This window comes from Streptomyces sp. NPDC058240 (assembly GCF_042882135.1).
In the GTDB taxonomy this organism is placed as follows: Bacteria; Actinomycetota; Actinomycetes; order Streptomycetales; family Streptomycetaceae; genus Streptomyces.
In genome coordinates this window covers 380340-436502 of sequence record NZ_JBHVWT010000001.1, presented here as the reverse complement: position 1 = coordinate 436502, position 56163 = coordinate 380340, and the positions used below count along the sequence as shown (strand labels likewise).

The 56163-nt window shown below is 71.5% G+C and carries 54 protein-coding genes (1 of these 54 cut by a window edge); 26 read left to right on the top strand and 28 right to left on the bottom strand.

Translation table 11 applies throughout. From position 1 onward, the window contains the following. The 3 genes from ACFVX4_RS01965 to ACFVX4_RS01955 all read left to right on the top strand — a co-directional run. Window positions 1-147: the end of an urease accessory protein UreF gene (locus ACFVX4_RS01965; RefSeq protein ID WP_389970966.1), read on the top strand. Its footprint begins 552 nt before the window's first position; the window shows 147 of its 699 coding nt (coding positions 553-699); its start codon lies off the left edge, out of view; the stop codon is at window positions 145-147. Between the two features lie 100 nt (window positions 148-247). Beyond that, the gene (gene ureG, locus ACFVX4_RS01960) at window positions 248-889 is read left to right on the top strand and encodes an urease accessory protein UreG (RefSeq protein ID WP_389972058.1); all 642 of its coding nucleotides are present in this window, start codon (window positions 248-250) and stop codon (window positions 887-889) included. Next, window positions 886-1827: an urease accessory protein UreD gene (locus tag ACFVX4_RS01955; protein WP_389970963.1), complete on the top strand. Its 942-nt coding sequence runs from the start codon at window positions 886-888 to the stop codon at window positions 1825-1827. The genes ureG and ACFVX4_RS01955 overlap by 4 nt, the downstream gene beginning before the upstream one ends. A 64-nt stretch (window positions 1828-1891) precedes the next feature. Here ACFVX4_RS01955 and ACFVX4_RS01950 read toward each other — a convergent pair whose 3' ends face one another. Further along, window positions 1892-3361, bottom strand: coding sequence for a PHB depolymerase family esterase (locus tag ACFVX4_RS01950; RefSeq protein WP_389970960.1), 1470 nt, complete (start codon window positions 3359-3361; stop codon window positions 1892-1894). A gap of 233 nt (window positions 3362-3594) precedes the next feature. Between ACFVX4_RS01950 and ACFVX4_RS01945 the strand changes: the two genes are divergently transcribed. The 3 genes from ACFVX4_RS01945 to ACFVX4_RS01935 all read left to right on the top strand — a co-directional run bounded on the left by ACFVX4_RS01945 (window position 3595) and on the right by ACFVX4_RS01935 (window position 7005). Then, on the top strand, window positions 3595-4080 hold the full coding sequence (locus tag ACFVX4_RS01945; protein WP_389970957.1) for an aldo/keto reductase: 486 nt from the start codon (window positions 3595-3597) through the stop codon (window positions 4078-4080). A 108-nt stretch (window positions 4081-4188) separates the two neighbouring features. Further along, entirely contained in the window at window positions 4189-4998 is an 810-nt protein-coding gene (locus tag ACFVX4_RS01940; RefSeq protein WP_389970954.1) for a 3-hydroxybutyrate dehydrogenase, read from the top strand. A gap of 30 nt (window positions 4999-5028) precedes the next feature. Beyond that, window positions 5029-7005, top strand: coding sequence for a helix-turn-helix domain-containing protein (locus ACFVX4_RS01935; RefSeq protein ID WP_389970951.1), 1977 nt, complete (start codon window positions 5029-5031; stop codon window positions 7003-7005). A gap of 33 nt (window positions 7006-7038) precedes the next feature. On the opposite strand, the gene ACFVX4_RS01930 is transcribed toward ACFVX4_RS01935, so the two are convergent. The 8 genes from ACFVX4_RS01930 to ACFVX4_RS01895 form a co-directional block, all read right to left on the bottom strand. Next, window positions 7039-7923, bottom strand: coding sequence for an alpha/beta hydrolase (locus ACFVX4_RS01930; protein ID WP_389970948.1), 885 nt, complete (start codon window positions 7921-7923; stop codon window positions 7039-7041). After that, window positions 7920-9074, bottom strand: a complete 1155-nt coding sequence (locus ACFVX4_RS01925; RefSeq protein WP_389970945.1) for a branched-chain amino acid ABC transporter permease — start codon at window positions 9072-9074, stop codon at window positions 7920-7922. The genes ACFVX4_RS01930 and ACFVX4_RS01925 overlap by 4 nt, the downstream gene beginning before the upstream one ends. After that, complete coding sequence (locus ACFVX4_RS01920) at window positions 9071-9958, bottom strand: branched-chain amino acid ABC transporter permease (protein WP_266419790.1); 888 nt, start codon at window positions 9956-9958, stop codon at window positions 9071-9073. The genes ACFVX4_RS01925 and ACFVX4_RS01920 overlap by 4 nt, the downstream gene beginning before the upstream one ends. After that, window positions 9958-10704 carry an ABC transporter ATP-binding protein gene (locus ACFVX4_RS01915; RefSeq protein ID WP_389970942.1) on the bottom strand — a complete coding sequence of 249 codons (747 nt, stop codon included), beginning with the start codon at window positions 10702-10704 and terminating at the stop codon, window positions 9958-9960. Before ACFVX4_RS01915 ends, ACFVX4_RS01920 begins: the two co-directional genes overlap by 1 nt. Beyond that, window positions 10701-11492: an ABC transporter ATP-binding protein gene (locus tag ACFVX4_RS01910; RefSeq protein ID WP_389970939.1), complete on the bottom strand. Its 792-nt coding sequence runs from the start codon at window positions 11490-11492 to the stop codon at window positions 10701-10703. The genes ACFVX4_RS01915 and ACFVX4_RS01910 overlap by 4 nt, the downstream gene beginning before the upstream one ends. Window positions 11493-11495: 3 nt before the next feature. After that, entirely contained in the window at window positions 11496-12737 is a 1242-nt protein-coding gene (locus ACFVX4_RS01905) for a substrate-binding domain-containing protein (RefSeq protein WP_389970936.1), read from the bottom strand. Between the two features lie 210 nt (window positions 12738-12947). Then, window positions 12948-13298: a DUF4190 domain-containing protein gene (locus ACFVX4_RS01900; RefSeq protein ID WP_389970934.1), complete on the bottom strand. Its 351-nt coding sequence runs from the start codon at window positions 13296-13298 to the stop codon at window positions 12948-12950. 115 nt (window positions 13299-13413) lie between these two features. Further along, the gene (locus tag ACFVX4_RS01895; protein WP_389970931.1) at window positions 13414-14025 is read right to left on the bottom strand and encodes a TetR family transcriptional regulator; all 612 of its coding nucleotides are present in this window, start codon (window positions 14023-14025) and stop codon (window positions 13414-13416) included. A gap of 230 nt (window positions 14026-14255) precedes the next feature. Between ACFVX4_RS01895 and ACFVX4_RS01890 the strand changes: the two genes are divergently transcribed. From ACFVX4_RS01890 to ACFVX4_RS01860, 7 genes are all read left to right on the top strand, one after another. After that, a complete protein-coding gene (locus tag ACFVX4_RS01890; RefSeq protein WP_389970928.1) occupies window positions 14256-15587 on the top strand; it encodes a glycosyltransferase family 4 protein in 1332 nt (443 codons plus the stop codon). Between the two features lie 62 nt (window positions 15588-15649). Next, window positions 15650-16405, top strand: coding sequence for a class I SAM-dependent methyltransferase (locus ACFVX4_RS01885; RefSeq protein ID WP_389970925.1), 756 nt, complete (start codon window positions 15650-15652; stop codon window positions 16403-16405). Then, the gene (locus tag ACFVX4_RS01880) at window positions 16402-17475 is read left to right on the top strand and encodes a prenyltransferase (protein ID WP_389970922.1); all 1074 of its coding nucleotides are present in this window, start codon (window positions 16402-16404) and stop codon (window positions 17473-17475) included. Before ACFVX4_RS01885 ends, ACFVX4_RS01880 begins: the two co-directional genes overlap by 4 nt. A 155-nt stretch (window positions 17476-17630) precedes the next feature. Then, on the top strand, window positions 17631-18182 hold the full coding sequence (locus ACFVX4_RS01875) for a hypothetical protein (protein WP_389972056.1): 552 nt from the start codon (window positions 17631-17633) through the stop codon (window positions 18180-18182). A 40-nt stretch (window positions 18183-18222) separates the two neighbouring features. After that, a complete protein-coding gene (locus ACFVX4_RS01870) occupies window positions 18223-18999 on the top strand; it encodes a maleylpyruvate isomerase family mycothiol-dependent enzyme (protein WP_389970919.1) in 777 nt (258 codons plus the stop codon). Between the two features lie 137 nt (window positions 19000-19136). Further along, window positions 19137-20213, top strand: coding sequence for a PHP domain-containing protein (locus ACFVX4_RS01865; RefSeq protein WP_389970916.1), 1077 nt, complete (start codon window positions 19137-19139; stop codon window positions 20211-20213). 4 nt (window positions 20214-20217) lie between these two features. Next, entirely contained in the window at window positions 20218-20778 is a 561-nt protein-coding gene (locus tag ACFVX4_RS01860) for a VOC family protein (protein WP_389970913.1), read from the top strand. On the opposite strand, the gene ACFVX4_RS01855 is transcribed toward ACFVX4_RS01860, so the two are convergent. The 4 genes from ACFVX4_RS01855 to ACFVX4_RS01840 form a co-directional block, all read right to left on the bottom strand. Next, complete coding sequence (locus tag ACFVX4_RS01855) at window positions 20771-21778, bottom strand: LLM class F420-dependent oxidoreductase (RefSeq protein ID WP_389970910.1); 1008 nt, start codon at window positions 21776-21778, stop codon at window positions 20771-20773. The genes ACFVX4_RS01860 and ACFVX4_RS01855 overlap by 8 nt on opposite strands. A 123-nt stretch (window positions 21779-21901) precedes the next feature. Next, window positions 21902-22762 (bottom strand): DUF5336 domain-containing protein, encoded by an 861-nt coding sequence (locus ACFVX4_RS01850; RefSeq protein WP_389970907.1) that lies wholly within the window; start codon window positions 22760-22762, stop codon window positions 21902-21904. Window positions 22763-22956: 194 nt separating this feature from the next. Next, a complete protein-coding gene (locus tag ACFVX4_RS01845) occupies window positions 22957-23889 on the bottom strand; it encodes an N-acetylmuramoyl-L-alanine amidase (RefSeq protein WP_389970904.1) in 933 nt (310 codons plus the stop codon). A gap of 35 nt (window positions 23890-23924) precedes the next feature. Then, on the bottom strand, window positions 23925-24512 hold the full coding sequence (locus ACFVX4_RS01840; protein ID WP_389972054.1) for a class I SAM-dependent methyltransferase: 588 nt from the start codon (window positions 24510-24512) through the stop codon (window positions 23925-23927). Between the two features lie 247 nt (window positions 24513-24759). Between ACFVX4_RS01840 and ACFVX4_RS01835 the strand changes: the two genes are divergently transcribed. After that, complete coding sequence (locus ACFVX4_RS01835) at window positions 24760-24918, top strand: hypothetical protein (protein ID WP_389970901.1); 159 nt, start codon at window positions 24760-24762, stop codon at window positions 24916-24918. A 213-nt stretch (window positions 24919-25131) separates the two neighbouring features. Here ACFVX4_RS01835 and ACFVX4_RS01830 read toward each other — a convergent pair whose 3' ends face one another. From ACFVX4_RS01830 to ACFVX4_RS01815, 4 genes are all read right to left on the bottom strand, one after another. Next, window positions 25132-25494 (bottom strand): hypothetical protein, encoded by a 363-nt coding sequence (locus ACFVX4_RS01830; RefSeq protein ID WP_389970898.1) that lies wholly within the window; start codon window positions 25492-25494, stop codon window positions 25132-25134. Window positions 25495-25515: 21 nt separating this feature from the next. Then, on the bottom strand, window positions 25516-26427 hold the full coding sequence (locus ACFVX4_RS01825) for a radical SAM protein (protein ID WP_389970895.1): 912 nt from the start codon (window positions 26425-26427) through the stop codon (window positions 25516-25518). Window positions 26428-26502: 75 nt separating this feature from the next. Beyond that, on the bottom strand, window positions 26503-26706 hold the full coding sequence (locus ACFVX4_RS01820; protein ID WP_389970892.1) for a hypothetical protein: 204 nt from the start codon (window positions 26704-26706) through the stop codon (window positions 26503-26505). Window positions 26707-27625: 919 nt separating this feature from the next. Further along, window positions 27626-27817 carry a hypothetical protein gene (locus ACFVX4_RS01815; protein WP_266425903.1) on the bottom strand — a complete coding sequence of 64 codons (192 nt, stop codon included), beginning with the start codon at window positions 27815-27817 and terminating at the stop codon, window positions 27626-27628. A gap of 178 nt (window positions 27818-27995) precedes the next feature. Here ACFVX4_RS01815 and ACFVX4_RS01810 point away from each other — a divergent pair, with 178 nt between their 5' ends. After that, window positions 27996-29342, top strand: coding sequence for a tetratricopeptide repeat protein (locus ACFVX4_RS01810; RefSeq protein ID WP_389970890.1), 1347 nt, complete (start codon window positions 27996-27998; stop codon window positions 29340-29342). 1144 nt (window positions 29343-30486) lie between these two features. Next, window positions 30487-30633 carry a hypothetical protein gene (locus ACFVX4_RS01805; RefSeq protein WP_389970887.1) on the top strand — a complete coding sequence of 49 codons (147 nt, stop codon included), beginning with the start codon at window positions 30487-30489 and terminating at the stop codon, window positions 30631-30633. A 280-nt stretch (window positions 30634-30913) separates the two neighbouring features. On the opposite strand, the gene ACFVX4_RS01800 is transcribed toward ACFVX4_RS01805, so the two are convergent. From ACFVX4_RS01800 to ACFVX4_RS01790, 3 genes are read right to left on the bottom strand one after another with little or no spacing between them, the layout of a single operon-like run. Then, window positions 30914-32245, bottom strand: a complete 1332-nt coding sequence (locus ACFVX4_RS01800) for a M20/M25/M40 family metallo-hydrolase (protein ID WP_389970884.1) — start codon at window positions 32243-32245, stop codon at window positions 30914-30916. Continuing rightward, complete coding sequence (locus tag ACFVX4_RS01795; RefSeq protein WP_389970882.1) at window positions 32242-33630, bottom strand: cytosine permease; 1389 nt, start codon at window positions 33628-33630, stop codon at window positions 32242-32244. Before ACFVX4_RS01795 ends, ACFVX4_RS01800 begins: the two co-directional genes overlap by 4 nt. Next, a complete protein-coding gene (locus tag ACFVX4_RS01790; RefSeq protein WP_389970879.1) occupies window positions 33630-34583 on the bottom strand; it encodes a DUF1177 domain-containing protein in 954 nt (317 codons plus the stop codon). The genes ACFVX4_RS01795 and ACFVX4_RS01790 overlap by 1 nt, the downstream gene beginning before the upstream one ends. Before the next feature lie 184 nt (window positions 34584-34767). Between ACFVX4_RS01790 and ACFVX4_RS01785 the strand changes: the two genes are divergently transcribed. Together ACFVX4_RS01785 and pepE are read left to right on the top strand one after the other, a co-directional pair. Further along, complete coding sequence (locus ACFVX4_RS01785; protein WP_389970876.1) at window positions 34768-35598, top strand: IclR family transcriptional regulator; 831 nt, start codon at window positions 34768-34770, stop codon at window positions 35596-35598. Between the two features lie 26 nt (window positions 35599-35624). Continuing rightward, window positions 35625-36353, top strand: a complete 729-nt coding sequence (pepE, locus tag ACFVX4_RS01780) for a dipeptidase PepE (RefSeq protein WP_385334346.1) — start codon at window positions 35625-35627, stop codon at window positions 36351-36353. Here the strand turns inward: pepE and ACFVX4_RS01775 are convergent. Further along, complete coding sequence (locus ACFVX4_RS01775; protein WP_389970873.1) at window positions 36316-38112, bottom strand: MFS transporter; 1797 nt, start codon at window positions 38110-38112, stop codon at window positions 36316-36318. The two genes, pepE and ACFVX4_RS01775, sit on opposite strands and share 38 nt — an antisense overlap. A 566-nt stretch (window positions 38113-38678) precedes the next feature. Between ACFVX4_RS01775 and ACFVX4_RS01770 the strand changes: the two genes are divergently transcribed. The 4 genes from ACFVX4_RS01770 (at window position 38679) to ACFVX4_RS01755 (ending at window position 45328) form a co-directional block, all read left to right on the top strand. Further along, entirely contained in the window at window positions 38679-40130 is a 1452-nt protein-coding gene (locus ACFVX4_RS01770; protein WP_389970871.1) for a DUF4157 domain-containing protein, read from the top strand. 251 nt (window positions 40131-40381) lie between these two features. Next, window positions 40382-42562 (top strand): acyl-CoA dehydrogenase, encoded by a 2181-nt coding sequence (locus ACFVX4_RS01765; protein WP_389970869.1) that lies wholly within the window; start codon window positions 40382-40384, stop codon window positions 42560-42562. Window positions 42563-42636: 74 nt separating this feature from the next. Further along, window positions 42637-43857, top strand: a complete 1221-nt coding sequence (locus tag ACFVX4_RS01760; protein ID WP_389972052.1) for a lipid-transfer protein — start codon at window positions 42637-42639, stop codon at window positions 43855-43857. Window positions 43858-43897: 40 nt separating this feature from the next. Further along, window positions 43898-45328, top strand: a complete 1431-nt coding sequence (locus tag ACFVX4_RS01755; protein ID WP_389970866.1) for an MFS transporter — start codon at window positions 43898-43900, stop codon at window positions 45326-45328. A gap of 82 nt (window positions 45329-45410) precedes the next feature. Here the strand turns inward: ACFVX4_RS01755 and ACFVX4_RS01750 are convergent, their stop codons facing one another. The 5 genes from ACFVX4_RS01750 to ACFVX4_RS01730 all read right to left on the bottom strand — a co-directional run bounded on the left by ACFVX4_RS01750 (window position 45411) and on the right by ACFVX4_RS01730 (window position 49761). Continuing rightward, a complete protein-coding gene (locus ACFVX4_RS01750) occupies window positions 45411-46043 on the bottom strand; it encodes a response regulator (RefSeq protein ID WP_389972050.1) in 633 nt (210 codons plus the stop codon). A 5-nt stretch (window positions 46044-46048) separates the two neighbouring features. Beyond that, complete coding sequence (locus ACFVX4_RS01745) at window positions 46049-46726, bottom strand: M48 family metallopeptidase (RefSeq protein WP_389970863.1); 678 nt, start codon at window positions 46724-46726, stop codon at window positions 46049-46051. A 151-nt stretch (window positions 46727-46877) separates the two neighbouring features. Continuing rightward, entirely contained in the window at window positions 46878-48107 is a 1230-nt protein-coding gene (locus ACFVX4_RS01740) for a sensor histidine kinase (RefSeq protein ID WP_389970860.1), read from the bottom strand. An 11-nt stretch (window positions 48108-48118) separates the two neighbouring features. Further along, window positions 48119-48841, bottom strand: coding sequence for an ABC transporter permease (locus tag ACFVX4_RS01735; RefSeq protein ID WP_389970857.1), 723 nt, complete (start codon window positions 48839-48841; stop codon window positions 48119-48121). Continuing rightward, window positions 48841-49761, bottom strand: coding sequence for an ABC transporter ATP-binding protein (locus ACFVX4_RS01730; RefSeq protein WP_389972048.1), 921 nt, complete (start codon window positions 49759-49761; stop codon window positions 48841-48843). Before ACFVX4_RS01730 ends, ACFVX4_RS01735 begins: the two co-directional genes overlap by 1 nt. A gap of 305 nt (window positions 49762-50066) precedes the next feature. On the opposite strand from ACFVX4_RS01730, the gene ACFVX4_RS01725 reads away from it, so the two are divergent. From ACFVX4_RS01725 to ACFVX4_RS01715, 3 genes are all read left to right on the top strand, one after another. Next, on the top strand, window positions 50067-50939 hold the full coding sequence (locus tag ACFVX4_RS01725; RefSeq protein WP_389970853.1) for a MaoC/PaaZ C-terminal domain-containing protein: 873 nt from the start codon (window positions 50067-50069) through the stop codon (window positions 50937-50939). Window positions 50940-51039: 100 nt separating this feature from the next. Then, the gene (locus ACFVX4_RS01720) at window positions 51040-52116 is read left to right on the top strand and encodes a Zn-dependent alcohol dehydrogenase (RefSeq protein ID WP_389970850.1); all 1077 of its coding nucleotides are present in this window, start codon (window positions 51040-51042) and stop codon (window positions 52114-52116) included. Between the two features lie 39 nt (window positions 52117-52155). Continuing rightward, window positions 52156-53097 (top strand): 3-oxoacyl-ACP reductase, encoded by a 942-nt coding sequence (locus tag ACFVX4_RS01715; protein ID WP_385552273.1) that lies wholly within the window; start codon window positions 52156-52158, stop codon window positions 53095-53097. 44 nt (window positions 53098-53141) lie between these two features. Here ACFVX4_RS01715 and ACFVX4_RS01710 read toward each other — a convergent pair whose 3' ends face one another. Next, complete coding sequence (locus ACFVX4_RS01710) at window positions 53142-53309, bottom strand: hypothetical protein (protein WP_389970847.1); 168 nt, start codon at window positions 53307-53309, stop codon at window positions 53142-53144. 122 nt (window positions 53310-53431) lie between these two features. Then, window positions 53432-54727 carry a hypothetical protein gene (locus tag ACFVX4_RS01705; RefSeq protein ID WP_389970844.1) on the bottom strand — a complete coding sequence of 432 codons (1296 nt, stop codon included), beginning with the start codon at window positions 54725-54727 and terminating at the stop codon, window positions 53432-53434. Window positions 54728-54926: 199 nt separating this feature from the next. Here ACFVX4_RS01705 and ACFVX4_RS01700 point away from each other — a divergent pair, with 199 nt between their 5' ends. Beyond that, window positions 54927-55967, top strand: a complete 1041-nt coding sequence (locus ACFVX4_RS01700; RefSeq protein ID WP_389970841.1) for an ABC transporter substrate-binding protein — start codon at window positions 54927-54929, stop codon at window positions 55965-55967. The last annotated feature ends 196 nt before the right edge of the window (window positions 55968-56163 follow it).

Below are 56163 nucleotides of genomic sequence, written 5' to 3'. Positions count from 1 at the left end.
GTGCTGCACGGGGCCGCCCCGGTCATCGAGGAGACCGCCGACGCGGCCCTGGCACGCGAATTGGCCGACATCGGCGGCTGCGTCCCGGTGGCGGATGTCATGGCCGGCCGCCACGAGCGCGCCGAGGCACGGCTGTTCGCCAGCTAGCCCGCCCCTCGTACCCCTTCCACCGCACCTACACCACCAGGACAGGATCACCATGCACGACCCCATGCAGGCCAGGCACCACCACGACCACGACGAGCTCATGCGGCGGCCGAAGGACGGCGTACTGCGCGTCGGTGTCGCCGGACCGGTCGGCTCCGGCAAGACCGCCCTGATCGAAGCGCTCGTCCCGGTGCTGATCGAACGCGGCCGGACCCCCGCCGTCATCACCAACGACATCTTCACCACCGAGGACGCCGCACACGTGCGCCGCACCCTGGCCGGAATCCTCGACGAGGACCGGATCGTCGGCGTGGAGACCGGGGCCTGCCCGCACACCGCCGTCCGTGACGACCCGACGATGAACCAGGCGGCCGCGGACGAACTCCTGGAGCGCTTCCCGGAAGTGGACACCCTGCTCTTCGAGAGCGGCGGGGACAACCTGACCCTCACCTTCAGCCCCGCGCTGGTCGACCTGTTCCTGTTCGTGCTGGACACCGCCGAGGGCGACAAGATGCCGCGCAAGCGCGGTCCGGGCATCACCGAGTGCGAACTGCTCGTCATCAACAAGGTGGACATCGCCCCCTACGTGCGGTGCGATCTCGGTGTCATGGAGTCGGACGCCCACCGCGTCCGGGACGGCCGGCCGGTGGTGCTGACCAACTCGCTCACCGGAGAGGGCCTCGGCACCATCGCCGACTTCCTCCTGTCCCACGAAGCCGCCCAGGAGACGGCTTCCGCATGACCGAGGCGCCCGCGCGGCTGGATCCCGCGCACTACGAACCCCGTCGGGTACCGGCCCGGATGCTCGACCTCACCGGCACGCCGGACACCCTGGCCGCCGGGCGCCCCGGCAAGGTCGGTCTGCTCGAACTGCGCTACGTACGGGTGGGCGGGCGGACCGAGCTCGTCGACCGGTACCAGAAGTCACCGCTGCAGATCATGCGCCCGCTGTACATCGACCCGGCGCGGCCCGACCTCCCGGTGACCTATCTGATGTCGACCGGGGGCGGCATCATCCAGGCCGACCGTAACCGGATCGACATCGACTGCGGCCCCGGCACCTCGCTCCACCTGACCACACAGGCCGCCACCAAGGTGCACCGGATGGAGTTCGACCACGCGACCCAGGTCGTCAACCTCACGGCCGGCGAAGGGAGTTACGTCGAATACCTGCCGGACTCCCTGATCCCCTACCGGGACGCCCGCTTCTACCAGCACACCCGGCTGACCGTCGACCCGACCGCCACCGTGCTGCTCGGCGAGACGATCGCGGCCGGACGGCTGGCCCGCGGCGAACGGCACGCCTACCGCATGCTCTTCAGCGACCTGGAGATCCAGCGCCCTGACGGGACGCTCCTGGCCGTGGACACCGTCCGCCTCGATCCGCACGGACCCGGCCCGGTCACCGGGCCCGCCGTCTTCGCGGACCACGACCTGATGGCCACCCTGTACGCGGTCACCCCGCTCGCCCCCGCGGCCCGGGTCGCCGACACGCTCCACGAGGCGCTCGCGCCGACCGGCCTGGCCTTCGGAGTGAGTACCCTGCCCGACGACTGCGGGGCCTGGGTCCGGGTCGTCGGCAGCGACCCGCCCGCCCTCACCCGGGCGATGCGCGCCGCGTGGGACGCCCTGCGGCAGTCGCTCATCGGCGTCCCGGCCCCGGACCTGCGCAAGACCTGACCGCGCAGGACCTGGTCGCGCAGGGCAGGCCCTCGCGCGGGACGGGCCTCGCGCCGGACACCGATCAGGCCGTGCACCCGGTGTCCGCGATCACGAAGTACCCGGGCGGCGACTCCTTCAGGGTGTGGGTGACGAAGACGTTGTACAGGCCCATGTTCTCGTCGGAGCCGTTGGCGTACACATAGCCGCCCGCGGTACGGGCCCGGCCCGCCGCCACCTGCGCGTAGTTGGTCGCCGTGAAGCACCGCGCCGGTGTGCCGCCGGTCGTGGTCGCCGTCACCTGGGGCGAGGCGGTGCCGGGCGTGCCCGATCCGTCGATCGCCGCCACCGTGTAGCGGTATGCCGTGCCGGCGGTGAGACCCGGGTCCGTGTACGTCGTGCCGGCGGTCGTGGCGACCTTCGTGCCGTTGCGGTGCACCGCGTACGAGCCTGCGCCCGCGACCGCGTCCCAGGACAGCGAGACACTGTCCGCCGTGACGCCCGTGACCCGCAGGCCGGACGGGGCGGGAAGCTGTTCCCCGCCGCCGGGAACGTCCCGGTCCAGGCCCCAGAAGACGCCGGTGTGGTACGTCGAGCAGATGGCGTTCAGGAAGTACGCGGCCGTCGTCCCGCACTGCTCGGCGCCCGAACCGGGGCTCACGGCCAGACCGTGGCCCATGCCGGCGACGGAGTACGTCACCACCGCGGGATTTCCCGAGGCGTCGTCGTACACGCTGCGCGTCGTGTTGCCGGGGAGGCTGTCCGTGGCCGACGGGGTCTGGCCGATGCCCCAGACGTCCGTCCACTGGTCGCGCAGGGCCGTGGCGTTGGCGGGGTACACGGTGTAGTCGGAGGTGCCCTGCCAGATCGCCACCCGGGGCCAGGGCCCCGAGTACCCGGGATAGGCACCGCGCACCTTGTCGCCCCACTGCGCGGGCGTCAGCTTCTGCGGCCCGGTCTGGCAGCCGGACGCGCCCGCCTGGCTCGTCGCGCACTGGGCGGGCAGCCCCGAGGCCACGGAGCCGCCCGCGAACACGTCCGGGTACGCGGCCAGCAGGTCGGCCGTCATGCCGCCGCCCGCCGAGAGGCCGGTGACGTACACCCGGCGGCCGTCCGAGCCGTACTGCTGCTTCGCGTACTCCACCATCTGCACGATCGAGGCGGCCTCGCCCTTGCCCCTGCTGTCCTCGGCCGGATCGAACCAACCGAAGCAGGACAGCGCGTTGTTGGCGGCCGTGGTCTGCGGGAAGACCACGGCGAAGCCCCACAGGTCGGCGTACTTCGGCCAGCCCGAGGCCGTGTAGTAGTCGTTCGCGGTCTGTGTGCAGCCGTGCAGGGCGATGACCAGCGGCGCGTTCGCGGGCAGGGCCTCGGGGGCGTACTCGTACATCTGGAGGTTGCCGGGGTTCGAGCCGAAGCCGGTGACCTGTTGCAGACCACCGGCGGCAGCGGCCGGCTGTACGGCCGCGGCCGTGCTCAGCGTCGCCGCGACGAGGGCGAGAGCGGCCGTGGAGGCGACGCGCCGCAGCAGACGTCGCAGGATCGATGGGCGCACGGGTGCCTCCTGTTGGGCTGTTCCGGCTCTTCGGACAGCGCGGGCAGCGACTGTGGGGCGGACGCTAGAGGGCCGGGGCGCACGCGCCCATGGGCCCGGCGGACACTCCCCGCTCCCGGCTGTGTGCGGCACCGCCGTTGCGCCTCAGGGACTCCCTGACCTGGAGCGCACTCCAAGATGCGGACTCCCGGTCGACGCCCGCACGGAGACGGGCCGCTGGGAGAGGACCCGCCATGCGTTACCGCACCATCGGCACGGACCCCGCCACCCGCCGGGAGGTGAGTGTGCTCAGCCTCGGCGCCATGGTGATGGGCACGCTCACCGACGAGGCGACCTCGTTCGCGATCCTCGACCGGTACGTGGAGGCGGGCGGCACCTTCATCGACCACCTGCTCGGCTGTCTGCGGGCCGAACCCGCGCTCGTGCCGGTCGCCTGCTCGCCCCTCTGCTGGCCGGCGGCCACGTCCGCGCGGACGTGGCCGCCGGGCCCGGACTTCGACCACCCGGGCACCCGTGCCCGGCAGGCCGCGCTGCGAGCGGTGGCCGAGGAGACCGGGGCGACCGGCAACCAGGTGGTCCTGGCCCGGCTCATCGGCGGCGAGATCCCGTTCGCCCCGCTGGTCGGCGCCTCCTCGGTGGCGCAGCTGGACGAGAGCCTGGCCGCGGTGGACCTGGAGCTGACCGCGGAGCAGCGGGCGGCGCTGGACGCGGCGCACTGACGGCCCGCCGCCGGACCGGCACCATGTGGGCCACCACCATGCCGGTGCGCGACGGTGTGTGCACCGGCCCCGTGTGACGTGGGCTCCGGCCTCCTTACGGTGACGGCCATGGAGACTCCTCAGCGCCCGGACCCCGGGCCCGCCGCCCCGCCCACCGTCCCGCCGCCCGCGGACCCGCCGCTCGCCGGGCGCACCGCCCTGGTGACCGGTGCCGCGAGCGGGATCGGGCGGGCCTGCGCCCAGTCCCTGGCGGCGGCCGGCGCCCATGTGCACGTGGTGGACAAGGCCGCCGACGCCGCGAAGAGCCTGGCGGAGGCGATCGGCGGGACGGCGTGGGTGGTCGATCTCTCCGTCCCCGACGCGGTGGACACCCTGCCCGCCGACGTGCACATCGTGGTCAACAACGCCGGGCTCCAGCACGTCGCGCCCGTGCACGCATTCCCGCCGGACCGCTTCGCGCTGATCCAGCGCGTCATGGTGGAGACCCCGTTCCGCATCTTGCGCCGGACCCTTCCGGGCATGTACGAACGCGGCTGGGGGCGCGTGGTCAACATCTCGTCCGTGCACGGACTGCGGGCCAGCCCCTACAAATCGGCCTATGTGACGGCCAAACACGCACTGGAGGGACTCAGCAAGGTGGTCGCGCTCGAAGCGGCGGAACACGGGGTGACGAGCAACTGCGTCTGCCCCGGGTACGTACGCACCCCCCTGGTCGAGAACCAGATCGCGGACCAGGCCCGTACGCACGGCATCTCCGAGGAGGAGGTGGTGGGCCGGGTCATGCTGGAACGCAGCGCGATCAAGCGGCTGATCGACCCCGAGGACGTCGCCGAGGCCGTGCTGTGGCTCTGCGGACCGCGTACCGGGCACATCACCGGAACCTCGCTCTCCATGGACGGCGGCTGGACCGCCAACTGACCTCCCGCCCCCTACGATTGCCGGCCGCCCATGTCTGAACCGTCCGCCTCCGCCGCGCCCCATCTGCGCCGCCTGCTCGATCTGCTGGCCGACGACGCCCCCGCCGAGACGCTGGGCGCCGTCTCCTCCCGGGCGCGTGCCGCCGGGGTGCCCGCGGGCGATCTGGCGGAGGTGGAGCGGGCCACCGCCACCGCCCTGCGGATCAGGGGCGCCCTGCGCCAGCACCGTCGCCGCGAGCTCCAGCTCACCGCGCTCTTCGACACCGCGGGCGACCTGGCCGCCTCCCGCGACCTGGACGAGGTGCTGAAGGCGATCGTCCGCCGGGCCCGGATGCTGCTCGGCACGGACACGGCGTATCTCACCCTCCCCGACGAGGAGGCGGGGGACACCTACATGCGGGTCACCGACGGATCGGTGTCGGTGCTCTTCCAGCGGCTGCGGCTGGAGCTCGGCCACGGGCTGGGCGGTCTGGTGGCGCAGACCGCGCGACCGTACGCGAGCCCCGACTACCGCACCGACGACCGCTTCCACCACACCCGCAACATCAACGCCGGGGTGCTGGACGAGGGGCTCGTCGCCATCCTGGGCGTGCCGCTGCTGCTCGGCTCCAGCCGCGGCGGCACGGGGAAGGTCATCGGCGTCCTCTTCGCCGCCGACCGCGCGGCCCGTGTCTTCAGCCCCGACGAGGTCGCGCTGCTCTGCTCGCTCGCCGCGCATGCCGCGATCGCCATCGACACCGCCCGCGCGCTCGCCGACACCCGGTCCGCGCTGGACGAACTGGCCGGTGCCAACGCCGAGTTGGCGGAGGCGAACGCGGCGGTACGGGCGCATTCGGCGGCCATGCGGCGGGCCGAGGAGTCCCACGACCGGCTGACCGACCTGGTGCTGCGCGGCCGGGACGTCAAGGATGTCGCGGCGGCGGTCGCGGGGCTGCTGGACTCCCCGCTGACCATCCACGACCCGGGCGGCCGGCCCCTGGCGGCCGTCCGGCCCGACGGCACGGACTTCGCCGCCGACAGCATGGACGCCGGCTGGCTGGCCGAGACCGCCGAGGAATCCCGTACCGGCGCCCGCGCCGTGCACCGCGACGGCCGGTGGATCTGCGCGGTCCTCGCCGGGCGGGAACTCCTGGCCGGGCTGGTCCTGCACCGGCGCGGACAGCTCGACGACTCCGACCGGCGGCTGTTCGAGCGGGCCTCGGTGGTCACCGGACTGCTTCTGCTGCTGCGGCGCACCGTCGCCGAGACCGAGAACCGGATACGCGGGGAGCTGATCACCGATCTGCTGACCGACGCGGACCGCGACCCGGCCGGACTCGCCGAACGCGGCCGGCGCCTGGGCATCGACCTCGACCGCCCGCATCTGCTGCTGGTGGCCGAGGGCGGGACCCGGGAGCGGCTGGCCCCCGCCGCGGTGCGCTATCTGTTCGGCGGGGACATCCACGGGGTGAGCGCGGAGCACGCCGGGAGCGTGGTGCTGCTGGTGGCGGCCGGTGGCTGTGGACCGGCCGCGGGCGACGCGGCCCGCGCGGCGGCGGCCCAGCTCGGCCAGCTCGCCCAGACCCCCGTCACCGTCGCCGCCACCGGCCCGGCCCGCGGCGCCCGGGAGCTGGCCGCCGCATACGGGGAGGCCGCCCGCTGTCTGCGCGCGATGCGGGTCCTCGGGCGCACCGGGGAAGGGGCCTGCGTCGAGGAACTCGGCTTCCTGGGCGTGGTGCTGGGCAACGCGCAGGACGTCGACGGCTTCGTCTCGGCGACGCTCGGGCCGCTGCTGGAGTACGACGCGCAGCGCGGCACCCACCTGGTGCGCACCCTAGGCGCCTACTTCGCGGCCGGGGGCAGTCTCGTCCGCGCCAAGGACGAACTCCACGTGCACGTCAACACGGTGGTGCAGCGGCTGGACCGGGTGCAGGTGCTGCTGGGGCGCGACTGGAACGAGCCGGGCCGGGCCCTGGAGCTGCAACTCGCCCTACGACTGCATCTGCTGGCGGGCGGCCGGGAACGGTAGAGGCCGTCCGGCCGCCCTCGGCGGAGGCTGTCCTCAGACGCCCGCCAGGTTCGACAGGCGGCGCGCGATCTCCTTGCCGCCCGCGTCCCCCGTCAGCACCGTGTAGTGGTTGACGTCCCGGACCGCCACCGGTGTCACCCGCGTACCCCCGAGGTCCGCCGCCGCCAGCCGGCTCTCGTCGTACAGGCCCTGCTCCTCGTCCATCAGGCCGCGCTGCGCCCACAGCAGCGTCGCCGGAACGGGCAGCTTCCGTACCGCCGTCAGCACCTCCTCGTCGAAGAGGCCGATGCCGTCGGTGCGCACCGCCTCGATCCGGCAGGTGGAGCGCAGGGCGGGTTCGTCCCCGGTCAGATCGCGCTGGATGTACGCGTCCACCTCGTCCGACCAGGCGTCCGCGAACGCGGGGTGCGCCTGCCAGAACGAGCGGTACGCCGCCCGGTCGGGGAAGGTCATCGACAGCCGGTCCATCGCCGGGCCGATCACGGCGGTCATCAGCTCGTCCGGGGAGAGGTGGGTGGGGGCGGGGAAGCCGATGCCGCCGTCGACCAGCAGCAGCGGCCCGAACCGGTCCGGGTGCCGTACGGCGGCCAGTGCCGCCACGAACGCGCCCATCGAATGGCCCGCCAGCACCACCCGGCCCGGGGCCAGCGCCGCGGCCACGGCGGCCGCGTCGTCGGCGTGCGCGGCGATCCCGTACGGACCCGGCAGCGCCGAACTCCCGGCCCGGCCGCGCAGATCCGGCGCGACCAGGGTGACGCGTCCGCCCAGCAGCCTGGCCACCGGCCCCCAGGACAGCGCGTTGGCGGTGATGCCGTGCAGGGCGAGGACGACCGGCGCCCCGGGATCCCGGGCCGGCCATCGGAGCACCGCCAGCTCGCCGCCGGTCACGGGGACTCGTACCTCTTCGTGAGCGATCACGGGCGTCCGCTCTCCTTCCGGGACTTCTCGTCCGTGGGTGTTCCGGTCGCGGCCGACCTGCGGCGTACCGCCTTCAGTCGGGACGGCAGCCGGGCCAGGCCGCCGGGCAGCAGGTGTACCACGGCCACGAACAGCACACCGAGCAGGAACAGCGGCTGGGAGAGCGGCACCCGCAGCACCGCGGGCAGATCGGCGACCGCGCCCGAACCGGCCAGGTCGCCGAGCCGGTGATCGGCCCAGGTGTAGAGGATGCCGCCGGCCATCGGCCCCCACCGCGTGCCGGATCCGCCCAGCACCACCATCACCAGCAGGGACAGGGTGAAGTCGGAGGTGGTCGTCTGAGGGGTCGAGCCGCCGGTGAGCAGCAGGTGCACCAGACCGCCCAGCGCGGCCAGGGCGCCCGCCAGGACGAAGGCCGTGAGCTTGAACCCGTACGGCTTCAGCCCCAGCACCTCCACCCGGCGTTCGTTCTCCTTGATGCCCTCCCAGACGCGTCCGGTGGGGGAGTTGACCGCCCGGTGGACGACGGCGAGGGTGAGGACCAGATAGGCGAGCGCCAGCCAGTAGAGGTTCGCAGTGTGCTCGATGCCCACGAACCCGGACGGCAGCAGTTCGGCGGGGGCGGCCCGGCCCTCCTCGCCGCCGGTCAGTCCGCCGGGGTTGCGGGAGACCAGGATCGATCCCGCCTGGGCGAACGCCAGCGTCACCATGGAGAAGCCGATGCCGGTGACCCGCAGGCTCACCGACCCCAGGACCAGCGCGAGCGCGATCCCGCAGCCGACGCCGAGCAGCGCGGACACGGCGAACGGGAGGCCCGCCTCCAGCAGGAACATGTTCGTGGCGTAGCTGCCCGCCGCGAAGTAGAGCGCATGCCCGAAGGAGAGCAGCCCGGTGCGGCCGAGCAGCAGGTCGTAGCCGGTTGCCAGCGCGCCGAACAGCAGGCAGGTGGCGAGCAGTTGGAGACTTCCGGGGCTGCCGAGCGGACCGTCCAGGAGGCCGGGCAGCGGCAGCGCGCTGTAGGGGGCGAGGGCCAGGACCAGCAGTGCGGCGGCGGGCCACCAGCGGCGCAGCAGCCGAGCGGTGTTCCCGGGGGTCTGCGCGGCCGTGTGTTCCTCGCCGGTGCGGCGGTGTGTCTCGGTGGCGGTGCTCACGCGAGCCTCCCGGTCAGTCCGCGCGGCCGTACGAGCAGCAGCGCGGCGAGCAGGACGACGACCGCCAGATCGCCGAGGCCCGCTGCGGTGTAGTAGTTGGCGAACTGCTGGACCAGGCCGATGACGACGGACGCCACGGCGGCGCCGCTCACCGATCCCATGCCCCCGGTGACCACCACGACGAACGCGAAGATCAGCAGCGAGGTGCCCTGACGCGGGTCGACCGAGCCGAAGTACAGGCCGCCGAGCGCCCCGCCGAGTGCGGCCACGCAGCCGCCGATCGCGAAGACGAGCGTGAACGCCTTCCGCACGTCGATGCCGAGCGCGGTGACCATCGCCCGGTCCTCGACCCCGGCCCGTACCACCAGACCGTGCCGGGTGCGGCCGAGGAAGAGCCGCAGCGCCACGAGCACCACGACCGCCGCCGCGACCAGCACCAGCCGGTTGACCGGCACCTGGGCGCCGAACAGGCCGAAGGTGCCGGACAGCGCCTTCGGGCCCGGGAAGGTGCGGGCGTCCGAGCCCCAGATTCCCGACAGCAGGGCCGGGACGGCGAGCCCCACCCCGACCGTGGCGAGCACCTGCTCGCGCGGCCGGGTGTAGAGCGGCCGGACGACGGCGAGTTCCAGCAGCACGGCGGCGGCGGTGCCCACCGCCGTACCGAACAGGACCGCGAGGGCGAAGCCCGCCCCGCCCGGACCGGCGCCGGGCAGATGGCCGGAGGCCGCCCACCAGGTGCCGTACGCGCCGATGGACAGCAGTGCCCCGTGCGCGAAGTTGAGCACGTCCATCAGGCCGAAGATCAGTGAGAGTCCCGAGGCGATCAGGAAGTAGAGGGCTCCCAGACCGAGTCCGGTCATGGTGAGCAGAACGACGGTGGACATCAGGAATCCGCCTCCACGGAAAGTGCTTCGGTGGCCGGGCCGTGTCCGACACCCAGCAGCCGCCGTGCCGTCTCCGCGTCGCCCAGCAGCTCGGCGGCCGGTCCCTGGTGGGCCGTCCGGCCGTCGGCGAGTACCGCACAGTGCCGGGCCAGGCGCCGCACGACGGCGAGGTTCTGCTCCACGAGCAGCACCGGCACCGCCTCGGCGGCCCGCTCCAGCACTTGGGCGACCTCGGTGACCACCTTGGGCGCCAGGCCCTTGGTGGGTTCGTCGGCGATGATCAGCCGGTTCCCGTTGAGCAGGGTGCGCCCGATGGCCACCATCTGCTGCTGCCCGCCGGACAGCGTCCCCGCCAACTGCCTTTCCCGGCGCTTCAGTTCGGGGAAGAGTTCATGGACGAGCGCGTACGCGGGCCCGTCCGCGCCGGGCCGCTCGGCCAGGCGCAGATTCTCCGCGACGGTCAGCGAGGCGAAGACGCCCCGGTCCTCGGGGGCGTAACCGATGCCCAGCCGCACCACGGTGTGGGTGGGCATCGACACGGTCTCCTCGCCGTCCAGCCGTACGCTGCCGGTACGCGGGACGAGGCCGAGGACGCCGCGTACGGTCGTGGTCTTCCCGGCGCCGTTCCGGCCGAGGAGCGCGGTCACTCCGTGCCGGTCGACGTCCAGGTCGACGCCGTGCAGGATGTGCCGGCCGCCGATCAGGACCCGCAGGTCCCGTACGGCGAGCAGGGTTCCGGTCGTCACAGCCCCTCCCCGAGATAGGCCTGCTGGACGGTCGGGTCGGCGGTGACTGCCTCGGGGGTGTCCAGCGCCAGCAGCCTCCCGTGGTGCATCACGGCGAGCCGGTCGGCCAGCCCCAGCAGGACGTCCATGTGGTGCTCGACCATCAGGACGGTGCGGCCCTCGTCCCGGTGCAGGGTGCGGATGAGTTCGGTCAGCGCGGGGACCTCCTCCGCGCTGACCCCGGCCATCGGCTCGTCGAGCAGCATCAGCCGCGGCTCGCCCACCAGCAGCACCGCGAGCTCCAGCTTCCGTTTCTCGCCGTGCGACAGCTCGGACGCCGTGGCCCGCGCCCGGTGGCCGAGACCGGTGCGTTCCAGTACGCCGTCCACCTCGGCGGTGTACGCGGACGCCCGCCGCCACAGCCGGAAGGAGCCGCCCCGGGCCGCCTGCGCGGCCAGCCGGACGTGATCGGCCACGCTCATGGCCGGCCAGAGGCTGGACGTCTGGAACGTGCGGCCGATACCGCGCCGCGCCCGTGCGTGCGCGGGACTGGCCGTCATGTCCGTGCCGTCCAGCTCGATGGTGCCGGAGGTGGCCGTGGTCAGCCCGCTGATCAGGTTGAACAGGGAGGTCTTGCCCGCCCCGTTGGGGCCGATGAAGGCCAGGAACTCGCCCTCGTGGACGCTCAGTGAGACATCCTCGACGATGGTCGCGCCGCCGACGCCCCAGCCGAGTCCGGTGAGCCGGAGCACCGGGGCGGTGGTCCGTGGACCGGCCGTGCGCTGTGCGGTGATGTCCGGTACGCCCATCGGTCAGCCCGCCGAGGGCTTCGCGGGCGGCGCCACCTCGTCCATCGGCGCGGTGGACACCAGCTCCGGCCGGGCACCGGCGCCCGTCCCCTTGAGCTTCGCGACGAACATCGGCTGCACCAGGGCGTGGTCCTGGGCCCGGACCTGCTCCTTGCCCTTCACCCCGTCGAAGCTCCAGCCCTCCAGGGCCTTCACCATGGCGGCGGTGTCGGTGGCGCCGCCCTTCCCGATGGCGCGCACCACCATCTGCGCGGCGGTGAAGCCGTCGGGGGTGAACAGGTCCGGGGTGCCGCCGGCCTTCGTGACCGAGTCGAGCATGGACTTCTCCACGGCGTTGCCACCGCCCGCGCCGGGGAAGTAGTGCGCCAGGAACGACACCTTGGAACCGGCGTCGCCGAAGACCGGGTACGAGGCCGTTCCGGCCAGGCCCGTGACGACCTTGCCCGCCTCCAGCACGCCCTGCTGGTCCAGCGCGGTCCACAGCGCCGGCGCGGTCGAGCCGGCCCAGGCGACGAAGACCAGATCGGGTCCGCCCGCCTTCACCTGCCGGGCGAACGGGGTCAGGTCCGTGGCGCTGGGCGGAGCCAGTACGGAGCCGACCTTCGCACCCCTGGAACCGAGGACGGCCTTCACAGCGGTGACATTGGCCTGGCCGAACGTGGAGTCCTGGGCCAGCACCGTGACCTTCTTGCCCCTGGCCTCGCCGAGCATCGTCCCGGCGGTGAGGATGTCCTGGTAGGACTGCCGGCCCGAACGGAAGGTGTAGTCGTTGATGCCGGTCACGGCGTCGGTGGCGGCCGGGCCGCTGATGTACAGCACCTTGTTCTGGGCGGCGAGCGGCGCCATCTGGAGCGCCACGCCGGAATCGGTGGTGCCGGCCAGCACCTTGTAGCCCTTGCCGATCAGGTTCTTGGCCGCGGAGACCGCCTTGCCCGGATCGCCCGCGTCGTCCTGCTCGGTGACCTCGATGCGGTGCCCGGCCACCTCGCGGGTGCCCTTCGTGGCGTGGTCCAGGCCCGCCATGAATCCGTCGCGGTACTGCTTCCCGTAGTCCGCGAGGAGCCCGGTCCGGGAGTACACCAGGCCCACCTTGACGGTCCCGTCCTTCGCGTCCCCGCCGGAATCGCTCTCGCCCGCCTTCCCGGCTGCGGTGCACCCGGTCAGCACGAGACCGGCGGCGGTCAGCGCGACGACGGCGGAGAGGGATCTGCGGTGGTGGGCGGTGCCCGTGGCTCTGCGACGCATGGTGACCGGCTCCTCGGCGTGTTCATGTGATGTCGCCGAACCGTATGAACACCGTGCCGCCGTCGACATGGTGCAGGGCACCCCACCTGGTGCGGTGCGCATGTGGGGGCCGCACATGGGCCCGGAAAGCGAAAGCCGTGCAGGGGAACCGGATCGTACGGTTCCCCTGCACGGCCGGTACGCGGTGCGCGGGTCCTGGGCGGTGGCCCGTCACATCGCGCTGATGCCCTGGACCGTGGCCACGATGATGCCGAGCGCGGCGAACGCGATGCCGACGCTGCCCATCACGATGCCGGCGACCGCCTGGCCCCGGCCGCCGCCCTGGCCCCGGTCCGCCATGCGCTTGGCCGATATACCGAGGCAGAGCGCGATGATCGGCAGGATGATCGGGATGAGCAGCAGGCCGAGGATGCCGAGCACCATCGAGGCGGTCGCCTTGCCGCTGGGCAGCGCGGCACCACCGGGGTACCCGTATCCGGCAGGCGGCTGGGCACCGTATCCCGGTCCGCCCGGGGCCTGCGTCCCCGTCGCGCCGCCTGCAATGCCTGACTGGTCAGTCATGACTTCCTCTCCATCGGTGCTGGTCATGACCATGATAAGGAGCGGCTTGTGGCCCTTTCGGTCGGAACGGTGAGAGGTATGTGATGAAAACGCTGCGGAGTGGCCCCCGGGTGTGCTAGGCCGCGTCCGACGGCTTCGTCACGTCGATCAGCCGGCACACCGTGTCGATGTCGATCTTCACCTGGGCGATCGACGCCCGCCCCGACAGCCAGGTGATCAGGGCCGAGTGCCAGGTGTGCTCGATGACCCGGACCGCGGACAGCTGCTCCGGCGTCGGATGCTCCAGCCCCATCGCGTCCAGGATGATCGCCGTCGTGATCCGCGAGACGGTGTCCACCTCCGGGCTGACGCTGCGGTCGGCGAAGGTCAGCGCCCGCACCATCGCGTCCGCCAGATGAGGCTCGCGCTGGAGCGCGCGGAACGCCCGCATCAGGGTGTCGGCGACCCGCTGCGCCGGGTCCTGGCCGGCCGGGGGGCGCTTGTGCAGCGTCGTGTGCATGTGCTGGAGCTGGTCCTGCATGGTGGCGACCAGCAGGTGGATCTTGGACGGGAAGTAGCGGTACAGCGTGCCCAGGGCGACCCCGGCCTCCTCCGCGACCTCGCGCATCTGCACCGCCTCGAAGCCGCCGCGGCCGGCGAGCTGGGCGCTGGCGTGCAGGATGCGGCGGCGGCGGGCCTCCTGCCGTTCGGTCAGGGGCGGCGATGCCGGCTTGGCTTCCGCTGTCATGTGTCCCCATCCATGGCTTCTGTCCGCGACCGGAGGGAGGCGCTCGGTCTCCCGGGGGCGCACAGCATGCCAGCGTGCCCGGTGGTGGCGCGAATCACCTGATCCGGCCGTTGCACCGACGCTACCTGCCGGTAGATTCGTAGCTCATTGAACGATCCAGTCTGAAACTTGTTCTAGATTAGCGTGAGCGGTTACGCTCCGGCGAAAACGCAGTGAGAAGGGGGCCGAGTGTGACCGCTGAGGCCATAGAGTCGGGCCCCCGCACGGGCGGCGACACGTCCGGCGCCGCCGACGACCGTCCGTTGCGCATCGCACTCCTCACCTACAAGGGCAACCCCTTCTGCGGCGGCCAGGGCGTCTACGTACGCCACCTCGCCCGCGAGCTCGCCCGCCTCGGGCACAGTGTCGAGGTGATAGGCGCCCAGCCCTATCCGGTGCTCGACGAGGGCGTCCCGCTCACCGAGCTGCCGAGCCTGGACCTCTACCGCCAGCCCGACCCGTTCCGCACCCCGAAGCGCGGCGAGTACCGGGACTGGATCGACGCCGCCGAGGTCGCCACCATGTGGACCGGCGGTTTTCCGGAGCCGCTCACCTTCAGCCTGCGCGCCCGCCGCCATCTCGCCGCCCGGCGCGGCGAGTTCGACGTCATCCACGACAACCAGACGCTCGGCTACGGGCTGTTGGCGGACCTCGGCGCCCCGCTCGTCACCACGATCCACCACCCCATCACCGTCGACCGGCAGCTGGACCTGGACGCCGCCGAGACCCGCCGCAGGCGCGCCTCCGTACGCCGCTGGTACGGCTTCACCCGCATGCAGAAGCGGGTCGCGCGCCGGCTGCCGTCGGTGCTCACCGTCTCCGGCTCCTCCAAGCAGGAGATCGTCGACCACCTCGGGGTGCGCCAGGACCGGGTCCACGTCGTGCACATCGGCGCGGACACCGACCTCTGGTCGCCCGACCCGTCGGTCGCCGAGGTGCCCGGCAGGATCGTCACCACCTCCAGCGCCGACGTGCCGCTGAAGGGCCTCGTCCACCTCGTCGACGCACTCGCCAAGCTCCGTGCCGGGAACCCGGAGGCGCACCTCGTGGTCGTCGGGAAGCGGGCCGAGGACGGGCCCGTCGCCCAGGCCATAGAGCGGCACGGACTCCGGGACGCCGTCGAGTTCGTCAAGGGCATCAGCGACGCCGAACTCGTCGACCTGGTGCGCGGCGCCCAGATCGCCTGCGTCCCCTCGCTGTACGAGGGCTTCTCGCTGCCCGCCGCCGAGGCCATGGCCACCGGTACCCCCCTCGTCGCCACCACCGGCGGGGCGATCCCCGAGGTCGCGGGCCCGGACGGCGAGACCTGCCTGGCCGTCCCGCCCGCCGACGCCGGGGCACTGGCCGACGCGCTCGCCCGGCTGCTCGGCGACCCGGAGCTGCGCGCCCGGCTCGGTGCCGCGGGCCGCGACCGGGTGCTCTCCCGCTTCACCTGGAAGCAGGCCGCCATCGGCACCGCCGCCCTCTACCGCGAGGCGATCGCCGCCCGGTCCGGCGCCACGCGCCCCGGCGGCCGACGTTGACCCCGCTTCCCGTTCCCGTCGCCCCCGCCCCCTGACCCCCTCGACCGCGAAAGCAGGCATTCGTGCTGACCGTGGACTTCACCCGCTTCCCGCTCGCCGCAGGTGACCGAGTGCTCGACCTGGGCTGCGGCGCAGGACGCCACGCCTTCGAGTGCTATCGGCGCGGCGCCCAGGTCGTGGCCCTCGACCAGAACGGCGAGGAGATCCGCGAGGTCGCGAAGTGGTTCGCCGCGATGAAGGAGGCCGGCGAGGCCCCCGAGGGCGCCACCGCCACCGCGTTGGAGGGCGACGCGCTCAACCTGCCGTTCCCCGACGAGTCCTTCGACGTCGTGATCATCTCCGAGGTCATGGAGCACATCCCCGACGACAAGGGCGTCCTCGCCGAGATGGTCCGGGTCCTCAGGCCCGGCGGCCGGATCGCGATCACCGTGCCGCGGTACGGCCCCGAGAAGGTCTGCTGGACGCTCTCCGACGCCTACCACGAGGTCGAGGGCGGCCACATCCGCATCTACAAGGCCGACGAACTGCTCGGCAAGATCCGCGGCGTCGGCCTCAAGCCCTACGGCACCCACCACGCCCACGCCCTGCACTCGCCGTACTGGTGGCTCAAGTGCGCGTTCGGGGTGGACAACGACAAGGCGCTGCCGGTCCGCGCGTACCACAAGCTGCTGGTCTGGGACATCATGAAGAAGCCGATGGCGACCCGGGTCGCCGAGCAGCTGCTCAACCCGGTCGTCGGCAAGAGTTTCGTGGCGTACGCGACCAAGCCGCACCTGCCCGTGGCCGCCGCCGAGGACCTCACCAAGGCCGAGGCGTGACCGTTCCCGAGCAGACCGAACACCTCGTACTGCCCGGAGTCCTCACCGCCGAGGAGGCCGCCGAGACCGTCGCCGCCCTCCTCGCCGTGCAGTGCGAGGACGGCGCCCTACCCTGGTTCCGCGGCCACCACCTCGACCCGTGGGACCACACCGAGGCCGCCATGGCCCTCGACGCGGCGGGCGAGCATGCCGCCGCGGAGCGTGCGTACGACTGGCTGGCCCGGCACCAGAACGAGGACGGCTCCTGGTACGCCGCGTACCAGGACGGAGATCCGGACCGGCCGACCGACCGCTCGCTGGAGACCAACTTCTGCGCGTACGTGGCCGTCGGCGTCTGGCACCACTACCTCGCCACCGGCGACGACGCGTTCGTCGACCGGATGTGGCCGACCGTCTTCGCCGCCGTCGAATTCGTCCTGCGGCTCCAGCGGCCCGGCGGCCAGATCGGCTGGAAGCGCGAAGCCGACGGAACCCCCGTCGACGACGCGCTGTTGACCGGCTGCTCCTCCATCCACCAGGCGCTGCGCTGCGCGCTTGCCATCGCCGAACGGCGCGAAGAGCCGCAGCCCGACTGGGAGTTGGCGACCGGTGCGCTGAGCCACGCGATCCGCAACCACCCGGAACGCTTCCTGGACAAGAGCCGCTACTCGATGGACTGGTACTACCCGGTCCTCGGCGGCGCGCTCACCGCGGCGGCCGCCAAGGAGCGGATCGAGGAGGGCTGGGACCGCTTCGTGGTCCCCGGCCTCGGGGTGCGCTGCGTCCTGCCCAACCCATGGGTGACCGGCGGCGAGAGCTGCGAACTCGCCCTGGCGCTCTGGGTGATGGGCGAGTCCGACCGCGCGCTGGAGATCCTCCAGTCCATCCAGCATCTGCGCGCCGAGGGCGGCATGTACTGGACCGGTTACGTCTTCGAGGGCAGCCGGGCGTTCTGGCCCCAGGAGCTCACCACCTGGACCGCCGGATCGCTGCTGCTCGCGGTCGCCGCGCTCGGCGGCGACGAGGCGACCGCGGAGGTCTTCGGCGGCGAACACCTGCCGCGCGGGCTGGAGCCGGACTGCTGCCGCTAGCGGCTCACCGGCGGCGGTAGACCCGGACGGCGTTTCCCGAGTGGCACGCCGCCCAGGGCCGGGCGAACCTTACCGAGAGTGGCCGAGAGCGTCACTCATCGTAGAGGTCGCCTCGATGTGCCCGGCCAGGGAGGCCCGCTGTGCCCAGTTCCGCCGTGACCGGTTCGGTACCGCTCCGCCGTCTGCTCGTCCCGCTGCTGCTGACCTGCGCCCTGGTCGTGGGCGCCACCGGGTGCGGCGGAGGCGGCGGCAACAGCGCGAGCAGCTCCGCGTCCCCGAGCGGTACGTCGTCGGCCGAGGCGCAGAAGTTCGCCAAGACGCGGTTCGTCACCAACGCGGGGCTCGCGGCCGGTGCGACGTACCAGTGGATCGTGAAGCCGTACCGGGCGGGCAAGTTCAAGAAGGGCGCCGACGGACGGACGTTCGCGCTCGTCAAGGCCGGGCTCGCCGGCGGCTTCACCTACAACCGGCTGAAGGCGGCGGTGACCAACGCCAAGGGCGATCCGCTGCTGTCCAAGGCGGTCGCGCCACTGACGGCGGGCATCGAATCGCTCAAGGGGCTCGGCAGCAAGCTCCGCAAGGGCGAGGCGGGCGAGGGCGACATCGGCGCCTTCGAGAGCGTGATCAACAACATCAAGTCGGCCGGCAGCAGCGCGGGCGCCGACGTGAAGGACAAGGTGCCCACCACTTCGCAACTCGGCGGATGACCCATGGGTTTCGGTCCGTGACCGCATTAGGGTGCGCGGCATGAGTTCACTTGCGCATGACCTCTACTGCGACGAAATCATCGCCCGTACCGACGCGTTGAGGGCCGCGCTCCTCGGCGTGGACCTCGGCGCGACCGTCCCGACCTGCCCCGACTGGACCCTGCGCGACCTCGCCGTCCATCTCGGCGGCGCCCATCGCTGGGTCGGCGAGATCGTACGCACCCGGGCCACCGAGGCGGTCCCGCCGGAGCGGGTACCGGAGTTCACCCCGGGGAACGACGACCCCGCCGTGCTCGACGCCTGGCTGGCGGACGGCGCGGCGCGGACCGCCGAGGCGCTGCGGGCCGCGGGACCGGACGAGGAGGTGTGGTCCTGGGCGTGGGAGCGGAGCACGGGCTTCTGGGCACGCCGGATGGCACACGAGACGATCGTCCACCACGCCGACGCGGCGCTCACCGCGAAGACCGGGTACGAGGTGGCGCCGGAGCTGGCCGCCGACACGATCGAGGAGTGGCTGGAGATCGTCGCCTTCGCGCGGGCCGCGGGCGACGAGCGGGCGGCCGGGCTGACCGGCGCCGGGCGCTCCATCCATCTGCACGCCACGGACGCGCCGGGCGCCGAATGGCTGATCGAGTTCGGCGAGGACGGCTTCGCCTGGCGCCGCGCCCACGAGAAGGCGACCGTGGCGCTGCGCGGCCCGCTCACCGACATCATGCTGGTCTTCAACCGGCGCCTGGCGGCGGACAGCGACCGGGTCGAGGTGCTGGGTGACGCGAAGCTGCTGGACTTCTGGCTGGGGCACTCCGTGTTCGGCTGAGCGGCCACCCGGTGCCGCCCGCCCGGTGCCGCCCGGCCGCGGTCCGCTGCGGCCCCGGCCCGTTGTGCGGGCCGGGCCGGGCTGCGCGAAGCTGGAGGGGAGAGCACGTAGTGTCCGGCGGCCCCGTGGAGGTGCCGATGGAGCCCGTCCGCGCCCTGAAACGCATCGCCTTCCTGCTCGAACGCGGCAGGGCCGATACCTACCGTGTGCACGCCTTCCGCACAGCCGCCGACGCGGTGGCCGCGATGGCGGACGGCGAGGCCGCCCGACGGGCGGCGGCCGGTTCGCTGGAGGCGGTCAAGGGCATCGGGCCGAAGACCGCGCAGGTGATCCGGGAGGCGGTGGCCGGGGACGTACCCGGCTATCTGGCACGGCTGGAGGAAGAGGCCGCCGCCCGGCCCGCCGAGGGCGGCGAGGACCTCCTCGCGCTCCAGCGCGGCGACTGCCATCTGCACTCCGACTGGTCGGACGGCGGCAGCCCCATCGAGGAGATGGGACGCACCGCGGCGGAGCTGGGCCACGAGTGGGCGGTCCTCACCGACCACTCGCCCCGGCTGACCGTCGCGAACGGACTCTCCCCGGACCGGCTGCGCCGGCAGCTGGCGGCGGTCGCCGAGCTCAACGAGCGGTGGGCGCCGTTCCGGCTGCTCACCGGCATCGAGTGCGACATCCTCCCCGACGGATCCCTCGACCAGGAGGAGGAGCTGCTGGCACAGCTGGACGTCGTGGTGGTCTCCGCGCATTCCAAGCTGAGGATGGACCCGGTCCCGATGACCGGACGCCTGCTCGCGGCCGTCCGCCACCCGCGGGCGAACATCCTCGGACACTGCACGGGACGGCTGATCGCGGACCGGAAGCGCCCGGAGTCCCGGTTCGACGCGGACGAGGTCTTCGCCGCGTGCGCCGAGGCGGGCACCGCGGTGGAGATCAACAGCCGGCCGGAACGGCTCGACCCGCCCCGTCGGCTGCTGAGCCGCGCCGTCCAGGCGGGCACCCTCTTCGCCATCGACACCGACGCCCACGCGCCCGGACAGCTGGACTGGCAGATCCACGGCTGCGCCCGCGCCGAGGAGTGCCGGGTCCCGGCGGAACGCGTCGTCACCACGTGGCCGGCCGATCGGCTCCTGGCCTGGTCGCGCGAGGGCACGACCCCGGAGCGGGCCCGCTCCGGGGTGGACGGGGCCGTCGGCGCAGCCCCGGGACAGGAGCGGTGAAGCCATGACGGCCACGAGCGTGCGAGGAATCGACCACATCGGGGTCACGGTCCCCGACCTGGAGACCGCGACCCTCTTCCTCACGAGAGCCTTCGGCGCCGAGGTGCTCTACGACGCCCTGCGCCGCCAGGACGGACCGAACGGCGGACCCGATGTCGAGCAGCGGCTCGGCGTCCCGGCGGGCACCCAGCAGTTGGCGATCAGGATGCTGGCCCTCCCCGGCGGCGGGCCGGGCATCGAGCTGTTCGAGTTCCAGGGCCCCCGCCGCGAACCCCCGGCGCTGCCCTGCGACTTCGGCTGGCAGCACGTGGCGCTGTACGCCGACGACCTGGACGCGGCCGTCCGGGACTGCGTGGCCGCGGGTGCCACGCTGCTCGCCGGGGCGCAGCCGCTGCCGGGCCCCGAGGCGGGGGAGCACAACCGGTTCGCGTATCTGCGCACCCCGTGGGGCAGCACCCTGCAACTCCTCACGTACCCCGACCCCCAGCCCTGGCAGCGCGCCGCACCCGGCGGCTCCGACACCGGCACCTGGCCCACCGACCCGGCGCGCCCAGGCCCTAGTTGAGCTCCGCGAGCACCCGCAGCGTGTGCGGGTCCGGTGCTGTCACCAGCAGATCGGTGACCGGCCCCTTGCGCCACAACTCCAGCCGCTCCGCGATCCGTTCGCGCGGTCCGACGAGCGAGATCTCGTCCGCGAACGCGTCGGGCACCGCCAGCACCGCCTCTTCCTTGCGCCCTTCGAGGAAGAGCCGCTGGATCCGCCGCGCCTCCTCCTCGAAACCCATCCGCGCCATCAGATCGGCATGGAAGTTACGGGCCGCGTGCCCCATGCCCCCGATGTAGAAGCCGAGCGTGGCCTTCACCGGCAGTAGCCCCTCGGCGACATCGTCACAGACCTGCGCACGGACCATCGGCGCGATCATGAACCCGTCGGGCAGATCGGTGAGCGACGCCTCGTACACGTCGGTGCGCAGCGGCGACCAGTACAACGGCAGCCAGCCGTCGGCGATGCGTGTCGTCTGCGCGATGTTCTTCGGACCCTCCGCCCCGAGCAGCACGGGGAGTTCGGCCCGCAGCGGATGGGTGATCGGCTTCAGCGGCTTGCCCAGGCCGGTGGCGTCCGGACCGTCGTACGGATGGGAGTGGAACCGGCCGGCCAGCTCGACGGGGGCCTCGCGGCGGAGCACCTGGCGGATGACGTCGACGTACTCCCGGGTCGCGGTCAGCGGGCTCGTGGGGAACGGCCGCCCGTACCAGCCCTCCACCACCTGCGGCCCGGACAGCCCGAGGCCGAGCATCATCCGGCCGCCGGAGAGATGGTCGAGGGTGAGGGCGTGCATCGCGGTCGCGGTAGGGGTGCGCGCCGCCATCTGCGCGATGCCGGTGCCCAGCCGGATCCGGGAGGTGTGCGCGGCGATCCAGGTCAGCGGGGTGAACGCGTCCGACCCCCAGGCCTCCGCCGTCCACACCGACGCGTACCCCAGCTCCTCGGCCCGCCGGGCCAGCTCCAGATGGGCGGGGTCCGGGCCGCGACCCCAGTACCCGAGCGCGAGTCCGAGCCTCATCTCCGCCGCCTCCCAGCATTTCTGACGAAGCGTCAGCCATGTGACGCACGACGGAGGGTACGACAGCGGCCCCCCGCCCGGAAGGGGCGGAGGGCCGCTCTCGTACTGCCGTGGGGTGCGGGATCAGCCGCGCTGGATGCCCGTGGTGTCCTGGAGCACACCGCGACGGCCGTCCTGGGTCTGGGCGATGAGGCCCGGACCGCGCTGTTCCACCGCGAGGTACCAGGTGCCGGGCGCCAGTTCGGCGATCGGCGACGGCGAACCGTCCTCCCCGTACAGCGGGCGGGCCACCGGCACCGCGAACCAGAACGGGGTGAAGTCACCGGTCGGCGCACCCGCGGCGGGGGCCTGCTGGGCACCCGCCTGGGGCTGCGGCTCCGGCTGACCGGGCTGCGGCTGACCGGGCTGCGGCTGACCGGGCTGCGGCTGGGCACCGTAGGGCTGCTGCTGACCCGGCTGGCCGCCGTACGACGGCTGCTGGGCACCGGGGTAGCCGTATCCCTGGCCGGGCTGCGGCTGACCGCCGTACGGGGGCTGCACGCCCCTCGGGCCCGAGGCGCTCACCAGCGGGGCCTTGAGCGCGGGGACCAGCGGGGTGGCGACCGCGCCGCCCGCGAGCACGATCGTGGCGAGCAGGCCGAGGATCAGCCCGGCGCCCGTGTTGCTGCCGTCGATGATCGTCCAGAAGGCCGTCCACACCGCGAAGATGCTGAGCGCGGCACCGAACTGACCGAGGTCGAAGCCGACGACCTTGCGGCCCGGGGTGGCGCGGCCCACGATGACCAGCGCCGCTCCGATGATCCCGGCCAGGTAGACGCTCATCAGGAGCCCGAGCGAGTCCCAGGCGTTCGGGGCGTTGTAGCGGGAGCAGTTGATGCCCGCAGGACAGTCGAAGCCGTAGAGGTCGAGGAAAGAGGCGATGAACAGCACGACCGCTGCTCCGATCACCACGCCGTCGCCTCGAGTGAGGGAGCGGATATTCACGTGAAGGTCCTTAGTCGATCGTCTCGTCGGGGCGGTCGTCGCTGCCGCCTGCACGGGTGCGGCGGGCACGGCACGAAGCTCGGGGGGCGCGGCCCCCATCGTACGGATGAATCTATCGTCTGATCGGGTGGGTTGTGTCCCTGCCCGGACGCCGGACGCACATCCCCCCAATTTCGCCTCAGAACTACCTCTTGCTACCCGTTGAGGTAGCTGCTGATGCCGTCGGTAATCCCCTGTGCCGCCTTCTGACGCCAGCCCGCGCTGGTGAGCAGGGCAGCATCCTTCGGATCACGCATATTGCCGCATTCGATGAACACTTTGGGCACGGTCGACAAATTAAGTCCGCCCAGGTCCTTGCGAATGTCCAATCCGGTATTGCCACCGACGTAATTGGAAGGCGCACTTCCGGTAGCGCGGACGAATAGCCCCGCGATCCGGGTGCCGAGGTCGCGCGACGGTTCGACGATCTTCGAGGTGTCCGCAGCCCCGCCCCGCACCGGCCCGGGGAGGATCACATGGAAACCGCGGTTGCCGGCCGCTGAGCCGTCCGCGTGCACCGACACCACGGCATCGGCCCGCGCCTCGTTGCCGATCCGGGCCCGTTCGTCGACACACGGCCCGTACGCGCGGTCGTTGTCGTACGTCAGCACGACCTTCGCGCCCTGCTTCTGGAGGAGGGTGCGCAGCCGGTGCGAGACATCGAGGGTGAACTGTGCTTCCGCGTAACCGGAGTTGGTCGACGTTCCGGTGGTGTCGCACTCCTTGTGCGTGGTGCCGATGTCCACCTGGCGGTTGATCTCGCGGGTATGCAGGTGGTTGTTCGGGTTGTGCCCGGGGTCGATGACGACGGTCTTCCCGGACAGCGGCCCGGTGGCCCCGCCGCCCGTGGACTTCGACGGCTTCGCGGACGGGGTGGGGGAGGCGGACGTCTTCTCCGGCGCCGGAGCGGTCTTCGACGGTGGCGGGGCAGAGGTACCGCTGCCGCCCTGCCGGGGCTCGGCCTGCGCCCCGCCGACGACGTCGCCCGCGCCGCAGCCCGCGGCGGTCAGGCACACGGCGACGAACGCGGTGGCGGCGAGCAGGGACCGGCGGCGCCGGGTGGGGGGAACACTCTCGTCGTACGGCACCACGCGATGCTATCGGGGCCCTCGGACGGCCGCCCTCAGATGCCGGTTCCGGTACGCCGCAGTACCCGCAGCGAATCCGTCACGGACACCTCGGTGAACGCACCGGAGGCCAGCGCCCGCAGATAGACGCGGTACGGCGCCTGGCCGCCGTGCGCGGGGTCCGGGAACACATCGTGGATCACCAGCAGCCCGCCCTCGGCGACATGCGGGGCCCAGCCCTCGTAGTCGCCGTTGGCGTGCTCGTCGGTGTGGCCGCCGTCGATGAAGACGAAGCCCAGCTTCCCGCCCCAGACCGCCGCGACCTGCGGGGACCGTCCGACCAGCGCCACGACGTGGTCCTCCAGGCCTGCCGCGTGCAGGGTCCTGCGGAAGGTCGGCAGCGTGTCCATCCGGCCGACCTCCGGGTCCACCACGGTCGGGTCGTGGTACTCCCAGCCGGGCTGCTGCTCCTCGCTGCCGCGGTGGTGGTCGACGGTGAGGGCCGTCACACCGGCCGCCCGCGCGACATCGGCGAGCAGGATCGTGGAGCGCCCGCAGTACGTGCCGACCTCCAGGATCGGCAGCCCCAGCGCGGCGGCCCCGGTGGCGGCCGTGTACAGCGCGAGTCCCTCGACCACCGGCATGAAGCCCCTGGCGGCCTGGAAGGCGGCGAGAATCTCGGGCGCGGGCTCGACGACGGACTCGGCGGGCACGGGTTCCTCCTGGTGGGGACGGGTACGCGTTCGACGGCGCCCCATCGTGCCGTACGCCCCCGCCGAAGGAGTCGGCGGGGGGCGCGGCCGCCCCGCGCTCCCCGGAGGCCGACGGCCTGGTGACGGTGGCGCCGCAGCCCCGCTTTAGCTCGCGCGGCACATCGAGGAGCTGTCCGCGGTGAACGGCTTCCTCGACTCCCGGGGGCTGGCCTGGTCGATCCCCAGCGGCGACGGGATCGGCGAGCAGCACTTCGGCCCCGAGGTGCGGCAGTACCTGGACGCGGCCCGGTCGGACTTCCACGACGTCCCAGCCGTACCCCGCCCATGCACCATGTGAAGGCAGCACGGACAGGGCTCGGTTCCCTCACCGCGCGGGCGAAGGCGCGGCACCCCTGAAAGACAGCAGTCCGTCATGATCGGACTGGCTCACATCTCGCGGGGCGGACCAGGGCGGGGAGGGGCACGCCTGTCCCTACCAAGGCTTGTCCGGTCGGGGTCGTCCGCCTACTTGCTTCCAGTACCAGACAGGCGGACCGCTCTCGCGCGGGCGCTACCCGTTCCCGTTCTCGGGCCCGTTCGGGCTTGCGGTCTGTCCTCGCAGCTCGGCCAAGGAACGCTGGTACAGGGTGTGTCCCGTGTAGTGCGCGTGTGCAGGAGCCGGCGAGGCATCCTCGATCACGTGTTGCGCGGCAGCCTTGAGCACGGCGCCCCATGCCAACACGTGCTGCTGTGCAGCTCGTCCGCACTGCTGCGGTTCGCCGGGCAGGCACAGCGGCAGGGGTTGCGGCAGCAGCTTGCCAGCGGCGTGCCGGACGTACCGTGCTACGGAAAGCCACTCCTCCTCGCTCCGGTGTACGGTGGCGCTTCCCGCATCTCCGCACCACGCGCCGAAGTCGTCTCCGTGATCGTGCATGTTCGCTGTCTCCTGTACCTGTCAGGCGGGTGCGCCGATGGCAGACGCCCCCGCGTTGCTTGCCTCTCGTGGGTCACAGTGCCCCACGGAAGGGACGCAGGGCCCACACGGGCCGCACATGGGAAGGAACTGCGGCGGGGTGCACGACTGAACTCCGGTTCCGTGCACGGCCGCGATGTCCGCAGTGACCTCCGCTGCCTGTGCGCCGTTCCAGACCTCGGCCACGGGAGTGGCCTTGACGTTGCCCATGGTGAGGAACCGCCCGAGGACGCACGGCCACATGTCGCCCGTGGGACCGATGGCGCACTTCTCATGTGCGCAGTGCCCGCACAGATCCTCGATCGTGGGCGCGGCCCCCTGACTGGCCCGCCCGAACGCGCGGGTCCGATCCCCGCCCACCTGCGGAACGCCGAGCGACACCAGGTCCTGCGCCGCTTCCTCGACACGCTGTCCGCTGCGCACCGCGACAACCCCGCCCCGCATGGCGATGCCGAGTTTCAAAGCCTTCTCGACGTTGGCGCGCGTCTTGCGGTGCGAACCGCGGAGCCCGGTCACCTGGTCGTGCTCGGCGGCGGTGTCCGAGTAGTACGACGTGGCGAGCTTGACGCCGTACTGCGTGAACGCGTCCCACAGAGCGTCCCGGATGTGCGCCATGTTCGAGAACACCTCGATGCCGAGCCCTCGCCCGTGCGCGTGCTCGATCAGCTCGGGCAGGTTCGGGTACAGGGTCGGTTCCCCGCCGATGAACTGCACGTCCGCCACCGTGCCCATGTCGGCAAGCTGATCGATCACGCTCAACCAGTCGGCCACGGTCATGGTCCCGTGCGTTCCCTTGGGTCCGCTGTCCGCGTAGCAGTGTGAACAGGTCTCCTGACAAAGCCCGGTCACCTCCAGCCATGCGAACCGGAGCGCCGATAAAGTTGTTGCTGCCATGAGTGATCGCCTCTTCTGTGTCGGTGGGTCCTCGGGTGCACGGTCCGGCGGGAAAGTGGCTGCTTTCCCGCCGGGCTAGTTGGAGCGGGGCCGGTCGGCCGCGCTGTCCTGCGTCGCTTCCCTCCGCCCTTGCTGGCGAATGTCCACAGGGACTTCGTGCAGCAGCGCCTTACGTTGTGCTGCTGCCTGGTTGTCGCCGGGGGTGGTCGGCTCCCCGCCCGTACTGCGCTTGGCTTCCTTCCTCACCGCCGCCACGGTGGGGCTGGACTTCTTGAACACTGGTCGCGTCTTTCTGCGTGCCGAATCCGGCCCCGGTTGGGGGCGGGGATGCTCGCTCCGCTCTCCGCCGTCACACGGAGTCGAGCGAGCCGCCATCGGATGAGCTGCCGGGCGTGAGCGGTCCGGAGCCTTGGGAAGTCCCCACCGATGACGGAAGTTGTGGGGTGGGCTACGGAAGGGGAGGCGAGCAAGCCGGAACATGGGTCACGACTTGTGACCACTCCGGATCAACTCGCCCCACTCCACGAAGCGCGCACGGAGCCAATCGCGATCCACGCCCGACCCAGAGGCGAGTTCCTTCATCGTCGTCCCGCTCCGGTACTTGGCGATCAGCTCGTCTCGGGCCGCAACCGCGGCTTCTCGGGCTGCCGCCACTTCCGCGGGCGTACGTCGGATTCGGGGGCGCTGGTTGAAACTGGGGCTACCCATGTCTGCCTGATCTCTCATCTGCCGGGTGGAGCCGCCCGACTGCCACCGTCCCTTTGACATGGGGGCAGCCGGGCGGGGTCTGGTGGGGGTTAGGCGCTGGTCAGCGTGGCCGGTGCCTGCATGGACTCCGGTATGAGCAAGGGGCGAGCGGTGAGCCCATACCAACCGGTCCTGTCCCTGGCAACGAACTCGAACTTGGCCCCCGTGGCGAGCTGGTGCAATGCGTCGTCCTGGCGCTCGTCGTCGTCGGCCCACGCACGTAACTCGGTGGGTGCGTCGCGCACGGACGGGGCACCGGCCGTAACACGACCGAGGGAATCCACGGACTGTCGGCAGGATCCGGGCCCAGCCCGTGCGCAAGCCGGTCGGCTTGTCCCTGGAGTCACCGGAGCGCAAGCCGCGGAGTCGCCGTGAGGGTTCCGCCGAGATAGACGGTCGTCGCCCGCGTGCACTTCGACCAGGAACTGTTTCGGCACGTTGGGAGCCGTGCTCACAGCCCGCCCCGGCTGCTTCTGAGATTCCGCAAAGCGGTCTCGACGCTGAGTCGTTCGGCGGGGGTCAGTGCGCGAACCCACTCGGGCTCGGTTTCCCATTCGGCACCACCACCGACCGGCCGCAGCGACCAGTACGGGCCGGCGAGCCCACGGAACTCTCCGATTCGGCTACGGCTCGTGTCCCGCATCAGCGCCCCCTCGGAGGGCGGTACCGGCTCTGCATTCACTCGCCTGTTCCTTCCGCTGCGAACCCGACTGTTCGCTCTAGGCAACCGCGTAATCACCCCCGGCGGTACTGTTGTGAAGCGCACAAGGATTAAGAGCGTTAAGCGCTTAACGCAGTCGTGCGTGGGGAGTTGAACGACCGTGGGCACCAGCGAGGCGAACACAGCACTGGAGCGGCTGTTCCGCGAGACTGGATGGACGCTGCGGCAGTGCGCGCAAGCGATCAACCGGGTTGGGACTGAGCGCGGCACCCCGAAGCAGTACCATGCGCCTTCCGTTCACCAGTGGTTGAGCGGGAGCGTGCCGCGCGAGGATGCCCGGCCGTTGATCTTGGAAGCGTTCGCCCGGCGCCTCGGGCGGCCCGTCACGTATGCGGAAGTCGGCTTCCCAGATCCCGAGGACGGGACGGAGGCAACACCGTCCAGCACGGTTGACGGGATCATTGATCTCGGACGGTTGGACATGGACCCCTCCCGCCGCAGTGTGCTCAGCGTCGCTCTGTTCTCCGTCGCACTGACAGTGCCTAACTGGCCGGACGTGGTGGGGCGCATGGAAGCTGCGCAGATAGGCAGCCGGACCCGCATCGGCATGTCCGATGTGCACACGGTTTCTGCCATGACAGAGCAGCTCTCGTCAATGGACGACCAGTTCGGAGGCCGAACTGCTCGCCCCCTCGCCGCAACCTTCCTGGTGAACACGGTCGCTCCGTTCCTCAGGACGGACGGCCCCGAGGACGTACGCAAAGCCATGATGTCCGCGGCTTCCGATCTCTGCTACCTCACCGGATACATGGCGGTTGACGAGGGTCTGCACGGGCTCGCACAGCGCTACTACCTGAAAGCACTGGAGCTTGCGGGAGCGTCGGAGGACCACCTTACGTACTGCACCACGCTTCGGGGCATGAGCGTGCAGGCGGTGGACCTGGGACAAGGGCCGATGGCCATGCGGCTCGCGGATGCTGCGGCGGCTTCCTCTCCCCAGGCCGGTCCGCGAATGCGTGCCTTTCTCGCCGGCCAGCAGGCACATGCGTCCGCACAGGTCGGCGACCGGCGCTCCGCGCTCGTCTACTTGAAGGAGGCCGAAGTCGCCATGGACAAGGCGGAGTCTCGTGGGAAGGCGTTCGGCTCGTACGCCCCCGCATCACTCAATTACCACACCAGCCAGGTCCGGTTCGAAATGGGCGACGTGCACGGCGCTGTTGCTGCCATGCAGGAGTCGGACAGGCTTCGAGACAGCGTCTACCGGCGTACTCGCGTCAAGGAGCGGGCGATCCTCGCCGAGCGGCAACTGGCTGTGGGACATCTCGAAGCCGCGTGCCAAACGTGGGGGCTCGCGCTGGACGATTACCCGCTGGTCAACTCGGGGCGCATCGACAAGCGGATGACGGACATGTTCAACCTCATTCGCCCCCACGCCCGGAACCATGACGCCCAAGCCCTGTACGAGCGCGCACGCGAGACGGTTCGGCCCGAGCTAGTCCCGGCGTAGCGAGAGCCCCGCCACGCCCCAAGTTGGGGCGCTCGCACTGGTCGATACGGGCAACACAGATGCAGTAATCCGTCAGTGTGGCGGTATCCACGGCGCCGATACCGGCCGTGAACTCCAGTACCGGGACGACCCTGCGCCACTCGCGTGAAGCGACTTCCCGGTAACGGGCGTTCACCGCGCACTGATCTCCGGGCACGTCCGCGAACGTGTCCGTCCAGTCCGGTTCGGACAGCTCGGCGGTCGGAACCCGCACACCCTCGGAAACGGGGCGCTTGCCGGGGTTGCCCTCGCGGATCACCTGCAGCGGCGGTGTCTTACGCATCGGGTCTGCCATTCCCTCACCCCTCCCATAGGCCGTGAGTCGGTCATGTGGACAGCGCGGAGCCTCCCCGCGCAAAGGGCGGTAGCTGCGGCGCGAGCTTTTTGCCTCCCTGCCGCTCAGCAGCGAGAGGGGCGGGGTCACCCCCTGGTCAGAACGGCGGACGCTCAGACGCTTCATGCCGAGAGCGAACCTCAGCAGCGAATCCGCCCGGCTGATTGCGCGCGGTCTCGCCGTTGTGACACGTCACGCACGGAGGGCGAAGATGCTTCGCCGCATCCGGGTTCGCCTCACCCCGCGCGATCAACTCGCGCCGAGACAGCGGGAAGTGATTTGCCACGTTCGCCGCGCGACCGCGCAGGACACACCGCGGGTTGGCGTACAGGTACGTCCCACGGATGCGCTGCCACCGCGTTGTGTCGACAGCGCCACCACGTGACGCACGATCCTTGTCCGCTTCCCTCTGGTGCCGAGCGCAGCGGCCACCACGGGCAGTCAACTCGGGGCACCGGGTACCGAGCACGGCGGGCGGGGCCTACGGGGCACGTCAGGTTCTCCTAACCTCAGTGAGTTGCGATTCCGGCTCTCCAGCCGAATTGGCTGCCACCCTGCGCGTGTTGCAAGTCAGCGTCGTTCCGATTGGTGGGATATCGACCTGCTGGGACAACGTGTGTTCACAGCGGTGAACAAACGGCCCCGACGTGGTGGTCTCATCGCTTCCTACGACGTCACGGAACGGGCGGCTCCGGAAACTTGCACAAAGTGTGCAAGTCGAGCGCCTGCCGGGCGTCTGTAATGAGGTCCACCAACACACGAGAGGCAGCCATGACGCCCAAGACCGAACGCAGCCCCGCAATCGAACTCCGCATCGGCGGGGCGCACTTGACGATCCAGCGCATCCCCGGATGGCTGATGGCAGCCTTCGCCACGACCACAGGTAGCGGGCTCGCCGCATGGTTCACGTCCCGGTGACGGTTCTTGACGAACTAGATCCGGATGAACCAGCTCCGGGGAGTTCCAGCACACACGTCAAGATCCACTTCTGAAACGCACCCTAGCTCCGTGCGCTGGGAGACCCGGAGGGCAACGAGTTCTGCGTCGGCGCAGCCTCTGCGTGATGCGCGAGCAGCGGGACAGCACCGGTTCCGGGCGCAATGACGTACGCCCCCGCCGGACGCGATGCGTGTGCGGCGGGGGCGTACGAGGGGTGAGCCCGGGTCGGGGCGCCCCTGGCAGGGATGCGATATGGAGGTCAGCAGCTCTGCCAGAGTCGGGTCATGACCCGGACGCCGAAGCGCAGGCCCTCCAGCGGGACGCGCTCGTCCACGCCGTGGAAGAGCCGGCCGTAGTCCAGGTCGTGCGGGAGCTTGAGGCCCTTGAAGCCGAAGCAGCGGATGCCGAGGTGGGTGAAGGCCTTGGCGTCGGTGCCGCCCGGGTTGCAGTACGGGACGGGGTGGCCGTCCGGGTCCTCGGCGCGCACGGCCTCGCACATGGCGTCGACCAGCGGGCCGTCGAACGTGGTCTCCAGCGCGATGTCGTGGTTGACCCACTCGCGGCTGACCGAGGGGAGGAGGAGCTTGTCGATGGTGTCGATCAGCTCCTGCTCGTGGCCGGGCAGGAAGCGGCCGTCCACCCGGGCGGTCGCCTTTCCGGGGATGACGTTGGTCTGGTAGCCGGCGTCGAACATGGTGGGGTTCGCGGAGTTGCGGAGCACCACCTGCATGAAGTCGGAGACCGGGCCCAGCTTCGCGAGGCTGCCCTCGATGTCGTTCTCGTCGAACTCGACACCGTAGAGGCGGGCGGCCTCTTCGAGCAGGGCGCGGACCGGTTCGATCAGCCGGATGGGGAAGGTCTCGCGGCCGATCCGGGTGAGGGACTCGGCGAGGTCGGTGACCGCGTTCTCGTCGTTGGGGGACGAGCCGTGGCCGGCCCGGCCGGTGGCGGTGAGCTCCATCCAGGCCATGCCGCGCTGGGCGTTCTCGATCGGGTAGAGGCGACGGGTGTCGTCGATGGCGAAGGAGAAGCCGCCGCCCTCGCCGATCGCCTCGGTGACCCCGGCGAACAGCTCCGGGCGGTGCTCGACCAGCCAGTGGGCGCCGAACTTCCCGCCCGCCTCCTCGTCGGCGAGGAAGGCCAGGACCAGGTCGCGCGAGGGCCTGGTGCCGGTGCGGGCGAAGTGGCGGGCGGTCGCCAGCATGACGGCCACCGTGTCCTTCATGTCGATCGCGCCGCGGCCCCAGAGGTAGCCGTCGCGGATCTCGCCGGAGAACGGCGGGACCTGCCACTCGGAGGCGTCGGCCGGGACCACGTCCAGGTGGCCGTGGACCAGGAGGGCGCCGCGCTCCGGGTCGGCGCCCGCGATCCGGGCGATGACACTGGCGCGGCCCGGGGCGGACTCGACCAGCTCGGACTCGATGCCCACCTCGGCGAGGCGGCCCACCACCCAGTCGGCGCTCGCACGCTCGTTGCTGGTGGGGTTGGAGGTGTCGAACCTGATCAGTTCGGCGCAGAGTTCGATGACCTCGTCCTGGGCCTCGGCGGACGCCGGGACGAGGGAGGGGGCGGTGGGGTCGAGGGGGGTCATGCTGCTCCCACAGGGGTTGTCGCGCGGGCGGCGGGGGCGGCGTCGTCCTCGTCGTCCAGGGTGGAGGTGCCGTACGGCTTCACCCAGCCCAGCAGGCCGAGGACGCTGTACAGGATGAAGGCGGTGGCCAGCGAGTTCAGGGCCGGGATGCCGCCGTCGTAGAACTTGCCGACGCAGAACGCCGCGATCCAGATGGCGATGGACATCGGCACCCAGGTCGGCGAGGACTTCGGCAGGGTCTCCGACTCCCGGGTCTCGTCCAGCGGCTTGCGCATCCGCTTGACGACCCAGTACTCGGCCACGATGATGCCGCCGATCGGCGGGATGGCGACGCCGAGGACCGAGAGGAACTCGGTGAAGTGGGTCATGATCCCGACCGCGGACAGGGCGGTGCCCGCGATGCCGAGGACGATCGTGACCGCGCCGCGGTGCAGCCGCTTGCCGAAGACGACCTGGAAGAAGTTGACGACGCCGAGGGAGGAGCCGTACAGGTTCCAGTCGTTGATCTTGGCGGTGGACATCAGGACCACGATGACGCCGAAGGCGCCGGAGGTGGAGAGCACGATGTGCGAGACCTCGTTGCTCTTCACCAGGTGGCCCAGGAGCACACCGGTCAGGCCGACGATGTACTCGGAGAGGATCATCGACGAGGCGCTCTGCAGGAAGACGTGCGAGCCCTTCCGGTTGTACCGCGTCATCTCCGGGGACACGATGGCGCCGGTCATGTAGCCGCCCGCGATGGCGGTGGCGGCGACGGCGAGCGGGATCGTCTGGCCGGGCGGCGGCGAGTGGATCAGCTCGCTGAACGAGTGGTCCTTCAGCGTCGAGATGACCGACCAGGCGACCATCGCGAAGAACAGCGGCGTGACGATCTTGGCGAAGGCGGCCATGTACTTGAAGCCGAAGATCACCAGTGCGGTGATGGCGATGCCCGCCAGTACGCACCACATCCAGGACGGGCCGCCGACCAGCGCCGAGACGCTGTTGCCGAAGATCGTGTTCTGGACGCCGAACCAGCCGACCAGGCTGACCGCGATGACGAAGCTGACCAGCGCCGAGCCGTTGCGGCCGAAGCCGACCCAGCGGGTCAGCATCGGTGTCGCCAGACCCTCGCGCATACCGGCCAGGCCGATCGCGAAGATCACGACCTCCAGGATCACCGCGCCGAGCGTGAAGGCGAGGAAGGCGTCCCCGAAGGTCATGCCGACGCCGATGGTGGCGCCGAGGGTGAACTGCGAGATCGAGCCGGACTGGGCCAGCCACTGGAGCAGCATCGACCAGAAGCCGAAGCGCTTGTCGCGCGGGACGCGGGACAGCGAGTAGTCGTCGCTGCCGATGGCCTTGGCCTCGGGGGCCGCGGCCCCGGCCTGCGGGGTGGCTGCCATCAGGACTCCTGGGGTGTGCGGCCGAAGGTCTGCAGGTGTGCCAGCGACCCGTAGCGGTTGACGAGGTTGTCGAACTCCACCGCGTCGTGGAAGTCCAGTTGGCCGCTGCCGTAGGCCTTGGCGACCTCCACGGCGTAGCGGGCGGCGGACGCGATGTCCGCCTCGTGGCTCGCGCCCGTACCGCAGCCCGGCACCGCGGCGGCCGAGGTGATGGCCAGACCGACGACCGGGGCGGCCGTCGAGGTGGAGGGCTGAAGGATCGAATTGATGTGGTGTGCCCCGTTACCGTACGGGGTGATGTCCTGTGTGGTCACGGGGTACGTGACCAACGGCTCACCGGTCACCACGGCCAGCAGCTCGCCGAGCTGCTCGCTGACCCGGAGCACCCAGCCCTCCTTGACGGTGGGCGACAGGGCGAGGCCCTTGTGGTTGATGATCCGGTTGCCCTTGGTGGTGTCGATGGAGAGCACGGCCTCCATCTCGCCGGTCACCTCGTGGCGGTTCATGGTGGCGATGTCCACGGGCGAGCCCATGAACGGCACCGGGTCGTGCGGCTCGGTCGGCGCGTTCGGGCAGATGTGGGTGGCGACGATCACATCGCCGGGCAGTACGTCGCCACGGCGGCGCATGTCGAGCAGCTTGGCGGCGGTGGCGATGGCCGAGGCCGCGCCGTCGGCGTCGGAGACCAGGCCGGTCACCTCGGGCCGGGCGCCGATGCCGCCGAGCCGGCCCACCACGCCCAGCGTGCGGGCACTGCCCCCGGACGTACGCCCTCGGGCGCCCGGGATACGGACCATCACGAAGTCCGTCGAGCCCTGCTCGCCGACGACCGTGGTGACCTTCGCGGACGAGCCCTCGGTCCCGCTCACGGAGTCGAGGTACTCGACGACCGTCTTGCCATTGACCTGGGGATCGTCCAGCAGATCGACGATGTCCAGCACGTACTTCAACATGGGGGGCCTTTCTCGCTCATCCGGACACCCGGGCCGGCGCTAGGGCCGTCCGGCAGATCAGGGCCGGACAGGCCCTCGACGGGGAAGCGCGGGGCGGGGTGCTGAGGCCACATTCGGGATCGGATAGCGTTGAACGCAACTGTTTCCCGTTATTTGCAATTCAGGTCTGAATGGTGAGATGACGATGGCGGACTTCGATCTGGACCGGCGCACCCCCGCCGGAGCCCTGCAAACCGTCGACCGGGCGCTCCTCGTGTTGCTCGCCTTCGAGCGGACCAGACCCGACTGGGGCGTCACCGAGGTCGCCGAGGAGTTCGGCTGGGACACCTCGGTGGCCCAACGGCTGCTCGCCACCCTTGCCGGGCGCGGCTTCCTGGTCTCCGACCCGGTCACCCGCCGCTACCGCATCGGCCCCGCCGTGCTGCGCCTGGGCAGGCTCTGGGAGCGCTCCGGATCGCTGGAGCTGCTGGCCGGACCGGTCCTGGAGGAGCTGCGCAGGGTCACCGGCGACACCGTCCTGTTCTGCCTGCCGGACAGCTTCCACATGCGGTGCGTCGCCGCGGAGGAAGGGGAGGCCGGGCCGCTGCGCTACTACCCGCTGGTCGGCGAGCTCTACCCGGCGCACGCCGGAGCGACCAGCAAGTCGTACTACGCATACCTGCCCGACGAGCAGCGCCACCGGCTCTTCCGGGGCCGCCCGATGGCCCGCTTCACCGACCGGACGGTCACCGACCCGGACCGGCTGGAGGAGGAGTTCCTCAAGGTACGCGCCCAGGGGTACGCCTGGACGGTCGGCGAGTACGACACCGGCATCGCGACCATTGCCGTACCGGTCTTCCTCGGGCGCGAACCGTACGGCAGCCTCAGCCTCGGCGGCGCCGAGGAACTCTTCGAGGGCGCGCCGCAGGACCGGCTCGACGCGCTGCGCCACGCGGCCCAGTTGCTGGAGCGGCGGCTCACCCACCCCCCGCAGCGTCCGAAGTCCCGCCCCCGTCGCCCCCGTACCGACCGATGAACCGGAAGAGAACCAAGAGGAACCCCATGAATCTGCTGCTGCTCTCCAACTCCACCCAGCACGGCCGCGGTTATCTGGAGCACGCTCTCGACACCGTCACCGCGTTCCTGCCCTCCGGCGCCCGGCTGGCCTTCGTCCCCTACGCGCTCGCCGACTACACCGCGTACACCGCACGCGTCCGCGAGGCCCTCGCACCCTCCGGCATCAGCGTCCGCGGGGTCCATGAGAACGCCGACCCGGTCGCCGAACTCGCCGCGTCCGACGCCGTGTTCATCGGCGGCGGCAACTCCTTCCGGCTGCTGAGCGCCCTGTACCGGACCGGTCTGCGGGACGCCGTGACCGAGGCGGTGCGGGACGGGCTGCCGTACATGGGGGCCAGCGCGGGGACGAACATGGCGGCGCCCACCCTGCGTACCACCAACGACATGCCCATCGTGCAGCCGCCGTCCTTCGAGACGCTCGGCCTCGTCCCGTTCCAGATCAACCCGCACTATCTGGACCCGGACCCGGCCAGCACCCACAAGGGCGAGACCCGCGAGGAGCGGCTCACCGAATTCCTGGAGGAGAACGACGTGCCGGTGCTCGGCCTGCGCGAAGGGTCATGGCTGCGGGTCGACGGACGCCAGGCCCGGGTGCAGGGCGCCCGACCCGCCCGGCTGTTCACCCGCGGCGCGCAGCCGCAGGAGCTCGCGGTGGGGTCGGACGTCTCTCATCTGCTCATGACGACACCGCGGTTCGACGCTCCGGTGCGCTGACGCCCAGCACCAGATCGGCGTCGACCGGCAGGCCGTCGCCCGGGTAGGCGGCCGGGCGGGCGTTCGGCGCGTGCCCGGTGGCCGAACCGGCCAGCACGAAGTTGCCGCCGTGCGGGGCGGCCAGCGTGTAGTGGCCTTCCTCGTCCGCCACGGTGAGACCGGCCTGTCGGCCCCGGTGGTCGATCAGCGTGACATTGGCGCGGGCCACCGGGGCGCCGTCCGCGTCCAGCACCCGGCCGCGGAAGCCGCCCGAACCGGCGACCGGGCGGGAGGCGCCCGGCACCGGGGCCGGGGCGTCCTCGTCGCTGCTCGCCAGCAGCGCCGGGCGCATCGCGTCGCGCTGCGACGGCAGGAACGAGGCCAGCACCAGCCCGATCACCACCGCGCCCGTCGCGATCAGGAACGAGATGCGGAACCCCTCCATCGAGGGCAGCGGCACCCCGCCCGCGCGCACCGAGGTGTTCGCCAGCACCATGCCGATCACGGCGCTCGACACCGACGTGCCGATCGACCGCATCAGGGTGTTCAGGCCGTTGGCCGCACCGGTCTCGGACGGATCGACGGCCCCGATGATCAGCGCGGGCAGCGAGGAGTACGCGAGCCCGATGCCGGCCCCGAGCATCACCGCGATCACCACGGTCTGCCAGGCGGCGCTCATCAGCCCCAGCCCCGCCCCGTAACCGATCGCGATGATCAGCATGCCGAGCATCAGCGAGACCTTGGGGCCCCGGCGGGCGGAGAGCCGGGCGTACAGCGGGGCGACGAACATCATCGTCAGACCGAGCGGCGCCACGCACAGCCCCGCGACCACCATCGACTGCCCGAGGCCGTACCCCGTCGACGTCGGCAGCTGGAGCAGCTGCGGCAGGACCAGCGAGACGGCGTAGAAGGCGACCCCGACCATGATCGAGGAGAGGTTGGTGAGCAGCACCTCGCGCCGGGCCGTGGTCCGCAGATCGACCAGCGGGGCCGGGCTGCGCAGCTCGAACAGGCCCCACAGGACGAGGATCACCAGCGCGGCGGCGATCAGTCCGAGCGTGCTGCCCGAGGTCCAGCCCCAGTCGCTGCCCTTGGTGATGGGCAGCAGCAGGCAGACCAGTCCGAGCGAGAGACCCAACGCGCCGACGAGGTCGAAGCGGCCGGGGGCGCGCAGCGTGGTCTCCGGAACGGCCAGGACGGTGAGCGCCATCGACAGCACACCGAGACCGGCCGCGCCGAAGAACAGGGTGTGCCAGTCGGAGTGCTGGGCGACCAGCGCGGCGGCGGGCAGCGCCAGGCCGCCGCCGACCCCGATCGAGGAGCTCATCAGCGCCATCGCCGAGCCGAGCCTCTCGCGCGGCAGCTCGTCGCGCATGATGCCGATGCCCAGCGGGATGGCGCCCATGGCGAAGCCCTGGAGCGCACGCCCCACGATCATGACCACGAGATCGTCGGTGAAGGCGCATATCAGGGAGCCGATCACCATCACGGCGAGACTGGCGAGCAGCATCTTGCGCTTGCCGTTGAGGTCGCCGAGCCGCCCCATGATCGGGGTGGAGACGGCGCCCGCGAGCAGTGTCGCGGTCATCACCCAGGTGGCGTTCGACGGGTCGGTGTGCAGAAGGGCGGGCAGGTCCTTGATGACGGGGACGAGCAGGGTCTGCATCACCGCGACGGTGATACCCGCGAAGGCGAGCACGGGGACGACCCCGCCGCCCGCCTTGCGCGGCCGCGGATCGGGGAGTTCCCCGGCGTGCTGTTCGTTCGTCGTCTGTGGCATGCGTGCGGCCTCCGGGCGGCGTGATCGAGGGTCTGGAAGGGGCATGCGGGCGGCGCGGGCGGGCAGCGCCGACCGCCAAGTGTGTGCAGGCTGAAACCTTCCCTGCGCCCAAGGTATTCCGGTGAACGCGGTACGAACGGGGCACGATGGCGCACGACGGCGCACTCGTGCCCTGTCCGACTGAACGTTGCGAGAACTGTCCCTGGTGACCTGCGATTCGCAACCTTCATTTGGGCAGACGAGGGCCGGAACATCTCACGATATGTTGCGCAATCGGCGGTCTGTTGGGAGTTGAGGAGGTGCGGAGCAGGCCTCGGGCGACCGGCTGTGCGTCTCCCCGCGTCAGCGGCAGGTGGAGGCGGCGCTGCAGCGGGCACGCCAGCTGAAGCGGGTCCGGAGCGCGCTGGTAGTACCCACGCCCCGGGCAGCCCCCGCCGATACCCGCCAGGCGGTCGCGCTGCCCATACGGGCTACCGCATCGTGCCCGTACATCCCTTACCCGCGACCACTGCACCAGGTAGGTAGGGAGAGCACAGCGAAACTGCCGGCCCTACGAGCGGAAGTCCATGCACGCGCAAGAGCCGAAAAAGAACGAAAAGCAGCCGCAGCGCCCCGCCCAGAGCGAGGTCGCGCGGCCGGGGGAGGCCCCGAGCAGTCGGGGGCCCGATGCGCTTCTCGAGCTGCAGCGCACCATCGGCAACGAGGCCGTCGTCCGTATGCTCCAGCGGGACCAGCACCAGCACCAGCACGGCGCGGGCTGCGGCCACCAACAGCCCACGGCGGAGCCGGTGCAGCGCTCCGCCGTGCACGACGTGCTGCGTGCGCCGGGCAAGCCGCTGGACGGACCGCTGCGCCAGGAAATGGAATCCCGCCTCGGAGCCGACTTCTCCGACGTCCGCCTGCACACCGACTCCGCGGCCCGCGACTCCGCTGCCGAGGTGGGTGCCCGTGCGTACACCTCCGGCAGCCATGTCGTCATCGGCGACGGCGGCGGCGACAAGCACACCCTCGCCCATGAGCTGACGCACGTCATCCAGCAGCGCCGGGGGCCGGTGGCCGGTACGGACAACGGGTCGGGACTGAGCGTCTCCGACCCCGGCGACCGCTTCGAGCGCCAGGCCGAGGCCAACGCGGTCCGGGTGATGAGGCGGACGCCCGAGCAGAGCGACCAGGGCCCCCGAGGTGCCCCCGTACAGCGGGAAGCGGACGCCATGGCCCGGGGCACGGCGCGCGGCACCGACGCGACGGTCCTCCAGCGCTTCTCCCTGGTCAACACCGAGGAGTTGGGGTCCGCACGGGTCTCGGAGAACGGCCTCTATCTCATGACCGTCACTCCCGGGGCGGACACCACCGTCATCTGGGTTGCGGAGAACGCCCCGGCGCCCAGGTACTGCACGCCAACCGGGCAGAGCGGGGACATCGGGGGGCGCACGTACGCGGAGTACGAGCCGTCGACGACCTTCCTCGCGGACTGTGCCCACACCGCCGAGGAGATCATGCACCAGCAGCGGCTGGCCCTGGGGCAGGACGCCAGCGAATTCGCCTTGGGCGGCCGCCAGTTCGGCTTGGGCGAAAGGGAAAACGCGGAGGGCGCCCTGGCCTACGCGCATGCCAGGCCCGGCGGCCCGCACGCGAACGGCGAGGAGCGGCCGGCCCCCGGCCAGGCGTTCGCCATCGTGGAGACCGCGTGGGACGAGGATTACGAGCTGCCCGCCAACACCAGCGGGTGGCCCTACCACGTGGCGGCCGTGGTCGCCGTGGACGGCGATGACCGCATCACCGTGGAGCAGGCCGCGGACGGCACCGACGCAAAGGCCCGCCAGGGGCACGAGGGCATCGTCGACATGTATACGGCGGGCACGGACCCGACCAACGGGCAGGCGCTGCCGCACAGTTTCCACGGGCGGAACACCGGCGCTCCGGTGCGGCACTTCTCGGTCGGCGCGATCACCGTCATCCTCCAGCCGATCAACGTGGGCGGTCTCGGAAGGGAGACCGGCCGCCGGAAGCTCATGTGACTCGACTCGACTCGCCTCGACCCGACTCGACCTGCCCGCCCTGACCCTGAACGCCCGCCCGTAGAACCCGAAGCCGGCCCGTAGCCGCCCCGCGAGGGCGCGGCTACGGCCTGTCGAGTCCGGCCGGCAGTCTTCACCAGGCGCACTCGGTTCGAGGTGCGCGAAGATCCGGCCGTCATCTGACCTTCCGTCAGAATGGAACGTGTTCTACTCTTGCGCCGTTCCAGTGGCTGCGACCGGCGAGGATCCGCATGGGCATCGGAATCACCGAAGAACACAGGGAGTTGGCGCAGGCCGTGCGAGGCTGGCTGGCGCGCGCCGTCCCACCGCAGGAGATCCGCAAGCTGCTCGACGCGGATGCCCCGGATGCCCCCGGCGTGCGCCCCGGGTACTGGGACGGGCTCGCGGAACAGGGCCTGCTCTCCATCCATCTGCCCGAGGCGTACGGGGGCGGGGGCGGCCGGCTCCTCGACCTGGCCGTGGTCCTCGAAGAAGCGGGCCGGGCCGCGCTCCCCGGCCCGTACCTGTCGAGCTCCCTCGCCTCCGCCGTGCTGCGCGGGGCGGGACCGCACGACCTGGTGCGCGGGCTCGCGGACGGTACGCGCATCGGCGCCGTCGCCCTCGGCCCCGGCACCCTCACCGCCGTCGAGCACGGGGACGGCCATCTGCTCGACGGCACGGCACCGCCCGTCCTCTCCGGCGCCGATGCCGACCTGCTCCTCCTCCCCGCCGAATCGGCCACCGGCACCCTCTGGTTCGCCGTCGACTCCGCCACCGAAGGGCTGACCGCCCGCCCGCACCGCGGCGCCGACCCGACCCGGCCCACCGCCTCGATCCACGCCGAGGGGGTGCTCGTCCCCGCCGCCCGCCTCGTGCGGACCGACACCACGCGGGTCCGCGACCTCGCCGCCGTCCTCCTCGCCGCGGAAGCCTGCGGAACCGCGGCCAGGGCGCTGCACACCGCGGCCGAACACGCCAAGGTCCGTGAACAGTTCGGCCGCCCCATCGGGCAGTTCCAGGGCGTCAAGCACCTCTGCGCCGACATGCTCGTACGGGTCGAGCGGTCCTGCGCGCTGGTGTGGGACGCGGCCCGCGCCGCCGACGAGGAGGCGGACCCGGACGTACGGTCCATGGTCGCCGCCCTCGCGGCGTCGGACGCGCTGGACGCCGCGTACGGCTGCGCCAAGGACTGCGTCCAGATCCTCGGCGGCATCGGCTTCACCTGGGAGCACGACGCCCATCTGTATCTGCGCCGGGCCCTGGTGGCACGGCAGTTGCTGGGGACCGGCGACACCCACCGGCTGCGGGCCGTCCGGCTGGCCGAGGGCGGGGCGCGCCGCGAACTCGCCCTCGAACTCCCCGCCGGGGCCGCCGCCCACCGGGCCGCCGCGCGCGAGGCCGTCGCCGCCGCCCGCGGCCTCGACCCGAAGGCCGCCCGCCGCGCCCTCGCCCCGACCGGCTACGCCGCCCCGCACCTCCCCGCCCCCTACGGCCTGGGCGCCGGTCCCGTCCAACAACTGGCCATTCAACGGGAGTTGGCGGAACAAGGGGTGAGGCTGAGCGACCTCGGGATCGCCACCTGGGTGGTGCCCTCGCTCATCGCCCATGGGACGGCCGAGCAGCAGGACCGCTATCTGCTGCCCACCCTGCGCGGCGAACTCCTGTGGTGCCAGCTGTTCTCGGAGCCCGGCGCGGGATCCGACCTCGCCTCGCTCCGCACGAGGGCGGAGCGGACCGAGGAGGGCTGGCGGATCAACGGACAGAAGGTGTGGACGAGCGCCGCCCAATGGGCCGATCACGGGATCCTGCTCGCCCGGACCGACCCGGACGCCCCCAAGCACCAGGGGATCGGTTACTTCCTCGTCGACATGAAGAACACCCCGGGCATCGACATCCGGCCGCTGAAGGAGATCACCGGCGACTCCCTCTTCAACGAGGTGTACTTCGACGACGTCCTGCTGCCCGCCGACGCCGTCGTGGGCGAGCCCGACGGCGGCTGGCGGGTCGCCCGCAACACCCTGGGCAACGAACGTGTCCACATGGCCGACCAGATGACCTTCGACACCGGCCTGGAGGCACTGATCGCCCGCTCCGGCGACCTCGACGGCGCCTGCCGGGCCCGCATCGGAGCTCTCGCCGCCGAGGCCCACGCGCTCGGCTGCATAGGACTGCGGACCACGATGCGGCAGGTCTCCGGGCTCGAACCCGGCGCGGGAGCCTCCGTCCGCAAGCTCGTCCAGACCACCCACCAGCAGAAGGTCGCCGAACTCGCCCTCGAACTCCTCGGCCCGGCGGGCGCGGCCGGCGAGGGGCCGGGGGAGCGGGTCCTGCACGGCTTCCTGATGTCCCGCTGCCTGACCATCGCGGGCGGCACCACCCAGGTTCAGCTCAATGTCGTCGCCGAGCGCATCCTCGGCCTCCCGCGCGATTGAAGGGACTTGCCATGAAGCCCGAGAAGCCCGAGAAGCCCGAGAAGCACGCGAAGCACGCGAAGCCCATGAAGCTCATGAAGGCGTACGTCGTCGGTGTCGGAATGACGAAGTTCGAGAAGCCCGAGACGCGCGACTGGCAGTACTGGGACATGGCGAAGGAGGCCGGGACGGCGGCGCTCGCCGATGCCTCCCTCGCGTACGGGCAGATCCAGCAGGCCGTCGTCGGCTACTGCTTCCAGGCCTCCACCGCCGGTCAGCGCGCCGTGTACGGACTCGGCCTGACCGGGGTCCCCGTCTACAACGTCAACAACAACTGCGCCACCGGCTCCACCGCCCTGATGATGGCCCGGCAGTTCGTCGAGGGCGGCGGCAGCGACTGCGTCCTCGCGCTCGGCTTCGAGAAGATGACGCGCGGCGCGCTCGGCGGCGGTGGCGCGGACGGCGGTACCGCTGCCCGCGGCGGAGCCGCTGATGCCTGGGGCAAGACGTCACCCGTGGCCCGGCACTACGGGATCATGGCCGCCGCCCACGGTTTCGAGATGAGCCCGCCCACCGCCCAGATATTCGGCAACGCGGCCCGCGAGCACATGGCGCGGTACGGGACGACCGAGGCACAGCTCGCCGCCGTCGGCGCCAAGAACCACCGGCACTCGGTGAACAATCCGTACGCCCAGTTCCAGGACCCGTACACGGTCGAGGAGATCCTCGCCGCGAAGACCATCCACAGCCCGCTGACCAAGCTCCAGTGCTCACCCACCTCCGACGGCGCGGCCGCCGCCGTCGTCGTGTCGGAACGCTTCGTCGAGAGCCACGGACTGGGCGACCGGGCGGTGGAGATCGCCGCCCAGGCCATGACCACCGACACCGGCGAGTCCTTCGCCTCGGGGACCTGCATCGACGCGGTGGGCCTGCCGATGTCGCGGGCCGCCGCCCGGCAGGTCTACGAGGCGTCGGGGCTCTCGGCCGCCGACCTGGACGTCATCGAACTGCACGACTGCTTCTCCATCAACGAGCTCCTCACCTACGAGGCGCTCGGGCTGTGCGGCGAGGGCGAGTCCGGAAAGCTCGTCGAGTCCGGGGCCACCACGTACGGCGGCCGCTGGGTGGTCAACCCGTCCGGCGGGCTGATCTCCAAGGGGCACCCGCTCGGCGCCACCGGAATCGCCCAGGCCGCCGAACTGACCTGGCAGCTCCGGGGCGAGGCGGGGAACCGGCAGGTGAAGGACGCCCGGGTCGGCCTGGCCCACAACATCGGGCTCGGCGGAGCGGCGGTGGTGACGCTGCTGCGGCGGTAGACCCGAATTCCGATGTACGGGGCGAAGCACGGGTGCGAGCATGACGGGCATGGTTGACGTCAAGACGCCCGTGCCGCCGCGAGAGCGGACCAGTACCCACACCTGGGCGGCGGTGCTCGCCGCCTGTGTCGGTCAGTTCCTCGTCGTGCTCGACGTGTCCGTCGTCAACGTCGCCCTGCCGTCCATGCGTTCCGACCTCCGGATGAGCTCCGCCGGACTCCAGTGGGTGCTCAACACCTACTCGATCGCGTTCGCCGGATTCATGCTCCTCGGCGGGCGCGCGGCGGACATCTACGGCCGCAAACGGATGTTCCTCATAGGCCTCGGCCTGTTCACCGCCGCCTCCCTGGCCGGTGGGCTCGCCCAGGAGGGCTGGCACCTGCTCGCCGCCCGTGCCGCGCAGGGGCTCGGTGCCGCCGTGCTCGCCCCCGCCACCCTGACCCTGCTCACCACCGCCGTCCCCGAGGGCCCGGACAGGACGAAGGCGATAGGCACCTGGATGGCCGTCGGCGCGGGCGGTGGCGCGGCCGGCGGGCTGATCGGCGGGGTGCTCACCGATCTGTTCTCCTGGCGCTGGGTGCTGCTGATCAATGTGCCGGTCGGGGTGCTCGTCCTGGCCGGCGCCGCCGTCCGGCTCGCGGAGGGCCGGGCCGGGGACCGGCGGCGGATCGACCTGCTGGGCGCGGTACTCGTCACGGTGGGCCTCGCCTGTGTCGCGTACGGCATCGTGCAGACCGAGGAGTCGGGGTGGACCGCGACGGCGACCCTGGCGCCGCTGCTCGGCGGGGTGGCCCTGCTGGGCGTCTTCGTGGCGGTGGAGGCCTGGACGGCGGAGCCGCTGATGCCGCTCCGGGTGCTCGGGACGCGGGCGGTGACGTCGGCCAACGCGGCGATGCTCGTGATCGGTTCGGCGACGTTCTCGATGTGGTATTTCATGACCGTGTACGCCCAGGCCGTGCTGGGCTACACCCCGCTGGAGGCCGGACTCGCCCTGATGCCCACGTCGTTGGCCGTCGTAGTCGGCTCGAAGTGCGCGCCCCGGGCGATGGCCGTGACCGGCGCGAAGAACCTGGCGCTCATCGGTACGGCCATCGCCGCCGCGGGCTTCGGCTGGCAGTCCACGATGGGACCCGACGGTTCGTACCTCACCTCGGTCTGCCTGCCCGGCGTCCTGATGATGGCCGGTACGGGCCTGGCGGCCACTCCGCTCGCCTCGCTGGCCATCGCCGGCGCGGCCCCCGGCGAATCCGGTCTGGTCTCCGGCCTCGTCAACACCTCCCGCACGATGGGCGGTGCGCTCGGTCTCGCCGCGCTCTCCACCGTCGCGGCGGCCCGCACCGCGGGCGGCACCGGACCGGAGGAGCTCACGGCCGGCTTCGCACTCGCCTTCCGGACGGCCGGCACGGTACTGCTGGGCGGACTGCTGATGATGGCGCTCTGGCTGCCCCGCCACCGGTCGGACCGGCGCTGAGGCGCACGGCCCGCGGGACGCAGGGCCCCTCGCTCGGGTCGTGCCGGGCGCGCGGGGTCCGGCCCGATCCGGGCGAAAGGCCTTACAGCCACCCCTGTTGCCGCGCCGCCCGGACCGCTTCCATCCGGTTGCGGGTGCCCGTCTTGCCGATGGCCGACGACAGATAGTTCCGCACCGTCGACTCGGACAGATGCAGCTTCGCCGCGATGTCGGCGACTGTCGCCCCGTCCACCGAGGCGTTCAGCGCGTCCCGTTCCCGCGCGGTCAGCGGGCTCGGCCCGGCGCTGAGCGCGGCGGCGGCCAACGCCGGGTCGATCACCGTCTCGCCCCCGAGCACCCGGCGGATCGCGGTGGCGAGCTCCTCGACGGGACCGTCCTTGACCAGGAACCCCGCCGCCCCGGCCTCCATCGCCCGGCGCAGATAGCCGGGGCGGCCGAACGTGGTGAGGATCAGCACCCGGCAGTCCGGCACCTCCTCGCGCAGATCGGCGGCGGCGTCCAGCCCGCTGCGGCCCGGGAGTTCGATGTCCAGGAGCGCCACATCGGGGCGGGACACCAGCGCGGCGTCCACGATCTCGTCCCCGGCGGCCACCTGCGCCACGACCTCGATGTCCGGCTCAAGACCGAGCAGCAGGGCCAGCGCACCGCGCATCATGCCCTGGTCCTCGGCGAGCAGGACCCGTACGGACTTGGTCGGACGATGATCCTGCGGCATCTCGTTCACGGAGAACAGGCTAAGGGCTGTCCCGTGATCCCTGATGGATCAGCGAGCGAGTCCAGAGCCGATCGGACCCAGCGGGCGCGCGGCCGCCCTTCCTCCGCCGCGTGGGCGAGTTCGCGGACGAGCAGGGCGAGCCGCTGATCCGTCGTGAGGGTTTCCCAGAGCGGCAGGCCCAGCACGAGTACCCGGCGGCGACGCAGTCCGACAACTGCCCAGCGGGCCCCGTACCGTGTGTCGAAAGCGAGCAAGTCGGGTGGTCGGGTCCCGAGTTCGGCGCCGATCCGCTGGACGATCGCGTGGAGCGCGGGTGCGGTGGCGCGGTCGGCGGTGTGCTTGGGCGGCTTCCCCGGACGTGGGAACAGCATCAGGGCGGCCAGGAGCTCGACGGCGCCCAGGACCTGCTGCGGACGGGTACCGGTGATCAGCAGCCACGCCCCCGTGGCCACCAGAGCCGCGGTGGTCAGATTGACGGCGGTGGCCAGTGCGAGTGCGCCGTACATGGCGGCGCTCGGGGGCGAGGTGTCCGGGCCGTTTGCCGCTGTCCGGCCGAACAGGCTTTCCTGGTGGGCCAGTTCACGGGCTTTGCTCTTCCGCATGCCGACGGGGCCGATCGGATCGACATTCCAGTCGCAGGCCGCGCACCAGGTGCTGAAGCGGTCGTCCGATGCCGTCAGCACCGCGTGGCACCGGGGGCAGATCGCATCCGAGTCGTCCTTCACAAGGTGTGATCATGCGCCGATCCCGGCTCCGACGACAGGCCCGGCCCGCAATCCTTACCTGCTCATGACCCGGGCATCCGGGCCGGCCGGTGATCCCGCGGCGTCCCGGTCACCGGCACGGGACGGAGAGCGGGGCCCCACCCGTGTCACCGTCCGGTTCCCCGGGCACGTCCGCCGGGAGTTCCGCCGTGACCACGAAACCGGCCTCGGGGCCCTGGCCCGCCTCCAGTGAACCGCCGGCCGCGGCGAGTCGTTCGGTGAGGCCCTTCAGGCCGGTGCCCCCGATGCCCGGGGAGGGCGGTGCGGCCGGGGTCCGGCCGTCGTCGGTGACCGTGAGCCGGACCCGTTCGGCGGTGCCTTCGAGCACGAACGAGCAGGTCGTCGCGTCGGAGTGGCGTACGACATTGGTGACGGCCTCCCGCACCACCCAGCCCAGCAGCGCCTCCGTCTGCGGAGCGAGCGGTGGCCCCGAGCGGCGGAGCACCGGCTCGATCCCGGCGGCGGTCAGCGCGGACCGGGCCCGGTCGAGCTCGGTGGCCAGGCTCCCCTCCCGGTAGCCGGTGACGGCCTCCCGGATCTCGGTGAGGGCCTGACGGCCGACGGACTCGATGTCGGCGACCTGGGTGAGCGCCGCGTCCATGTCGCGCGGTGCGAGCCGGCGCGCGGCCTCCGACTTGACCACGATCACGGAGAGCGTGTGGCCCAGCAGATCGTGCAGATCGCGGGAGAAGCGCAGCCGCTCCTTCTCGACGGCGGTGCGGGCCAGTTCCTGCCGGGTGGCGCGCAGTTCCATCACGGTCTCCGCGAGGGTGAGGATCGCGGCGGTCACCGCACCCGAGATGAAGGTGCCGTAACCGATCGTCCACGGGTCCGAGCTGCCGTTGCCGCGCCACACCGCCACCGAGGTGGCGACCGCGGCGAGCGAGAGCACGCCGATCGCCAGCTGCCGGTTGCGCAGGATGGTGCCACAGGCCAGCGAGAGCAGCGGGAAGAACAGCAGCCAGCTCCCGCCGTAGCCGATCGCGAGCGCGAGCGTGACGGCGGCCATCGCGGCGAGCAGCCAGTACGACACCGGGCTCTCGCGCTTCTCCTTGACGAAGCCGCGGAACACCACGGAGATGTAGAGGGAGTTGAAGGTGAACAGCCCGAGACCGCCGAGCCAGGGATTGGGTGCCTCGCCCTGGAAGAGATTGGAGAAGGAGCCCATGCCCATCAGCAGCCACGGCAGCAGGGTGTACGGTCCCGGCGGGCCGGGGCGCCGCTCCTCGCCCTCCTTGCGCCGGCGTTTCCACGGGCCCGGCCGCACGTCCGCACGCGTACCCGTTCGGTTCCTGGGCATGTCCACTCCTGTCACACGGTTCTCGCGGACCGACGGTACGAGATCACGGCGTACGTACCGAACAGCAGGAGCCATCCGCAGAGCACCGCGATCGTGCCGGTGCCGGGCGCGTGTCCCTCGGTGGTCGCCCAGCCCAGGTCGGCGAAGCGGTTGGCCGGGGTGAACCCGCCGATGGAGCGCAGCCACTCGGGCAGCAGCTCCAGCGGGAACCACAGCCCGCCGACGATCGCGAAGCCCATCAGACAGGCCACGTTGACCACTCCGGTGCCCTGCGGGGTGAGCCGGTAGCCGTTGCCGAGGCCGAGCAGGGTGAACGGCAGCGCGCCGATCCACAGCAGCAGCGCCAGCGCGATCCACTGCCAGGCGTCCAGCCGCACCCCGTTGAACAGCCCGCCGGCCAGCAGCACCGTCAGGATCGTCGGCAGGACCGTCACCGAACCGCTGATCGCGCGGCCCACGACCGCCTGCGAGGGGGCGAGCGGGGTGACCCGCAACTGGTCCAGCCAGCCGAGGGTCTTGTCGGAGGCGACCCCCGTACCGATCGACATGGCGGAGCCCAGCGCCCCGTACGCGGCCATGCCGACCATCGAGGCGGTCTTCCAGCCGTCGACGTCGTTGCCGCCGCCGATGTTGGTGAAGAGCAGGTACATCATCACCGGCATCCCGGTCCCGAAGATCAGGAAGAAGCCGTCGCGCAGGGTCCTGCGGATTTCGAGCACGATGTAGCGGAACATCAGACGGTCTCCCTCTCGGAATCGGTTACGGGCGGAGCGGCGGCCGGTGACGTGAGGGAGAGGAACGCGTCCTCCAGCGTGGCCCGGGAGACCTGGAGGTTGCGGATCGCATCGAGGCGGGCCAGCTCCCTGACGGTGGCGTCCGAGTCGTCGGTGTGCAGCAGCGCCCGGTCCCCGGACACCTCGACGGCGACCACACCGGGCAGCAGCTCCAGGCCCCCGGTCGGCCCGCCCGCCAGGTCGAAGGAGACGAGACTGCTGCCGGCCGAGCCCCGGATCGTGTCGCCGGTGCCGTCCGCGACGATCCGGCCCCGGTCGATGACGACGATCCGGTCGGCGTTCTCGTCGGCCTCCTCCAGATAGTGGGTGGAGAACAGGACGGTGTTGCCGCGCCGGGCATAGGCCCGCATCGAGTCCCAGAACGTGCGGCGCGCCTCCACGTCCAGGGCGGCGGTCGGCTCGTCCAGGACGATCAGCTCCGGATTGCCGGCCAGCGCGACGGCGAAGCGGACGCGCTGGGTCTGGCCGCCGGAGAGCTTGTCGATGCGCCGGTTCGCGTACGCGGTCACGCCCGCCAGGGAGAGCGCCTCGGACACCGGCATCGGCTTCGGATAGGTGGAGGCGACGAAGGCGATCAGCTCGCGGACGGTGACCCGCTGGATGGGCCGCCCGTCCTGGAGCATGGCGCCGACCAGTCCGTCCCGCACCGCGTGCTCGGCGCTCCGCCCCAGCACCCGCACCGTGCCGGAGTCCGGCTGGTCGAGGCCGAGCAGAAGCCGGACGGTGGTGGACTTGCCCGCCCCGTTGCGGCCGAGCAGGGCGACGGTCTCGCCGCGGCCGATGGACAGATCGATCCCGTCCACGGCCCGTACACCGTGCCCCGCCCGGCCGAAGGTCTTGACCGCCCCGGTGAGGACCACCGCGGCTCCGCTCCCCGTTGTCTGCATCATGAACACGACGCTACGGAGGCCGCCGGGGTCCCCGGCAGATGTCTGTGTACGGACTTCGCCATGACATATGTCATGACCGGATGCCGGCCCACGGACGAATCTGACGCTACGTCAGCAGCAGTCTTCACAACTGCTGGGCGCTGCGTTATACATGGGTTCATCGGCTAGAACGCGTTCTAGAACAGGCGTCGCGGCCGGTCCCGCGCGACCTCGGTGCGGCCGACGGTGCGGACGGCCGCGCCGAGGTCTTCCCACCGTCAAGGAGCAGCTCTCCCATGCCCATTGATGCCGAAAAGGCTCTCGCCGCCGAACCCCGCTCCACCCGGATCGGCTGGGACCACAAGGATGTCCAGCTCTACCACCTCGGGATCGGCGCCGGCTCCGACCCCGGCCGTGCCGACCCCGCCGTCGACCCCCACGAGCTGCGCTACACACTGGAGTCCCGGCTCCATGTGCTGCCCTCCTTCGCCACCGTCGCGGGCGCGGGCACGGGTGTCGTCGGCGGACTCTCCTCGCCCGGCGTCGACATCGACCTCGCCGCTGTTCTGCACGGCGGGCAGAGCGTACGGGTGCACCGGCCGATCCCGGTGCGGGGCAGCGCCGTACAGACCTCGAAGGTCGCCGCGGTGTACGACAAGGGCAAGGCAGCCGTGCTGGTGCTGCGCACCGAGGCCGCCGACGAAGAGGGCCCGCTGTGGACTAACGACGCCCAGATCTACGTCCGGGGCGAGGGCGGCTTCGGCGGTGAACGCGGCCCGTCCGGGCGGGTCGCCTATCCCGTGATCGCCCCGAACCACATCGTGGAGCGGCCGGTCCGGCCGGACCAGGCGCTGCTGTACCGCCTCTCCGGGGACTGGAACCCGCTGCACGCCGACCCGGAGTTCGCCGCGCGCGCCGGCTTCGACCGGCCGATCCTGCACGGACTGTGCACCTACGGCATCACGCTCAAGGCCGTCACCGACACGGTCCTCGGCGGCGATGTGACCCGTATCCGCTCCTACCGCACCCGGTTCGCCGGGATCGTCTTCCCCGGCGAGACCCTCCGCATCGAGATGTGGACCGCCGAGGACCAGGTGCGGGTCGAGGTGAGAGCCGTGGAGCGGGACAACGCCATGGTCCTCGGCGACACCTTCGTCGAGCACTCCTGAACCCGAACCCGAACCCGAACCCGAACCCGCACCCGCACCCGCACCGACTCCAAGAGGACCGCAGGCCCACGTTCCGCAGGCCCATGAGGGGAGCCGCACCATGCGCGCAGCCGTACTGCACGAGATAGGCCAGGACAAACTGGAAGTCCTCGACGACATCGAGGCGGTGGGCTTCGGCCCCGGCAAGGTCAGGCTCCGCATCAGGGCCACCGGACTGTGTCACTCCGACGTCTCCGCGATGAGCGGGGTGCTGCCGCAGCCCGCCCCGTTCATCCCGGGCCACGAGGGCGCCGGCGAGGTCCTGGACGTCGGCGACGGCGTCACCGGGCTGAGCGCGGGGGACCGGGTACTGGTCTGCTGGCTGCCCGCCTGCGGGGCGTGTCCGTCCTGCAAGCGCGGCCAGACCCAGCTCTGCCTGGCCGGTTTCATGAACGCGGGCACCCCCAACTTCAAGCGCCCCGGCGGCGATGTCTTCGGCTTCGCCGGCACCGGCACCTTCACCGAGGAGGTCGTCGTCGGCGCGGGCTGCGCGGTGCCGATCCCCGACGACGTACCGTTCGAGATCGCCGCGCTGATCGGCTGCGGGGTGACCACCGGACTCGGCGCGGCCATCAACACCGCGCAGGTGGAGGCCGGTTCGTCGGTCGCCGTGATCGGCTGCGGCGGCGTCGGCATCTCCACCATCCAGGGTGCCAGGGTGCAGGGGGCCGCCCAGATCGTGGCCGTGGACCCGGTCGCCTCCCGGCGCGAGGCGGCGCTGCGGTTCGGCGCGACCGAGGCGGTCTCGCCCGACGAGTTCGCCGACGCCAAGCAGCGGATCACCGCGGGCGAGGGCTTCGACTACGTCTTCGAGGTCGTCGGCAAATCGGCCACCGCGCGCACCGCGTACGACCACACCCGGCGCGGCGGCACCCTGTGCATCGTCGGCGCGGGCGCGATGGACGACAACTTCCAGGTCAACATGTTCGAGCTGTTCTTCGACGAGAAGCGGATCCTGCCCTCCATGTACGGGGGCGGCGATGTGCTCCGCTCGTACGAACGGGCCATCGCGCTCTGGCGGGCCGGGCGGATCGACCTCGAATCGATGATCACCCACCGGGTGCGGCTCGACGGGATCAACGACGCACTCGACCAGATGCGGACCGGCGAGTCGCTGCGCACCTGCGTCGAGCTCTGACCACCGCCCGCCCTTCCCGAGAGGACTGGAGAGATTCCGATGTCACTTCCCCTGGACGGCATGTCCGCGATCGTCACGGGCGCGGGCCGCGGCCTCGGACGCGCCGAAGCGCTGGAACTGGCGGGGCTGGGCGCGTCCGTGGTCGTCAACGACTACGGGCAGCCGGGCCGCGACGGCTCCGGCGAGGCGTCCGCGACGCCCGCCGAGGAGGTCGCCGAGGAGATCCGGGCCGCGGGCGGCCGGGCGGTCGCGCATCTCGGCGACGTCTCCGACCACGAGCAGGCCCGCGCCCTGGTGGAGCTGGCCGTCGACACCTACGGAAAGCTCGACATCCTGGTCAACAACGCGGGCATCCTGCGCGACCGGATGATCTTCTCGATGACCGAGGACGAGTGGGACTCCGTCATCAGGGTCCACCTCAAGGGCCACTTCAACACCACGCACTTCGCCGCCGCGCACTGGCGTACCCGCTCCAAGGAGTCCGGCGGCCCGGTCCACGGCCGGATCGTCAACACCTCGTCGGAGGCGTTCCTGGCCGGTTCGGCGGGCCAGCCGAACTACGCGGCGGCCAAGGGCGGCATCGTCGGCCTCACCACCTCCACGGCGCTGGCCCTGGCCAGGTACGGAGTCACCGCCAACGCCATCTGCCCGCGGGCCCGCACCCGGATGACCGAGGACGTCTTCGCGGGCTTCCAGGAACCGACGGACGGCCGGCTCGACGCGCTCGCACCCGAGCACGTCGCGCCACTGGTCGGCTATCTGGCCTCCCCGGCCGCCGCCAAGGTCAACGGGCAGCTGCTCGTGGTGCACGGCGGGATGGTCGCGATCGTCGAACGCCCCAGGGTCGTGGCGAAGTTCGACTCCTCGAAGGAGACGTTCTCCTTCGAGGAGCTGGACGAGCTGATCTCGCCGTACTACGAGGACCGCCCGCCGAACGAGACCTTCGCCGCGGCGGAGGTGCTCGGCCTGAAACGGGGCTGACCGACGGGGGTTGGCCCACCGCCCCTCGTCGCTGTTCCGCGCGGTCAGGCCGCCCGGCTGCCCCCCTCGGAGGGGCGGCGGTGGCGGCCGTGCGGCTGTGCAGACGCGTCGTCCATCGACTCACCCCCTCGGTGCTTTCCGTAGCCGCCGTCCTCGGCCCGGTCCGCGTCCTCCGGACGCGTCTGGGTCGTGTCGGTTCGGGCTTCAGACATGTGGGAAGTCACCCCGTTGTGATCGCTTACGTGTGTGTCACCGGGCCGATCACGCCAACCGCAACACGGCGCGGTCACCGTCGGCGACCGCCGGGTGAGGCTGCGTAGCCCGGGCCCAGATTTTAACCAGGCACCATGCGTCCCGTAAGAGGCGCCTGCCCCAGCGGAATCGGCTTGCACACGGGTAGAGGCGCAGCGGCGGCGGACGGTTGCATACCGTTTTCCGCGCCGGGTTCCGCCGACGGCCGCGTGCCGTGTCCGTCGTCCACCGGTGCCTCCAGCAGAGCCACACCGCAGGCCACGTTCCCGTCCGCGTACGGGAGTCCGAGCACGCCGTCCCGGGTCCACACCCCGCGACCGGCCTGCCATCCCTCGGGGGCGGCGAGTTGATGCAGCCGGCGCCCGGCCGGGCGCCACACCCCGACCCAGCTGCCCGCCGCCCCGTCGATCCGCAGCGCCACCGCGCAGCTCTCCGGCATCAGCATCTGGCCCGGCTGCACGGCGAACGGAGTCACCGCCACATCGGCCGGGCGCAGGCACTCCGGGAAGCGCACCGGCAGACAGCTGCCGAGCACGCCCCACCCCAGCCGGTCGTGTCCCGGCGCGTCCGAGCGGATCAGCAGCAGCCCGCTGTCCGGATCGGCGAGCAGCAGCCGGTCGTTGCTGTCCGGGGCGATCTGCAGCAGCGGCGTCACCTCGCCGCCCCGCTCCAGGTCCACGGCGACCGCCTTGACCGGGCCCCCGCCCGGCATCTCCCGGTCCAGGGCCAGCATCCGGCCCGCCCGGTCCAGCCAGACGCCGCCGGAACAGCGCCCCGGAACCTCCGCGACCGGCTCGGGACCGAAGGCGCCGCCCGCCACCAGCCAGACGGAGGTGGAGTGCGTGCCGGCCGACAGCGCGTACGCGCTCATACCGTCCGGCGTGGGCGGCAGCAGGGTGAGGTCCGCGCATTCGACGGCGCCGAGCGGGAGTTCACCGGTCCCGGGGGCGGTCGGATAGAGCAGCGACACCGCGTGCCGGTCCGCGACCCGGCGCCGGATCAGTACCCGCCCGTCGGCCAGCGGCAGCACCTCGGAGTCCGGCTCCTCCGGCTGGTCGAGGGGGAGCGGTACGGCGTACGGCTCGGGCCCGTCGAGCGTCCAGCGCTCCACGAACCACGCCCCGCCGGACTCGCCGGACGCCTCCGTCGGCACCTCCGCGAGCGCGAGCCGGGCCGCGTACGAACCGTCCGCGGTGATCGTGAACGCGGGCGCGGCGGGGGCTGCCCCGAGGGGCGTGCCCGCTCCGCCCGCTTCGTCCGGCGGGTCGTCCGGCGCAGCGGGAGCCTCCGGCCCGCCGTTCTCCAGGACCGCGTCCCCGTGGTCTTCGGCGGCCCCGGTCGCGCCTACGGTCTTGTTCTCGATGGCACAGACAGTCATGGACTGGTCACCTCCGGCAACCGAAGCTAGTTTTCGCACTTCCTGCCGAACAACACGAGACCCGCCTCTTCACGCATAAGGGTGGTGATGCCCGTATTCGCCTGAGGGGGAGGGGGTGGCTGTGCTGGGCGTGAGGCGAATGAGTAAGGTTAGGCAGCCCTAAGCAGTATCTGTGTGTTTTTCACAACTGGAGCACGTGATGTCCCTTCGTCGCCGCGGTACCGCCGCAGTCGGCCTGGCGGTGGCTGCCGCCCTTTCCCTCTCGGCCTGCGGGAGCGACGACGGGGGGTCGGGCGGCTCGGCCAAGTCCGAGGGCGGCGACAAGAAGGCGGCCGTCGCCACGGGCGGCAAGGACTTCGGCGACGCCGCGAAGAAGACGGCGGCGTACGGGACGGACGCCGAGGCCGGCCAGTTCCCCCGGACCCTCACCCACGCCATGGGCAAGACGGAGATCAAGTCCGCCCCCAAGCGCGTCGTGGTGCTGGACGTCGGCGAGTTCGACAACGTCGTGTCGCTGGGTGTGAAGCCGGTGGGCTACGCCCCCTCCGAGGGCGACGCCGCGATTCCCTCGTACCTGAAGAAGAACGCGGGCAACCCCAAGAACGTCGGCACGATCAACAACCTCAACCTTGAGGCGATCGCCGGACTGAAGCCCGACCTGATCCTCGGCAGCCAGCTGCGCGCCGCCGACAAGTACGACGCCCTCTCCAAGATCGCGCCGACCGTGTTCTCCATCCGTCCGGGCTTCACCTGGAAGGAGAACTACCTCCTCAACGCCGCCGCGCTGGACAGGACGGCGAAGGCGAAGAGCGAGCTCGGTGCCTATGAGGCCAAGGCGAAGAAGCTCGGCGAGGACATCGGCCCGAAGAAGCCGACCATCTCCATGGTCCGCTACCTGCCGGACCGCATCCGCCTCTACGCCAAGGCCTCCTTCATCGGCACCATCCTCGAAGACACCGGTCTGCCGCGGCCGAAGAACCAGCAGATCGACGACCTCGCCGCGGAGATCAGCCCGGAGAAGATCGACGAGGCCGACGCCGACTGGATCTTCACCGGCGTCTACGGCGACGTGAAGGCCACCAAGCGCGACACCACCCAGGCCAACCCGCTGTGGAAGAACCTCAAGGCCGTCAAGGAGGGCCGGGCCAAGAACGTCTCCGACGAGACCTGGTACCTCGGTCTCGGTGTCACGGCGGCGAACCTGGTCCTCGACGACCTCCGCGCCGACCTCGTGAAGTGACGATCGCAGGCCGTGGCCGACCTCGTGAAGTGACGATCGCGAGCAGGCCGTGGCCGACCTCGTGAAGCAGTGATTGCCGAGCAGGGCGTGGGGGGGGGGGGGGGAAGAGACAAACAAAAGAAAAAAGGAAAAGAAAGAAAGAAAACCCTCCCTTTTTCCCCCCTCTTTTCCTTCCCCCCCCCCCCCCCCCCCCCCC

Bases quoted from the DNA above. Each gene is read 5' to 3' on its own strand.
- ACFVX4_RS01790 (WP_389970879.1), bottom strand. From the start codon at position 34,583: ATGTTGAAGTACGTGCTGGACATCGTCGATCTGCTGGACGATCCCCAG.
- ACFVX4_RS01830 (WP_389970898.1), bottom strand. From the start codon at position 25,494: ATGCACGATCACGGAGACGACTTCGGCGCGTGGTGCGGAGATGCGGGA.
- ACFVX4_RS01955 (WP_389970963.1), top strand. From the start codon at position 886: ATGACCGAGGCGCCCGCGCGGCTGGATCCCGCGCACTACGAACCCCGT.
- ACFVX4_RS01910 (WP_389970939.1), bottom strand. From the start codon at position 11,492: ATGGGCGTACCGGACATCACCGCACAGCGCACGGCCGGTCCACGGACC.
- ACFVX4_RS01750 (WP_389972050.1), bottom strand. From the start codon at position 46,043: ATGCCGCAGGATCATCGTCCGACCAAGTCCGTACGGGTCCTGCTCGCC.
- ACFVX4_RS01710 (WP_389970847.1), bottom strand. From the start codon at position 53,309: ATGTCTGAAGCCCGAACCGACACGACCCAGACGCGTCCGGAGGACGCG.
- ACFVX4_RS01860 (WP_389970913.1), top strand. From the start codon at position 20,218: ATGACGGCCACGAGCGTGCGAGGAATCGACCACATCGGGGTCACGGTC.
- ACFVX4_RS01760 (WP_389972052.1), top strand. From the start codon at position 42,637: ATGAAGGCGTACGTCGTCGGTGTCGGAATGACGAAGTTCGAGAAGCCC.
- pepE (WP_385334346.1), top strand. From the start codon at position 35,625: ATGAATCTGCTGCTGCTCTCCAACTCCACCCAGCACGGCCGCGGTTAT.
- ACFVX4_RS01870 (WP_389970919.1), top strand. From the start codon at position 18,223: ATGAGTTCACTTGCGCATGACCTCTACTGCGACGAAATCATCGCCCGT.
- ACFVX4_RS01740 (WP_389970860.1), bottom strand. From the start codon at position 48,107: ATGCCCAGGAACCGAACGGGTACGCGTGCGGACGTGCGGCCGGGCCCG.
- ACFVX4_RS01705 (WP_389970844.1), bottom strand. From the start codon at position 54,727: ATGACTGTCTGTGCCATCGAGAACAAGACCGTAGGCGCGACCGGGGCC.
- ACFVX4_RS01775 (WP_389970873.1), bottom strand. From the start codon at position 38,112: ATGCCACAGACGACGAACGAACAGCACGCCGGGGAACTCCCCGATCCG.
- ACFVX4_RS01905 (WP_389970936.1), bottom strand. From the start codon at position 12,737: ATGCGTCGCAGAGCCACGGGCACCGCCCACCACCGCAGATCCCTCTCC.
- ACFVX4_RS01735 (WP_389970857.1), bottom strand. From the start codon at position 48,841: ATGTTCCGCTACATCGTGCTCGAAATCCGCAGGACCCTGCGCGACGGC.
- ACFVX4_RS01920 (WP_266419790.1), bottom strand. From the start codon at position 9,958: ATGTCCACCGTCGTTCTGCTCACCATGACCGGACTCGGTCTGGGAGCC.
- ACFVX4_RS01935 (WP_389970951.1), top strand. From the start codon at position 5,029: ATGTCTGAACCGTCCGCCTCCGCCGCGCCCCATCTGCGCCGCCTGCTC.
- ACFVX4_RS01895 (WP_389970931.1), bottom strand. From the start codon at position 14,025: ATGACAGCGGAAGCCAAGCCGGCATCGCCGCCCCTGACCGAACGGCAG.
- ACFVX4_RS01840 (WP_389972054.1), bottom strand. From the start codon at position 24,512: ATGCCGGTGGTCGAGGGACTCGCGCTGTACACGGCCGCCACCGGGGCC.
- ACFVX4_RS01855 (WP_389970910.1), bottom strand. From the start codon at position 21,778: ATGAGGCTCGGACTCGCGCTCGGGTACTGGGGTCGCGGCCCGGACCCC.
- ACFVX4_RS01900 (WP_389970934.1), bottom strand. From the start codon at position 13,298: ATGACTGACCAGTCAGGCATTGCAGGCGGCGCGACGGGGACGCAGGCC.
- ACFVX4_RS01865 (WP_389970916.1), top strand. From the start codon at position 19,137: ATGGAGCCCGTCCGCGCCCTGAAACGCATCGCCTTCCTGCTCGAACGC.
- ACFVX4_RS01785 (WP_389970876.1), top strand. From the start codon at position 34,768: ATGGCGGACTTCGATCTGGACCGGCGCACCCCCGCCGGAGCCCTGCAA.
- ACFVX4_RS01945 (WP_389970957.1), top strand. From the start codon at position 3,595: ATGCGTTACCGCACCATCGGCACGGACCCCGCCACCCGCCGGGAGGTG.
- ACFVX4_RS01755 (WP_389970866.1), top strand. From the start codon at position 43,898: ATGACGGGCATGGTTGACGTCAAGACGCCCGTGCCGCCGCGAGAGCGG.
- ACFVX4_RS01825 (WP_389970895.1), bottom strand. From the start codon at position 26,427: ATGGCAGCAACAACTTTATCGGCGCTCCGGTTCGCATGGCTGGAGGTG.
- ACFVX4_RS01700 (WP_389970841.1), top strand. From the start codon at position 54,927: ATGTCCCTTCGTCGCCGCGGTACCGCCGCAGTCGGCCTGGCGGTGGCT.
- ACFVX4_RS01795 (WP_389970882.1), bottom strand. From the start codon at position 33,630: ATGGCAGCCACCCCGCAGGCCGGGGCCGCGGCCCCCGAGGCCAAGGCC.
- ACFVX4_RS01715 (WP_385552273.1), top strand. From the start codon at position 52,156: ATGTCACTTCCCCTGGACGGCATGTCCGCGATCGTCACGGGCGCGGGC.
- ACFVX4_RS01770 (WP_389970871.1), top strand. From the start codon at position 38,679: ATGCACGCGCAAGAGCCGAAAAAGAACGAAAAGCAGCCGCAGCGCCCC.
- ACFVX4_RS01720 (WP_389970850.1), top strand. From the start codon at position 51,040: ATGCGCGCAGCCGTACTGCACGAGATAGGCCAGGACAAACTGGAAGTC.
- ACFVX4_RS01815 (WP_266425903.1), bottom strand. From the start codon at position 27,817: ATGCGGGACACGAGCCGTAGCCGAATCGGAGAGTTCCGTGGGCTCGCC.
- ACFVX4_RS01805 (WP_389970887.1), top strand. From the start codon at position 30,487: ATGACGCCCAAGACCGAACGCAGCCCCGCAATCGAACTCCGCATCGGC.
- ACFVX4_RS01940 (WP_389970954.1), top strand. From the start codon at position 4,189: ATGGAGACTCCTCAGCGCCCGGACCCCGGGCCCGCCGCCCCGCCCACC.
- ACFVX4_RS01800 (WP_389970884.1), bottom strand. From the start codon at position 32,245: ATGACCCCCCTCGACCCCACCGCCCCCTCCCTCGTCCCGGCGTCCGCC.
- ACFVX4_RS01765 (WP_389970869.1), top strand. From the start codon at position 40,382: ATGGGCATCGGAATCACCGAAGAACACAGGGAGTTGGCGCAGGCCGTG.
- ACFVX4_RS01725 (WP_389970853.1), top strand. From the start codon at position 50,067: ATGCCCATTGATGCCGAAAAGGCTCTCGCCGCCGAACCCCGCTCCACC.
- ureG (WP_389972058.1), top strand. From the start codon at position 248: ATGCGGCGGCCGAAGGACGGCGTACTGCGCGTCGGTGTCGCCGGACCG.